Here is a 55,680-nt window from a genome sequence, read left to right as displayed (position 1 = left end):
CTGTCTGGAGTGAGCGTCTAGATAAACCTGACGTGGTGCGTTTAAGGGTAGGGCTCATTAATGAAGAAACATCTACCCCTGTTAGCTCTCATGCTTTTGTCAGTTCAAAAGTGAAGTGGTATCCAATTTGCGATAGTGCTCACCAATATCTAAATGGTGTAGAAAATCCTTAAATATTAAGGTTTGATCGTATTTTATTCATTTGTAAAAAAACGTGAACAAGACTAGCCATGAATAAATAATATGCTATAAATGTACTTAAGGTAATCGTAATATCTCCTCGATCCACAGGGAAACTTGGGACAGGGCAAAAGATACGATAAGACCTTATATATAGCTAGCAAAGAGCATGTAAGAGATGGATAGACACAAATCTTAGATTGCTCACCGTTGCAGAAAAGCCCGTGAAACGGGCTTTTCTAATGCCTGTAAAAAGCTATTTATGAACTAATTACTCTATAAATAATGTTTTTTTATTGTGCCAATTTTTTCTGTGTTTTGTTTAGCAAATAAAACTATGTAGAAATAATAAAATATTTTAAATATACAGACTTTTCTGTATTGCAATTTAAGTTATTTATAGGTACATTTAGTTAACGGTTTAAAGTTCAAGTTTAATAATGAACTCATGGTCGTTGTGGGAGATCTAAGAGCCTGCATTCTTCCCCAAGATGCGGGTTTTTTTTATGCCTATAAAAAAGTAATTATTAACTTAATTTAAATAAAAAAATATCTAATTAACTGTTATTTAATAAATTTTAATCAGCCTACGATCTAAAGATTGCGTAGGCTTTATGAGAGTAAAAATCAATCATGCACGGTAGGCCTGACAGGCTTGAGCACACGCTAGACATGCTTTTGCACAAATCTGGCAGTGTTCATGATCATGTTTGCTGCATTCGGCTGCACAAAGTTGACACGCATTCGCGCATAATTGCATTGCTGCCTCAGCCAGTTCAGAATTTCTCAACTCTAGAGACGTACATAGTTGACATGTCTCTACGCAAGTCATGCAATGCTTAATACATTCTCGCATCATATGAACATGTTCTTCTTGTAAACATGCTGCTGCACAGGTTTTACAGGCAATCATACATTCAATACAGGCTTGAATTGAGGTAGAGGTATGACAAAATAAAGCAGAGTTTGTTTCTTGTTGAATTTCCATAAGAGTTCTCCTGTCGAAGACTGTTATTAAAAAATGGAATATCGTTATATTTTTCTATTTTAGAAGATCATTTTTAAGCAATGGCTGTTTGAGATGAAAGGGCTACAAATCGCTAATATATAATTAACCTCGTAGTAGAATGTTACATCCAGTTTTTAGCTTAAAAGCGCTTATTTGTTGATGATGAGTAGCCTTCATAAAATTTAAGGATTATGTAAAATTAAATTGCATATAATACTTTTGGCTAATTTCTTATTGCGTGAATATTAGGCAAATTAGCAATGTGAACTTTAAAGGACACGAAATGGAAAACGTTAATCAATACGCTCACGGAGCTGAGCATGAAGTCCACATCCATTGCAAACGATCATTAAGCACATTAATACTGAGTATGTTCGTATTAATTACAACTCGTCGTTAAAAGAAAAAGCACCCGAGGGTGCTTTTTCTATATGGCTACTATAAAAGATACGTTTAAGAGTCTATAAAACCACGCCGTTTTTTGTAGGCTTTACGATCATAAGAGGGAATATTTGATTGCTGGAGATCAATCGCCAGCTGTTTTTTACGTTGAAACTGAACTTCGTTAAGAAGAGCAGCATAAATTTTGGGACGATCAATTTTAAACTGATCTACATCCAATGGAATCTTCTCTTCATTTTTGACAATGTACAGGACAGTACCATTACCATTCGTTTCATAAATCGTCCAACCAAGCCGCACAATATAAAGGCCCGTTTTCTGATTTTTGCCTAAATAAGATTTAAAACCATCGGGATGAGGGCGTACATACGCATTCATCATGCATCCTCCATCATTTAATTTATTTGATGAAAGCGACAATCAATGAATTGATGGGGAGTGAGACATCATATTCAGTAAAATCACGATTTCTAGTTGTTTATATATTGATCATTTTGCAAATTTCAAGTGAAAAAGGCTACTATTTACTAAGTGATATGAATCAAAAATAACAGCTGATTTTTTGAGTGAAAAGCTGGTAAGTTCATTTTGTATGACCTAGAAGAAATAGCTCATTATTTTGTATTTCTGTGATTGATTATACATAGTTAAAATTATTGAAATCGTAAGTGAATTTATGGTCAGTTTAAGTTAGTTGTTTGTTTTTAAATTAAAAAAATTAATTTCAATACTTCTTGTTACAACCATTTTATCGACAATAGATGCTCCTTTTTGACATATTTCGTCTAGCACAATTAAATTGCTTTTGGAACTGTAGTCATTTCAAACAAAGTAGCTTGGTTAAACCAGTGTAATTTAAAACGTACGGATGCATTTATTTTAACTTTTTTGCTATGCCAATCGGCTATTCAGCGATTAGCTTATTTTAAACTTAAACCAATATTTATATTAAAAATTTTAATTTTCAGGAGATTTTTTATGAAAAGATTAAAAGTAATTATTAAGGATCAGTTTAATCAAGAAACAATTGCTTTGGCAAAAGTTCGGCCTATGAATGACCACGCTCTTGAACTTCATAAAAGCGTTGAACATATTGAAATTGATGAAGATATTATTTTACCCAATATGGATTTGCTATATGAAAATCCTAAAAACGGCAAAATCTATCAATTGGTGGGAGCATTCAGTGAGGAATAACTTTTAAAGCATGTTTGAAAATAACCAAAAGTAGAATGTGTATTTAGTGTGATCTTAATCAAAGAACTTTTAGTTAAGAAGTGCTGAAAATTAAGCCAAACTAACGGAATAGACACAATTAAAATATTGAACATCTGTCCTTCATGTGTGACTATGTTTTTGCAAAAGTGTGACCTAATCCACACTTTTGTATTTCAGGACTAAGTGGTTTTCACTAAGCCCATTCCTTCAATGAGAAGTAGGAATGGGCTTTTTCTATTTATTTTATTCTTTAAACGTTTCATCTAAAGCTTGCTGAACTGCTTCTATGCGTGACTTACAAGCTTTATAAGCAGTAATCGATTCTTCAACAATCTTCATTAAATTATCAATATCTGGGCTTTCTTGAGACTCTAATAATTCAGCATTTTTTTTCAAAATATCATGACCGTCCTTAAACGTTAACTCTTTATTTTTCATTTGGAATTACCTGTGTAATGTTGGCTTCAATCACTCCATCTTGCATTTCAATCGCAATGGAAGGGCCTGAAATTTGATGTATAGAGCGAATTGCTTTTCCTTCTGATCTAACAATGGCATAGCCTTTGGCTTGAACCTGTTTCGGATTTTGTAAAAGGATTTCTTTCATTAAAGATTCGATTTGAGCTAATGAAAATTTAACTTGTTGTTGTGAACTAAACTGTATACGTTCTTTCATCTGGTCAAGCAGATGATGTGCTGAATTAAGTTGTCCTTGTGCTGAAGACTTAATGTGATGAAGGAGCTGATCATTCTTGCTTTGATAGGTCGTGATTTGATGCTGAGAAAGAAGCTTAATGGTTTGCAGGCTATCTACCGCTTCTTGTACACGTTCTACAATATGATTACGAATACCAGCAATCACTTTACTTGGGGTGTCGAATGAACGATGGGCAATTTCATCAAGAATTGTTCGGTCTTTTTCGTGGCCAATGCCGACCCAAACCGGAACACTGCGTTTGCAGAGCAGGGCTGCAAGTTCATAATCATTCAAATACGCTAAATCATTCACCGCTCCGCCACCACGAATAATCACAATGAGGTCAGGTGGAAATGTAAATGTGCTGGCCCATTGCCTTAAACCTGTACCTAAAGATTCTATAAGGCTAGTTGCAGCAGTATTTCCTTGAAAAGTCGCCGTGTGATACACAAAGTGGCAAACACCATTTCTTTCTAGTGCATCGGCATCTTTTTTAAAGTCACCTAAGCCCGCAGCATTTTGAGGCGCAATGACTAAAACATTTTGAATATCAAAAGGAGTAGGGATAAGTTTATTCTTATGAATTAAACCTTCTTGAGTGAGTCGTTCAACAATTTGCTGATACCGTTTAGCAATTTCGCCTAAGGTAAAACTTGAGTCAATTTCTTCAATATTGACTGAAAAACCATATTGAGGGTCAAAACGAGCTCGAATTTTTATGAGAACATTCAGATCACTTGAAATCTCAATACCAGTTTCACGCTCAAACTTTAGAACAATTTTACTTGCTGAAAATTTCCAAATGGTGGCTTTACAACTTGCAATGACTTTATCAGTATCTGCATCTTTTTCTGCAAGTTCTAAATAGTAATGACCACCTTTAATATTTAAATTTCGAATCTCTGCTTTTACCCAAACTGGCTCATCAAAGGCCAGGCGTATGACTTCCTGAACTGTGCCGAGATATTCACTAAGGGAAAACTGAGGTTCAGACATACGAAATAAAAATTAGAGGGCTAAACTAGATAGTATAAAAGCAACCCACCCAAGGCAATTGCTGTCTATGAATTTAGGGTTCTGTTTAAAATAAATACAACAATTCAAAAGATTAATTTTAAAGTTAGCGTGTGCATCTCTGGTTAATTCAAAATATAAAATTAATTAAAAAAAGATAAAACTGATGAATTACAACAGATTAAAAAAAAGAGTTTGCTTTATGAAATATATGGGCGTATAAAGCTTACTTCCAATTGCGGGGTGGAGCAGTCTGGTAGCTCGTCGGGCTCATAACCCGAAGGTCGTTGGTTCAAATCCGACCCCCGCAACCAAAATATTATGCTCTGTGATGTACCACTTTTCATAATGCGAAAATTATGAAAAGCATTAGCTTATAAATAACCCAATATAAAGCTAAATATTAAATTCTAGACTGACTGTCCATACCTTAAATCTAGCGTTCTAATTAAATACCGTCAAATCACATGAGCTCAGTGATGAGTGAATGATTGTGAATATAGTAAATGAGTGGTTAATTGCCACAGCCGTAAATGGCAATGAGATTAATGTGAGGATTGTTCCTCATGTGCGTAAGCAAAATTCTCTCGATGGATATCGTTGGGTCGAAGTTGGTAAAAAAATTCAACTTCAGTCTGGTGAAGAAATTGAGTTAAACCAAGATGGTAAAAGCTTTTATGCTGGCTTTAATCAGCTTTATCGTTTAACTACGTATTGTTGATAAAAATGTTTAGTTTTAAAGCTAAAAACCTATCTCTTTTTAAAGGAGATAGGTTTTTTTATATCTATAGGGGTTATAAGTAATTAAAGTTATAAAAAAGCGAAATTTATTAAATCAATAAAATTATTCTTTTAATTATATTTATAACTTAATTAACCTGCTCGCCAAAATTGACGGCCCATAACTTTAAAGTTCTTTCCATTTTCTTCGGTTACACGACGGTCTCTAAATTTCTCATTTAAACTATGCAAAATTAAAGAGCCATCAGCTTCTTTAAAAATTTGCTTAATCATTCCTTCACCTGCAAAGTAAACTGCATAAATCTCGCCATCGATCACTTCAGTCTGAGAGATATCAATACCGACTAAATCTCCATCTTTAATATAGTCAGTCATGCTATCGCCTTTAGCTTTGATAATACGCATGCACTCTTGAGCAACTCGTTTTTCTTTAAAAAATGAGGCAGGAAAAGGGATTTTGCCATTAATTGCATCGAAGTGAAACTCGATAGATTCGCCCGTACCACAAGAAAAATTAGCTTCTACAACTTCAATCCAGACATATTGATCGGTAGATTCTGCACTCACAACAGTTGGGCTAAATACATCACTTTCTCTAAAAGAGTCTTCTGTATTTCCAGTGGTTAACCAGTACCCATCCACACCTAAAAATTGGGCAATTAATGGAAGAAACGCAGATTTCAAATTTTTCCCAGACTCTAAAGCCTGATAGGCAGGCTGAGACATCTTTACTGCTTCTGCTACTTCAGCCTGAGTTTTTTTGGCTTTAATTCTAGAGTCTTTCAAACGGTCTTTAAGAGCCATAATGGTCACACCAGCAAACTTATAACAAATATATAACTAAAGTTATATCGAGTAAAACAACTATAGTTATTGACTAATAATAACTATAGTTATAATATCAGTTATATCTTCAGATGAGTAGATAAAGTTTAAATAGAGACTGAATCTCTATTTAGAGGCTTATCAACATGTTGAGATGAAAGCTAAATTTATTTTGTTTCTATAGGAGGCAAAATAAAAGGGAGATAGCTCAATTATAATTTGCAGATAGGCTATCAAAACAAAAATTGGAATAAAAAAAGCCCGATTCCGTGGATCAGGCTTAATGTTCGTCGATAAAGGGTATCAAGAACATTAAGAATTTAACAAAGATTGTGAGTCGTAACAAAAGTTTCCGATATACGGCAAAGCCTTATTTGAACTTTTTGGTCAAAAAACAAAGTTTAAAAAAAAGCTTAACCCTACGGATTTTCATACTTTTTTACAATTTCAGAAAATGAAATATTTATTTCTAAATTAATGCTTTAACTGCATACAGTTTGGTTGTTTAGGTTTGTTGTACTTTATGAAACGTTTCAAACACATATCTGTAGCCATAGCTTAGCTATATTGCTTACATGGTGTATGAAAACTTCAAGAATAACAAACGATAAAGATACCTTATTAAACAAGTAAGTTGAGTTGGAGATAGTGAATGACTACAGCAATGCAGAACAGAGCTAAACAACTTAAAAATGCAAAACGTGGAGGGTATGTCCCAACAATTGCAAAAGATATAAATAAACATAAGGTACAAAAAATAAAAAGGGCACTTGAAGAAGCAAAGCAAATTGCAAGTGAGCTTGAAGATGAAGCATTCGAATTCGACGATCAAGTCTCTATGCAAAAAGCGATAGGTGCAATCACCGTGATTGAGTTGATTGAACAAGCTTTAAACAGTGCACACTAACCTGCTTTAGCATACAAACATTCCTTTTTGGGCCCCTGAAATATGGGGTCAAGGATAGGTTCGTCTTGCAATTTAGCGCCGCTTTAAAGCGTTAGTGTTTTTTTATTGGCTGTAATAAAGAAAACTAAGGGTATTGATAAAACCTGAAAAACAACAAGCTGGACAGAGTGATTGATTTTCAAGTTTCACCCTTTAAAGCAGGACAAGATGATGAAAACAATTGTAACGAGTGGATTAGCCACATTTTTAAATTTTTATAGCATTGCAGTTATGGTGGCTTTAGCAGTCAGCTTAGTTGTTGCAGTTGTGCTGATGATGCGTTTTCCTCGCTCACCGCAAGAATGGATTGTTGGGCTGATATGTACAGTGGTCTCAAGCTTAACAGGTGGCTCATTTATTATCATGAAGTGGAATTTACATGAATGGGTATTGGATATTTGGGGAATGATCACACTTTGTGGATTCTTCTTCATTTGCGGGTTGCCTGGTTGGGCCATTGTGAGATGGATATTTAACTTCATTAATAAGCAAGAAGGTAAAACGATTGTAGAAGTCATGAAAGACTTAAAAAAAGCGAAAGATGATCTGCAAAATAGTTAAAAAAACAGTTTCAATCATATGAGTAAAATAAAATGAATATCGATCAGTACCTAGACGCAATCATAAACAGAGAAGGTGGATATGTTAATCATCCATCAGACCATGGACGTGCCACCAAATTTGGCATTACAGAAGCGGTAGCTCGAACACAGGGCTATCAAGGTAATATGCAAGATTTACCATTAGCAGTGGCCAAATCTATTTATAAAAAACAATATTGGTTTGAACCCCAATTTGACCAGATTAATGAGATCAGTCCTGCGATTGCAGAAGAGTTATTAGATACGGCCATAAATTGTGGAGTCAATTTTGCAAAACCCTTATTACAACGTGCTTTAAATCTGTTGAATAAGGAGGGAAAAGAAGGCTGGTCAAATCTTGCTTTAGATGGTCAGTATGGACCTAACACTTTTCAAGCGCTTACGACATATTTGAACAAACGCCATAAAGACGGAGAAAAGGTATTGGTACGCGTTTTAAATATTATGCAAGGGCAGCACTATATCGAAATTACAGAGAAGAACCCAAATTACGAAGACTTCTTTTATGGTTGGATCTTAAACAGGGTATCGTTGTAAAAATTGTCGTTAGAAAGAAATAGGTTAAATAGTCAAAATGCTTTAAAAGCCTAACCATGAGTTGAGGCTTTTAAAGCATAATTCTTAAAGTAATGATTTATTGTGCGATGAGTAAAATTGCCAGTAGAAAGAAAATAGCGCCACTGATTTTATTAAGAATAGAAAAATTATTTCCAGCCAACATCTTTTCTTTAAAAATTGAAGAGAAATTTGCATAGACCAAATGAATTAAGAAACCAATAAAACAAAAGGTTAAAGATAGAACTAAAAACTGATTTAAAATTTCTTTCTTTATATCAATAAATTGAGGAAAAAGAGCAATAAAAAATACGATTGTTTTAGGGTTAAGCAACGATGCGAGGAGGCCCTGATAAAATAATTTCGATTTACTTACATTTTTATCGCTTTGCTGATCAGTGATTAAATCTTGCGATGGCATTTTTTTACTGAAGTTTTTATATCCTAGATACATTAAATAAAATGCACCAATAAATTTTAAAACCGTAAAAATAGTAGGGTTGCTGGTAATAATAAGACCTACACCACTTGCGGAAATTACAGCAATTACAAACATACCAATAATTAAGCCGCTAATGCCGAATAAAGCAGTTTTACCACCATAATTGATTGAATTTGTGACAGTAAATAAAACGCCCGGACCAGGGCTTAATAGGGTAAGAAATGCAATTGTTATAAAAACTAAAAGACCGCTCACGCTGATATATCCTATTTATCAATTGAGGCAAAATTGTGGGATTACTTTAAATGAGAAAATAATTTATGTATACAGACAGTTATGTATATTTAAGAATTAAATAGATTAAATATTTAAGATGTGCTCTTTCTAAATAGGTGAGGGTTATATAAGTATAAAAATGAAAGCAACATAAACATACAAGCCCAACGATTTGGCATGTTAATATGCTAAGTCTATACCTCAAGAAATATACAATATGACGATAAAAGAACGGCAGTTTAAATCTGGCGAATTTCAATTTTCCTTTTTATCGTTTAAATATTGGGGTCTATGGTTCTTAGCTTTTATTTTAATGTTATTTGCGATGTTACCTTGGGCTATTCAATGGCGTCTCGCCGATCTTCTTTCAAAAATAGCGTGGAAATCTTTAGCTTCAAGAAGAAAAACAACCCTACGTAATTTAGAAGCATGTTTTCCTGAAAAAACACCTATGCAAATTGAAGTGAAAGCCAAACAGGTTTTTGTTGATACATTAACAGGCGTGTTTGAAGCTTTAAATGCTTGGTACAGCCCCAACTGGTTTAAAAGCCGTGTTCACATAGATGGATTAGAGAACTTAACTAATAATCAGGAAAATGGCGTACTTCTATTAGGTACTCATAGTACGCTTTTAGATGCAGGCGGAGCTGCTTGTACCTTATTTTTTAATATGGACGTGGTTTACCGCCCTCAAAATAATCCCTTTTTAGATTTTCTGATTCATCGTAGCCGTGCAAGAGTCTATAAAAACCAGATTGCTCGAGACAACATGCGTGGACTTATCCAAAACCTTAAACATGGTCATGCAATATGGTATAGCCCTGATCAGGATTTTGGTCTAAAACAGGGTGTAATGGCCTCATTTTTCGGAATACAGGCAGCTACCGTAACAGCTCACCGCAGACTGATGGATATATCAAAAGCAGCAGCAGTACCTTTGTACTTTTACAGAAGTGGTGATATCAGAAATCCTCAATATCATGTGCTCGTAGAACCTAAATTAGAGAATTTTCCGAGTGGGTGCGAAGTGAGTGATGCTGAAAGAGTCAATAAAATTATTGAGAATCAAATTCGTATTGCTCCTACACAATATATGTGGTTCCATCGACGCTTTAAGACACGTCCCGCTGGTGAACAGAAATTTTACTAATGGGGCATAGTAAAGTTAATTCTTTCAATTAAAAACGAAACAAAATTTGATTTTTAATTGAGAGAAATTTTAATAAAATCAATATGAAACAGGGAAGTCTAGACAGATCAAACTTCTCTTGTTTGAATTATTTTGAATATCGATTGCAAATGCTTCTGAAGCGTGTATTATCGAGAATAACTAACAAAATATTCTTGTCATAATAAATTTCTATTTGAGTGGTTTTATTTATAATCCTTCGGTTTTTTCAGATATTTAAGTTCTGACGTCTATTTTTTAGTTAAATTGGTTTCACCAATAATAAGTTATAATATTTTAAGAGTTAGGATTAACATATGTCTACTACTACTGGTACAGTAAAATGGTTCAATGAAACTAAAGGTTTTGGTTTTATTGTGACTGATGAAGGTAAAGATATTTTTGCTCATTTTACTGATATTCAAACACAAGGTTTTAAAGTTCTATTGGAAGGTCAACGTGTTGAGTTTACTATAGTACAGGGTAAAAAAGGCCCGCAAGCTTCAAATATTGTGATTCTTCAAAATTCGTAACTCAATAAAATGCATAAATATATTATTTAAATAAACTATATTTAAAAAGTATGGCATTTTAGCAAAGTTAAAAAGCCCACTTTATTTTGTGGGTTTTTTATAAGATTTAATTTTAAATATGTTTAAAATGAAAGGGTTGTATAAAAAACAATCTATTAAAATTACTTTTTAATTTATATGCTATAATATGACTAACTAAGTTTTTGGTATTAAAATGGATATTTGTATTGGCGGTATTTTTGACGGACAAAAAGTAGAAAACGATAAAAATTATTTTAAAGTGGAAGATCATTATTCTGATCATAGCTCTGAATATATCAAACAACACTTTCATTTATTTGGAAAAATTTTTACTTTCTGGGTTTGTGATGATATAGATTTAGATCAAGCAACAAGAAAGGCAGAGCGAATCCTAAATACCAAGAAAGAGACTAATTAAAAACTTTAGATATAGTGATTAGCTTATATTATTTCTAAAATTTTCTAGTCCTTAGCCTTTTTAAAAGTCTTGAGCAGTATGAGTAGATATTTTATAAAAAAGTAATATCTTTAATGCCTCTTGTTTAAAAAAATTAGCCACTTAGCACATAGTGTTACCTATTTTGAGTGCTGTACAATTTTATAATACTAATTACATACTTGTGACAATTTTTATATGGAATATACTAAATATAGTAATACATTAGATTTAAGCTAAAGTTGTTTTATTTATTGCGCAAATAAAACAAAACCCACTTAAATATTATGTATTTAAGTGGGTTCCTTATTCAAAATAGTTATTCATCATTTCAATGTTCATAATTAAATTATAGATAATATTTATTGTTCTAGTCTGCTTTAAGAAAGGAAAACATTTTAAATGTTAAATGCAGTACAACCTAATATTTGTTTTATTGGTAGTAGTAATCTGGCGTTAGCCTTAATAGGAGGCCTGGTTTTACAAGGGTTCAAAAAAGAAAAGATACATCTTATTGAAGATAAAAAAATTAGTGATACAAATATATTGAAGCAAAAGGAAAACGGTTTAAAAAAAGCGGATATTGTAATCTTATTATTGGAGCCTAATAACTTAAAAGAAACGCTTGCGCCTTTTAAAAAGTATTTAGCATCTAAAGTCATTATTTCTATGATGGCGGGAATTGATATTGCAAAACTGACAGCGATAACCGGCTCAAAGAAAGTTGTTCGTGTAATTTCAAATCCTCCAGTGCTTACTTATACGGGCACGCATGTCCTTATTGCTTCTGAGCAAATGGACCAACTTGATAAAGACATCATTGAAATGTTGTACTCTGCAACGGGGCAGACTTTCTGGGCAGCTTCGGAAACCCAGACTGATGCAATTATTGCCTTATCTGGTTCTGGGCCAGCTTACTTTTTTTATATTTTAGATAGCATGATTAAGACGGGTGTTTCATTAGGTCTCGACAAACAATTTGCCTTAGATCTGGCACTTCAAGCAGCTACGGGCGCAGTTGAAATGATTCGTAAAACGAATGTTCCACCGGCAGATTTATGTGGAAAAGTGACTTTGGCGAATGGGATTACCGAATCGGCTTTACGAATGTTTGAATTAGGAAATGTATCTGATGATATACGTTTAGCAATGAAGGCCGCATATCATCGTAGCAAAGAAATTACGTCAGAAATTATTTCTGAGGTGGGTTAAGCCTTCTTTGGCAAATTAGGTCTTTAAAAGGTATTCCCAAATAATAAAGCCTAAACCAAACCCTATAAAAGAGTAGAGTGTAATAATAAAGAATACAAAACTGGCCTTATTCTTTTTCTTCAGAATGTTCATGGCGATGCCTCCAATTCAGATTAATTTTATTATGGAGAAGCAGAGGCTGTAATCATAGATACAGAATTTTTTAAAAAAAATATAACAGAGTTTTAATCTGTTATATTTTAAGGCCCTACATTTAATAATAATTTTATAATCAAAAACTTAAATTGATAGGGCGTAGGGAATTGTTCTTTTTACTCAATTAGCATCAAATCGGCTGTATTGGCAGACTTAAGAGGACGCAGGGCAAAGGTTGAGCGTGTGTGCCGGATGCCTTTAATTGAGTAAAGTTTTTTTCGTAAGAAACGCTCGTAATGCTCTGCATCCTTTACGGCTACTTTAACCAAATAATCATAGTCACCTGTAACCAAATGGGCTTCTACAACTTCCGGTATATCTGCTAATGCTTCGCTGAAATTTTCTAGCATTTCATCATCGTGGCGTTCTAGAGTAATTTCGATAAAAAATACCTCGTGAATACCAATCGCTTTGGGATTTACGTTTACCGTATAGCCTTCAATAATTTTTAAAGTTTCCAGACGTTTTAGTCGTGTCCAGCATGGAGAAGATGAAAGGCCGACTTCTTCTGCTAATTGAGCAACAGTTAAACGGCCATTACCTCGTAAGGCAGATAAAATTTTCCGATCTATACGGTCTAGTGTGTATTCTGTTCTGTTCAAAATATAAACCAAAGAAGAATCTTCTGATAAATCTAAATATACTTTATTTTTATGCTGTGAACATTTAAAAATATTAAAAAATACAGGAAACATTTTGCGCTAAAGGTACATACACTATTTCTATGCATCGGGCCTTTCTGGATAAGGGTTGTGATGGAGCAAAGAGCACTGTTTCAGTAAGGGTGACTAAACAGTGCTCTTTGCGGATTTCTTATAATGTTTAAATCTATTTTTATGAATTGGCATCATGTATTAAAACAAATTAAATAATAACTTTTATTTATTAATTGAAGAAAAACTAATCATTATTTTTTATCTAATTTTTCCTTTATGGTGATTCTATTGCCTAAAAGGAAGCAATGTTATGATCACCCAACACGATATAAATCAAAAACAATATCAAAATAAGTCTCTCGACTATTTGAACAGCCAAGCTCATTCTGAAGGTATTGAATTTAATAAATTTATTAATGAAATTCAGAAAATTGAAAAGGCTGTCGTTCTGGATTTAGGCTGTGGTGGTGGTCATGTTTCTTATAACGTTGCTCCACATGCTGATTTAGTGTTTGCTTACGATTTATCTCATGAAATGTTAGATACAGTCTCTAAGACTGCTAGCCAACGTAAATTAAAAAACATCTTTGTGCAGCAGGGCATTGCTGAAGATATGCCTTTTAGTGACCAGCAGTTTGATGTCGTGATTAGTCGATATTCTGCTCATCACTGGCAGCATGTTCCGACTGCCATGAAGGAAGTAAACCGCGTGCTTAAGCCTGATGGCATTGTTATTTTTGTAGACATTATTAGCTCTAGCTCGCCGATATTAGATACGTTTTTACAGACCATCGAGACTATTCGTGACCCGAGTCATGTACGAAACTATAGTGTCAAAGAGTGGATCTATTTTATCGAAGATGCAGGTTTTGATTTAGTGGGCTTAGACAAACAAACGCTCTCCTTAGACTTTGACAGTTGGGTAAAGCGTATGAAAACCCCCGAAGATCAAATCAAAACTTTACGTTATTTGCAGGAAGGTTCATCTGACCTCGTTAAGAAATATTTCAAAATTCAAAATGACGGTAGCTTTGAAAGCCATGTGGGTTATTTTGTCTTTAAGAAATTAGGGTTTTAAAGCGCTGAAATGAGTAAGGGTTTTAGTAGTTTAAAAATCAATTAAATATTGCTAGAACTCTTTTCTCGAATAACTTGGATTATATTAAAGATCGCTATAAAACAAATTTAATATTATTTTTTGATAAAAATTAATCACCCAATTTTATTAAGGTGATTAATTATTCAAAAGAGAAGGTGATTTACCTCATTTTTCTATTATTAATAGACACTTGTAAATAATTATTATTAAATACGCCCGCAATATTATCACTAATACTTTTAATAACTTTTTCGGGGAAATAATGCGTAATTTTTTAGTAACGGTTTTCACTTTATTGGTAGCAACATCAACTTATGCTGCTCAAGAATCTAGAAATCTTCTAGAGCAAACACAGTGCGAGAAAGCAGTAGAGCTACATGGTTTTTTAAGCCGTGCTCAACTTGATTGTAATTATCACTATTATTCAGAAGAGTTAAAGGATGCTGCCGCGAAATGTACTAAACATGATCTTGGCGAAAAATATGGTAGAGAGGTTATGAAATTTGGTATGAAGGAATTTGAAGAGCGCAAGAAAGAGGATACTCAGGGGCACTTTTGTCATAAGGTTTTAAAAGAGTTTCCAAAATATATTAAACAATAAAAAAATAAGGTTTTAAAAACCTCTTCTAGCAAGCCGATAAAATGGATTTATTTATTCATTTTATCGGTGTATAACAGCATATAAATTATAATTTAAAAATAGAAAATAAACTTTAAGGATTTACCTAATATCACATTGACACTTAAAATCTCTCTTATTATTCTTCATTTCAGGATGAGAGAGGGACGCCTTGCGCGTGCTGGATTCTTTGTTGCCAGTCTGCTAACCCTCTTTTGTTCTATTATTATTTTTATTAAATAATAAATTTCTAATAAAGTAATTAAATATTCTAATTCAATGAAAAATAATATTTATTCAATTATTTTCTAGCCAATATCACATTGACACCTAAAACCCCTCCGATTATGCTTTGCGTGCTGGCCTACATTGCCAGTTGGTTTTAGCAGACCATCAGCCAAAGTACACGAAAAAGTAGTAATTTTTTTGTGGAAATCCCTGCGTGCCCCCTCTGCGGCGGAACGGGAGGGGGACACCTTCGGGTGTGCTGGATTCTTTGGCTCCAGTCTGCTAACCCTCTTTCGTTTCGCCACCATTATTTAGCAGTAATGTGGTGAAACTTCTTTTTAGCCAAAGGAGTTCGCTCATGCGTACTATTTCTTATTTATTGGCTTTTGCCAAACTCTCTCTAGTTATACCGCCCAACTGGTCTTTAAAACGGTTAAATCGACTTTAGGTTTTAAAACCTTAGCTCGTTACGACTAAAAAATCATAGCAACAATAAAACCTGAGATAGCTTAGGCACATTTTGTGCGGCTTTTGCATGCCTGTTTTTAGCACTCATTTTAAGAGTGACGGCATTTCTATCTCTTTAGATACAACAAAAAATTATTTTAAGCGGTACACATGAACAATTTAGAATCTTCATTTAGAGCACTACGCGTGCTTCACGTAGCAAAAGACTTATTTAATCAAGATGGCTTTCATAAGGTCGGTGTCGACCGAATTATTGCAGAAGCCAAAATTCACAAAGCTACTTTTTATAACGACTTTCACTCAAAAGCACGACTCATCGAGATGTGTCTCACTTTTCAAAAAGATGCGCTCAAAGTAAAAGTATATTCAATTCTTAACTCTTACCGTGAAGAAATAGTGCTCGATAAACTTAAGCAAATTTACCTTTTACATGCCGACTTAAATGGCTTTTATCATTTACCCTTTAAGGCAATTTTTGAAATTGAAAAGATCTATCCGGATGCCTATCAAGTTGTAGTGGACTATAGAAAATGGTTTGTTAATGAAATCTATAAATTACTCTTAACCTTAAAATCTACAGCTTCAGTTCAAGATGCTTACATGTTTTTATTTATGATAGATGGGGCAATGGTTCAACTCTTAGGTGAAAATGTGGTCGATGAAAGAGATCGCTTGTTGGATTATTTCTTTTTAAACTTTGCCTAATGAGCTAGAACTTAAATACAAAAGCCTCCAATCATGGGGGCTTTTGCATAGATATTGAAATAAAAAAGCTCCTTAATGAAAAGGAGCTTCAGTTTTTATAATTTAAATTTTAGTTATATAAATTATTAACTTTATTTTTATCCAGCTAAAAACTAGCTAGTCGAGAAGTCTAGATCGCTTGCCACTGATCTTTAACTTCTTCTGAATTTTTGTTGAGTATGACTTGGTTTTCTTTCACTTCCCCAATCCACGCAGTAGGGATGAGGTGATGTTGACCACTTTCGTCTCGAGTCAGTTTCAATTGATTTTCACCGTCGAGATGGTCGACCGTTCCTACTTTTGTACCGCAAGAAGCAATAACATCTGCGTGTTTTTTAATATCAGTAATATTTAAAGTATTCATTTTTGACCTCTTCTTTAGAAATAGAAAAACGGTAAAACCTAAATTACTTTAAATAAGTGCATAAATGTGGGTTTTTTAATAAACCTTACAGGATCAGGTTATAAGTTCACTTAATAATTATATTTGAGTAACAATGAAATAATTAGAGATAAATCTAATAATATTTATCTTTTTATTACAATTTATATGTTTATTTAAACAGAAGTATTTAGATAAGGTTAAATGAAGTCTTATAAATAACTATTTGCAATGAATATTAAAATACCTATAAATGTGACGATATTAAGTTTATTGAGTGAATTTGAATCGGCTTTAGCTGAAGATAAAAGCAAGCTTCGTATAAATTTACTCTATCAATTGGTAAATTTAACCAAGAATTTACCACATCCAGCTTCGGGTCAGACCTATCAACGCTGGCAACTTTTTGCTCAGATTGCTGGAGTCGATTTAAGTTTGGCGAAGCTGTTTGAGTCACATTGCGATGCTATAAGCATTTTAAATGAATTGGGTTATCAGTCAGAAATAGATGACCAGCTTTGGGCCATTTGGGCGGCAGACGGCGGACCAGCTCCATTGCAAGTGAAAGATAACCTCTGTAATGGCATCAAGCCTTGGTGTTCTGGTGCAGAATTTATTCAAAAAGCTTTGATGAGTTATAAAAATCAGCAAGGGCAGGCGCAGCTTTGTATTGTCGACTTAAGTCACTCCTCCATTAGCACTGATATAAGTAACTGGCATGCAGTCGGAATGCATCCGACACAGACGGCAAGAGTAAGTTTTGAAAATACACCTGTAAAATTGATCGGTCATCCAAATAGTTATTTAAAACGCCCAGGCTTTTGGCATGGTGCAGCAGGTGTTGCGGCTTGTTGGTATGGTGCCGCCGTTGGTTTAGCTGGTTTTTTACAAGAAAGTTGTCAGGTCAGTCCGAATCCTTTTAAAAAATTGTATTTAGGAGAAGTCGCTCAGCAATTAGAAATCACCAAGCAATATTTTCAATATGTTGTTGAACTGATTGATCGCAAACCCATGCTAAATCATGAGCGTGAGATACGAATATTGCGTGCCCAAACAGAGCAATCCTGTTTGAGTGTAATTGAACGAGTTGGGAAAGCATTAGGTGCTCGTCCTTTTTGTGAGGATGCCACTTTTGCACAGCTCATGGCGGATTTGCCTGTGTTTATAAGACAAAGTCATGCTGCTTTTGACTACCAGCAAATTACAGAACTCTGTTTATCGGACCAAAGCCTATGGGAACTTTAAAACATCCTTTGGTCGAAGACCGCGTTATTTTTGGTGAGGGCACGGCCAAAGAGCAATGGTTAAAGGCGTTTAAAGAACAACCTTTAGAGGCTTTAGATCTTGAGTTATTCCGCTCTAAAAGGGTCGTAATTGTTGCTCCACATCCAGATGATGAAGTACTAGGGTGTGGTGGTTTAATGCAGCAGCTCATCTCACTGAATTGTAAAATTCTAATTTTAGCGGTAACTAACGGTACGCAAAGTCATCCTAATTCTAGGAAATATTCTCCAGATCAACTTAATATTCTTCGTCCGCAAGAAAGCTTAGAGGCCTTAAATTGTTTAGGGGTTTTGCAATCAACTGAACGGGTAGAACTCAACTTGTTAGATGGCCAGATTCATCTTCAGACTGATCAACTTTGGCAGAGTTTAGATAACATCATTCAAGCTGATGACATTCTGATTTGTAGTTATGCCTTTGATGGTCACCCAGACCATGAAGCAGTAGGTAAGACAGTTCAAGCCTATGCAACAGCTAAGCAGATTTTGTATTTACACGTATTAATATGGGCGTGGCATTGGGCTGAGCCTTTAGATGCGCGAATTGATTGGCACTCCGCAAAAGCGTACCACTTAACCGAAGAGCAGTTAATTAAAAAACATCAAGCAATTTTGCAGTTTAAAAGCCAAATTGAAGCAGATGAAACTACGGGGAATATGGCAGTTTTGTCTACTTCGATAATTAATCGTCTTTTAATGCCTTATGAGGTTTATTTGAGTGATTCATTCTCGCATGTACTTTGAAGATTTATATCGTCATAACAGTGATCCATGGGGCTATGACTCACATTGGTATGAAGCACGTAAAAGACAAATTTGTCTTGCGCTACTCACAAAACCCCGCTATCCAAAAGTGTTAGAGGTGGGGTGTTCAAATGGACATTTAAGTATTCATTTAGCGCAAAGAGCCGAATCTCTGGTGTGTATAGATGTGTCTGAGTGTGCTGTTCAATTAGCTTCCGAGCGCTTACAAGAGTTTGAGCATGTAGTGGTCGAAAATAGAAAAATACCAGAGGACTATTTGGTTCAAAAATTTGATCTGATTTTAATTAGCGAAATGGCTTATTACTTGTCAGCAGATGAATTGCATCAATTTATTGAAAAGTTAAAGCATAGTTTAAATGACAACGGCGAGATTTTGTGTTGTCACTGGCATCATGAAATTCAAGATTTTGAGTTAAATGCCGAGCAAGTCCACCAAAGTTTTCAGCAACATTTTCCATTTCATCATTATCTCAGCTTAAACGATCCAGACTTTATGATTGATTTGTGGACGGCGAATACTTCCTCTTTAGCACAGCAGGAAAAACTAAAATGAAAATAGGTATCGTTATTCCAGCGCATAATGAAGAGTACTATCTATCAGCCTGTCTGCAATCTATTCAGGTGGCTATAGATAAGATTAGCGGTTATGAAGTAGAAGTGATTGTTGTACTTGATAGTTGTACAGATCAGTCGCGATTGATTGTACAAAGCCATCAGATCAATTGGATTGAATGCAACTATGCATGTGTAGGGCAAGCACGGGACTTGGGAATTCGTCATTTGATTGAGCGTGGAGTGACTTGGATTGCATGTACGGATGCAGACACAATAGTCAGTCCGGATTGGCTGCGCTATCAAATCCAGCATCAACCCACAGATGTAATTTGCGGTACTGTGATGTTAGATGACTTGAGCCATCTATCTATGGACAAACAGCAAAAGTACTTGGCACATTATCAAGATCAGATGGATCATGCGCATATTCATGGAGCAAATTTGAGTTTTAGTGCAGAAGTCTATCTATTAGTAGGGGGCTTTGACCCTATTTCATGTCATGAAGATGTTTCGTTAATCAAGAAATTTATAAAGCATTGTTGCAATATTACTTGGAGCAATCTAGTTCGGGTGACAACAAGTAGTCGATTAAATGGACGCGCACCACAGGGTTTATCGTACTTTTTAAATAACCTCTAAGGACTCAAAACATGAGTTCTCCTAATATCGAAATATTCTTTAAGTTTTGTGGGTCATATTTAATATTGATGATATTACCCACCTTATATTGATCGTGATTTTGTTTAGCAATAATCACCTTTAGATTTTCGGTAATAATTTGACCTTGCGCCGCTTGGAATTTTAATTTTATATGACATAAAGGACGATATTGAACTTTAACGAGCGAGTCTTGAAAATACACGACTTCGGCAGAAGTAACGATTCCTCGTTTATATATAAAAAACTTATAAACCAGACTTTTAAGAAAAAAGGTCCAAGCAATATAAATAAAGAATAGGGTAAACCAGATTATTCCAATAAAAGTCAAAAAATCAGAAAATTTCACTTATTAGAACCAGAATTACTCATTTAAAGTATTATTCTAGATGAACCAATTCAGTCGATCTACTCAATAAAAACAATCTAAAACAAAAGCAGATAAAACCTCACAGTGAAGTGTGAAAATAAAAAGCATCCTTATTCATTAAGGCAGGTATATAACTTAGTTGTTGTATTTATGACTACATATGTAAACAAGTCTTATTATCAAATGCTTTACCCCTTAAAATTCGAGAAAATAAAGTTTTAAGGGGTAGATGTTGGATTTTTTTAATTTTTTTCGCGAAATTCGGGTTCAGTTAAGCCATTATCCTTGGCTAGAGATGATTGTTTCACTCACTCTTTTAATTTTATTTGCAGCAATAGCAAATTTTATTGCCAAACGAATTATTGTTCGAGGCGTTCGTCATTTAGTCACAAAACTTAAATCACCCAATCAATCAATTTTTGCTCAGCATAGTGTCATAAAGAAATTTGCAAATATTGTTCCTGCTGTTGTGATTATGAATGGTATTGCAACAGTTCCGCATCTATCTGCGAAGTTTATTGCTTTTGTAGAAATGGGGGCGCAAGCATTTATTTTTCTCACGCTCGCACTTACTGTCAGCGAACTGTTAAATATCTTCAACCTTATTTATCAGCGTAATCCAAAATCTAGAAACAAGCCGATTAAAGGTTACTTACAACTCGTTAAATTAATTTTATTTGTTGTGTGTGGCCTGATGATTTTGGGAACGTTCCTTAAAAAGGATGTGTTCACATTACTTGCAGGTTTTGGTGCGATGGCAGCAGTATTAATGCTGGTTTTCCAAAACACCATTTTGTCATTGGTTGCTAGTGTGCAAATTGCATCTTATGACATGGTTCGTATTGGAGACTGGATTGAAATGCCATCACTCAATGCAGATGGTGATGTGATTGATATTTCATTGCATACAGTCACTGTGCAAAATTTTGATAAAACCTACACGACCATTCCGACCAATAAGCTGGTTACCGATACATTTAAAAACTGGCGAGGTATGAGCAATTCAGGTTGTCGTCGAATGAAACGTTCACTCTTTCTCGATCAAAGCAGTGTTCATTTCATGAGTGACGAAGAACAACAAAAGCTCAAAGAGTTTTTATTATTAGATCAATATCTGGATGCAAAGAATTCTGAAATTGAAGAGTTCAATAAACAGTTAAGCAATCAATCTCGTTATAACAAGCGCCGTTTAACCAATATCGGAACATTCAGAGCCTATGTAGAGTTTTATTTGCGCCAGCATAAGGGGGTTGCCCAAAATCAAACCATTATGGTTAGACAATTACAGCCGACCAGTCAGGGCTTACCTTTAGAAATCTATGCATTTACCAATACCATTGCATGGGTTTCTTATGAAGCGATTCAGTCCGATATTTTTGATCATTTAATTGCGATTCTTCCCGAGTTTGGTTTACGTGTTTACCAAGCACCTTCGGGTCATGATTTGCAAAGATTAACGGCAGAGATTAACCCAACTTAAGCTTTAAACTGCCCATACAAATCCTAAGTTATTTTTGAAAAAGCTCCCATAAGGGGGCTTTTTTTAATTTTTCTTAATCTAGCATGTCTTACTTAACCTTTATTTTAAAAGACTAATTCAAATTTTTGACCGTTCTGACATAGGAATTGTCCTTTAATGATATTAACAAGTTCCTTTTTGGAACTTAATGTGTAGCTATCTTGAGGAAGAGAAAAAGAACATGTACCCAAACACATTCAAGGATATGGCATCTAAAACTTTATGGCCTCTATTTCCGCGTCGTGTCGCTTTTGATTGGAATGAGTCACCATTGCACTGGATGCCACAATCTCCAATAGGTAGTCATGCTGTAAATCACTTCAGTTTTACGCTTGTGCGAGGAGAATACTTTTTCTGCCGTATTTTTAATAAGGCACTCCCATTCGTAACCGATGAAAAATTAAAAAAAGATGTAGAAACTTTTATTCGCCAAGAAGCAATTCATGCTCAAGCGCATAAGGAATCTATCGAAAAATATATTCAGCGTTATGGCGTTGATATTGAAGAACAGTACGAGCGCGTAATTGAACTATTTGATTACATGCTTGCAGATAAGCCATTTGGAAAAACTCTACCAAAGCGTATGCAAAAGTCTTGGTTATTGCTCCGTGTAGGCATTGTCGCCGCTGCCGAACATTATACGTGTGCATTAGGTCAATATGCTTTGACGAAAGCTCACTGGGAAGAAAAGGGGTGTGACCCCGTGGTAAGTGATTTATTTACTTGGCACTGTGCAGAAGAAGTTGAACATAGAACCGTTGCCTTTGATCTATTTGAGCACTTAGGCGGTAACTATGCATTGCGTGCTGCAATCATGAGTATTACGGCACCCATTTTTACTTATTTAATGGTGAAAGGCACGCAAGAGCTTGCAGCGGTAGATCGTAGCTTGCCTAAATCTCAGCAAAGCTTAGGTCGTCTTGATTTTTGGCGACAATGGTTTAAAGCAAGTTCTCAAGAATTAGTACCAAGTCCGATTTGGTTTATGACGACGGCTAAAAACTTCTTTAAACCTGCTTATCATCCTTACTATGAAGGTTCAACTGAGCTTGCATTGGATTATATAAATCGTTCACCGGCAGTCAAACTTTATCAAGAAATACAAAAAGGGTTGGTGAGCTAATATGAATACAATGATTGAAAAACAACAAAGATATATTCAGTCAGCTGATGTCACTTTATCAATATATGAGTGGGGTACAGCAACAGCTAATCGTGAAACGCTGGTGTTTATTCATGGTTATCCAGATGAAGCTCAGATCTGGGATGAACTGGCTTCATTGCTGAAATCAGATTTCCATATCGTGACTTACGATGTGCGAGGAACGGGTTTATCTGGAGCTCCGTTGTCTGAAGCGGGATATCACATGGACTATCTCATTTCTGATTTAAAAGCAGTTATTGAACAAACGAGTCTTCAGCAGCCTGTTCACTTGATTGGTCATGACTTGGGTGCTCTGCAAGGTTGGGAAGCGATTTTGGATGATAAGTTAAAACCTTATATCAAAAGCTATACGGCTTTAGCTCCAAGTATTGACCATGCAGGCATTTGGTTTAAAGAAAATCTAAACAGCAAAGAGCCTGCAAGAAAGTTCGCGGCTATCAAGCAGATGATTTCTTCGAGTTACATGTTGTTTTTTAATATTCCAATTCTTCCAGAGCTAAGCTGGTATCTGGGTTTATCAAAAATATGGCCACAAGTCGTTTCTCAACTCGAGGGTAAGAAAGTTACGCCACATCCGCATCAACTCAAAAATGCGATCCGTGGGTTAGGTTTTTATAGATTGAATTTGTTTAAGCCATTAATTAACTCGAAAAAACGCTATACCTCAGTACCTGTACATGTTTTATCGATGACTAAAGATCGCTTTGTCCCTCAACATATCGTCGATAAACAAGATCGATGGGTAAATTCTTCTTTTACACGTACTGATATTCATGCGGGTCACTGGGGAATTGCGAGCCATCCTGATTTAATCGCATTGCCTATTCGTAACTATATTCAAAAGCTCACTGCATAAAAAAGAATCACGCCGGAGGCCTAAGATGAAAAATGATTTAAAGCTCGCATCGCCATTTGTATTTAAGAAAAAAATTACGTTAAAAAATAGGCTGATTAAATCAGCTTTAAGTGAAGCATTGGCTCATACCGATGGGCGACCGAGTAAAGAGCTGATTCAGTTATATCGAACATGGTCTCAGTCTGGAGCGGGGGTTTTGATTACCGGTAACGTGATGATTGACTCTAGAGCAATCGGTGAACCCGGTAATGTCATCATCGAAGATGAAAAAGATTTTGACCTCATCAAAGAATGGGCAGAAGTTGCTAAATCTGGTGGTAGTGAAATCTGGATGCAAATAAACCATCCTGGTAAACAAGCAATTCGAGGGTTAAATAAAGAAACGGTTTCACCTTCCGCTGTGCCGTTTGGCCCGAAAATGGCAGCAGTTTTTGCTACACCGCGAGAACTAACTCATGATGAAATTGAAGATCTGATTCAACGCTATGCAAATACCGCTGAGATTGCCAAGAAAGCAGGTTTTACAGGTGTTCAGTTACATGGTGCACATGGTTATTTAATTAGTCAGTTTCTTTCTCCGCACCATAACCGCCGTACAGACCAATGGGGCGGAAATATTGAAAATCGACGTAGATTTGTACTTGAAATTTATAAGGAAATTCGTAATCGAGTTGGACCGGACTATCCGGTAAGTATTAAATTAAACTCAGCCGATTTTCAAAGAGGCGGTTTTACCGAAGAAGAATCGCTGGCAACCATTCAAGCATTGGATGAAGTAGGTATCGATTTAATCGAAATTTCTGGCGGAACCTATGAAAAACCGATTATGCAATTGGGTAAATCCAAAGCCTCAACCCTCTCTCGTGAAGCTTACTTTCTAGACTTTGCTAAAAAAGTGCGTGAACAAAGTAAAGTGCCACTTATGGTGACTGGAGGCTTTAGAAGTCTGCAAGGGATCGAAAGTGCTTTATCAAATAATGATTTAGATTTTATTGGTCTTGGCCGAATTTTCGCAATTGAACCGATGGCATCAAAACGGCTATTAAGTGGGCTTGAAACTATTAATCAAGTTAAACCATTAACTACAGGTTTTAAGTTTATTGATAATTTGGGGTCATTAGAAATTACTTGGTATACGCGTCAAATGCATAGATTAGGACGGGGGAGCTTACCGATTCCAAATGAAAATGGACTCAAATCTTTTATTCTAGATATTAAAGATAAAGGACTGGGTATTTTCAAGACTCGTCGATTACGTGCGTCTTAAAAATTATGAAATAAATTTTCATATCAGTGAGGGCATAAATTATGTCGGCAAATCATCAAATACAAATATCTCGGTTCAGCTTCGTAGCAAAGCTTATGGGTTACAGCTTTATTCTATTTTTTGCCGGAGCCGCACTTGTCATTTTTTTAAATATTCCCGACATTTTACTTCAATTCGAATGGGGTAAATTTCTTGTGCGGCTGGTCCGTTGGGGATCGTTACATGGTGGAGCTGAGCATTACGAGTTGATGATCTCAGCCATCTATATTGTATGGGGCTGGTTTCTTTTGAAAGCGGCCAAAGAGCCTTTAAAGAACTATATGTTTTTTGAATTTACCATGGTTGCAAATATTGCCCACTTCGGGGCAATGCTTGTTATGGGTTTGGTCATGACACATGAATTTCCACATTTAATTGGAGATGTATTGTTGGGATGGGTCATTCTCTTAATTTATATTTATTTCTGGTGGCCTGTCAGGAAAATATATAAATCTGATCATAATTTGATTCAGTCCGTTTAAAAACTAAACAGTGAAGGGTGATGGAAATTGAACTCGAACCCTTCACTGTAGATTATCCTGCAAACCAAATGTTCTGATGATCACACATTGGACTCAAATGTTTAATGCGTAGATTGTCCTGCTCAAAATTACCAAAACTTCCAGCAATATCTAACTCATTGCCTACGGCAACTAGCTTACCTTTATAAATTAAGGTTTCTTTTTCAGAATCCCACTGAGCGGTGTTTTCCGGAAAAATAATGAGGATATCGTTCACATAGAGGCACTCTTGTTTTAGCTGCAATATTCCTTTTAAGCGAGCTGATGCAGAAACGCCATTAAACTCATAAACAGGTAGTTTCACCGCACTCGTATTTTCGTTCGCCTCTTGCCGCTGACATCCCGCCAGAAGAGCAAATACAACTGCGCAAATCAATTTATTATTAATACCCAATTTTGTTCCTATAGGGGCTTTCATATAATTTTGATAGTAATGGACAAATGTTGCATATCAACATTTACATTGTTAGAGAAGATTTCATCTCATTCACTCACATGCATAATCCTTGAATTATTATAGTTTATTTATTTGTATATTGTTATATTTTTCATCTAAGTATTGAGACAAAATGCGCCGTGTCATCTTTTATGAAAAGGTATTTGTAATTTATTTTTAACCTTAATTTTATCTTAAGGCATAAACTTTTAGATAGCAGCTAATGAAGGTATGTTTGGGAACATACAATGATGAGTCATGAGAATTTATCTAAAACCTTGAGTAAAGTTCCAGAAGTCACTTTATTATTTTGGATCATTAAAATTGCAGCTACAACGCTAGGTGAAACCGCTGGAGATGCGCTATCCATGTCCCTTAATTTGGGATATGTAATTAGTACGGCAATTTTTGCAGTGATCTTTGCAGTATTTGTCGGACTACAAATTAAAGCTAAAAACTATAATTCATTTTTTTACTGGGCGACAATCATTGCCACTACGACCTTAGGGACAACGATTGCCGATTTCGTTGATCGAACCTTAGGTGTGGGTTATGCAGGAGGGAGCTTAATACTACTTATTTTATTAGGCGTATCTCTATTTGTTTGGTATTTAAGCTGCGGCACAATTTCAGTAAAAAGTATCCAGTCTGCAAAAAGTGAAGCTTTCTATTGGTTAACCATTATGTTTTCTCAAACATTAGGGACAGCTTTGGGCGATTGGACGGCTGATACGCAAGGGTTGGGGTATACGAGCGCTGCTTTAATCTTTGGCACTTTATTGTTGGTTTTGGCAATCTGCTATTTTTATACCAAAATTTCAAGAACCTTATTATTTTGGTTGGCCTTTGTTCTTACCAGGCCTCTAGGTGCGGTATTGGGAGATTTTCTGGATAAACCTATTGCACATGGTGGATTAGAACTAAGCAGATTTAGCGCGTCTTTTGTTTTATTAGCTTTCATTGTGATTTGTTTAATGGTCTTTAAACCTAAAGCGGCACAGACATCTCACTGATGATTCCTTAGCTAAATAATCAGTTCGAGTAAGTTGAATCATATGAATAGATCAATCTGAATCCTTTAGCTCTAACATTGAATTAATACTTATAAATCGTTATTGAATGAATTCAGTATGTGTATTCATAAAGGATGAGTTCTATTTTTATATTTGGCTTACCTCCTGCGGTGAAATATGACGTGTTATCCACCAAAAAAGCAGTGCCAATAGACTAACACCTGCGCCTAGCGTACACACGCCAAGCCATCCCGCATAGGCATAAGTCGCCGTTGTGCTGATTGCACCTAATCCACTGCCGATCGCATAAAACAACATGTAGAGACCCACAAGCCGGCTATGCGCTTCTGGACGAGTACGAAAAATCATACTCTGGTTGGTTACATGGAGGGCTTGTCCGCCTAAGTCCAATAATACAATGCCAATCACCAGTGCCCAGAGTGAGTAACCCATAAGTGAGAGTGGACCCCAAGCGAGCAGTAATATGAAGAGTGCTACCGCGCTTGTACGCTGAGCATATCCGTGGTCAGCCCAATAACCCGCACGTGCAGCAGCCAAAGCACCCACAACTCCGACGAGTCCAAAAGACCCAATAATAGTATGCGAAAAACGATATGGCGGCTCACTCAACGGTAGGACCAGTGCGCTCCAAAAAATATTGAATGCAGCGAACATGAGTAAAGCTAAGACACCGCGCACTTGTAATACTTTTTCTTGGCGCAGCAGTTTTAGCATAGTGGCTAGAAGTTGCGGGTAGCGCATGTTAACGGGCTGAATTTTTAAATGAGGCAGACGTTTCCAAAGTGGCAATGCAATCATAACCATGATAACGGCTGCGCAAACATACACGCCACGCCAACCCGCTATATCACTAATTCCTCCTGAAAATACTCGGGCAAGCAGTAAGCCAATGAATACACCACTTTGTGCAGTACCTACTACATGTCCTTGCTCATGAGGAGCCGCAGCACTCGCAGCATAGGCAATAAGCCCTTGAGTCATGGCCGTACCGAGTAAACCCACGGCAAGCATTCCTGCTAAAAGAATGATTGTAGAGTGAGCAAAGGCAACCATGAGCAAGGCAAATATTAAAGCCAGTAACTGCATAGCCATTAATCGACGTCGATTTACAAGATCACCCAGCGGTACTAAAAAAACGAGGGCTAGCGCACAACCTATTTGCGTGGCTGTAACTACACCACCAATGGCAGCATGACTAACATTAAAGTCCTTGGCCAATATGTCGAGCAAAGGCTGGGCATAGTAGACATTTGCTACACTTGCACCACTTGCTATGGCAAACAGCAAAATTACGCCACGGGGCATGTTTGAAAGCGGTTTATCGCTTTCTGTGGGTGAAGCTGAAGATGCAAGAGAAGCTTTCATGGGCCTAAATCCATTTAATCTAGTTTTAAAATGCAACTAGTTGAATGTTAAGTCTACTAGTTTTAAAATGCAACTAGATAACTTGTTATTGATTATTGGTAAGGAAACTTAATGACGAACTCTAAATTGTTAAAAGATGAACCTTGTCCTGTTGCGCGCTGCGTCAATCTGATTGGAGACCGCTGGTCACTGCTCATTGTGCGTGATGCTTTTGATGGGATGCGCCGTTTTGGAGATTTTCAGCGCAGCTTAGGAGTAGCACGAAATATTCTTTCTGACCGACTAAAAAAGTTAGTGGATGCAGGTGTACTTGAAATGCAAGACGCTTCGGATGGTACTGCTTATCAAGAATATGTATTAACCGCTAAAGGGGAGAGTTTGTTTCCAGTGGTTGTGGCTTTGCGACAATGGGGAGAGCACAACCTATTTGAAAGTGGAGAGCGCCATTCGCTGTTGATTGATAAAAATACGGGTCAGCAAATTCCATTTATGGCGCCAGTCGCGGCAGATGGAACAGTGCTGAAAGCTTCTAACACTCAAGTGCAAAAGGTGAAATAAAATAAGACAAAACAAAAATAACCTTTTTTAACTTAAATTTGGGCGGATTAGTTGGTAACCTTGCGCGTCAAATTAAGGTGAGATTATGAGATTTATATTCCTCTTTATCAGCGCGATTTCAATTCAATGTTATGCAGCATCAGAAGCCATGGAACTTCATTACTGTGAAACTGTGAAAAAAGCAGCAAGTGGGGTGATGGATGCAAGACAACATGAAGTGCCAGCTAAAGAGTTACACGACATCGCCGATCATCTTGAAGAGCAACAAGCCAAACAACTTTATCAAGAGCTTATCAAATCTGCATATTCTTCAAAGCTATTTGAAGACCCTCTCATTAAGTCAAAAGCTGTCGAGAACTTTCAAACCACTTGGCATGAACAATGTTTGGCAAAAGAATTAGCTAAAAATATTTGAGGGTGTTAATGGGGAAATGCGGAAATCGATTATTAACCCAAGAAAACTTAATAAAACTAGGACTGCTATTCCATAAATCTGATGATTTAAGAAAAGTTAGACAGTTTGCTGAGAAGTACAAAGCTTAAGCTGGTTTATATAGACAGCATATTCTTGAATAAGGCGCATAAGAAGGTGACAGTACGAACGACGAAGGCTTAGATGCTGACGTTCGGTGACTGTTTGCGAACGCGCGACATAACTTAGCGGTGTTGTTGACACATAATACGGCTGCGCTATTGACAACGACGTTACGATTCGATATTGACACTTTTGTCATTAGTACGTAGTATGCGTTTAAACGAAACGTTTACTATTGCGACGCGGCGACCGACTGCGACGCATATTTTATTTAGACGTATATAAGTTAAATCAAGCGTAAGCTTTGAGAGGAGACGCCATGAAAACTACAAAATTAAACTATCGCTTAGCAGATGGTTATGGCATCGGCTAGTTTACAAAAGAATACAAATAAAGCATCCTATTATGGATGCTTTATTTTTATGAGTATAAAATGGTTATTGATAACATATTATTACTAAGAACAATTTTATTATTTTTACCTTTTTTGGGCCTTTGGTATTTCTTTGATAAGAGAATTAAAGATAAATTCTTCTTAAAGCCACGAACCCATGTGCAATTAAATTTCATAATGATTGCATTAGTGATTGTTTTTTTGGAATTGGTGTACTGGAATTTATTCTTAAGGCACTACACATTTCTTGCTTTTGAATTAACGAAGATATCTTTCAACCCTCAAGGGGAAGAGAAGCAAACAATTTCAAACACCTTGGTAGTTCTTTTGGGAACCGTGGTAGCAATTTTAGGTTGGTTATTTCCAACTCGTGCAAATAGTGTGGCAGCAACTAGAAGCCATACAATACACACTTTAATGGAGTCGAGACTTTCGGAAGTCTATAACCACAAAGTCATGTTATGTACTGAAGTTTTTGTAACGGCTAGAAAACAATTCGGTGATGGCTATATTCTTAAAAAAGAACACTTTGAAATGCTTGACCAAAAATATAAAGATGCAATCCACTATCTTTTAAACTATTTAGAATTTGTTGCTACCGGCATTCGTTTTGGAGACTTGGATGAAACATTAATGAAAAATATGATGAAGACAATCATTAATACGAACTTTACATTTTTCGAAGAAGTAATCAAAGACAAGCAAGTAAAAGCACCAACTGTATATGAACATTTAACAGCACTCCAAAAAAGATGGAGTTGTATTAAGTAAAGATAACCACCTTCGGGTGGTTTTTTATGATGCTCAAATTTGAGAATCATATCGAAATACCCAAATTCAGTGTCTTGTTACCAGATCAATGAAAATAAACCGAAATTAATTTACGTTCTTACTAAAATGATGCACATTGATACCACCATTGCTATAATTTAATAAAAACACATTTGAAGTTTGCAGTATGAGTGCGCCATTACCAAAAACCAAACTGGAAGAAATAGCAGAAGTCTTCGCTAATGAGTCAATAAAAATTGATCTCAAGCCATTTGGTGAAGGATCACGGCTGATTGCAAAATATAGAAAAAGCATGAATGATTTAGTTCAGAGTGATCCCTATATGGCATATTTGGGTTTGGGGGTTTTAAGCTCATACGAAGCAAACTATGAAAATGCTATTTCGTACTTCAAGGCAGCCGAGAGATTAGATCCAATTTCTAGATCACCGAAAATAAATTTATCATCTTGTATTTTGCTAGGCGGAAATTTAGATGGTTGTATTGATTTGTTATTTCAATATATAGACTTATATCAAGATGACAAAGTAATGTTAGAAATATGCTTAAGGGTGTTTCATATGTTCTATTATTTCGATGAGTTAGAAGATTTAAGACGAAAAAATAATAATAATACTTTGTTTAATGAAGTCTTTTTAAATAATAAGGATGATACGCCAGAAACTGAAGAGTTTATGAGTCAAACAAGTCTTGATAAAAATGTATTGAGAGCTATGCAGTTATTGGCTACTCAAGAGTTTTTTTCTAGATTCTCAATAAATTCTTCATTTATATCAAATTATACTACATATATGGATGCCGATCAGTTGAGTGAAATTATATATATACCAAAAAAATTGTTTGGAGATATGTGTGCAGATGGCATTCAAATAATTGATGAAATGAATAATTCTTTGCAAGAGAAATTAACAGATTTATTTTTACACTATAACAATCAATCCGATTCTAATAGCCTATTAAACAGTTTTAGAAGTTTTTCAATTTATTTTGCCTTAGATGAAAGAGTGAAGAAGAGTTAATATGGATTCATTAAGCATTAACGACATGGCTGATTATCTTTATGAATCTACATACTCAAATCAAGAATGTCTAAAAAGAACTTATTCTGGGCGATATTATTATTTTATATACCATAAAGTTAAAGAGTGGCTTGAGACACATTACCCAGAAATATTTAAAAACATGGGTGGAAGTAGTCATGAGAAATTGAGATTTTGCATGGAGCATCTTGCAATTGAGAAAAAGAACAAAAATTTCCATATGCTTGCATTAAAACTTGGTGTTTTACATCAAATTAGGGTGCATGCAGACTACCATTTGGACAATGAGTTTACAGTCAGTCAAGTTATGATCTTAAAAAAAGAAAAGGATCGTGTATGTCAATTACTGGAAGAATTAGTAGTTTGAAAATCCCGCCTAGTGCGGGTTTTTCTTTATGTAGCATTAAAAAGCACCCTAAGATACTTTAGAGCTAACCAGTTTACTGCTGCTTGAAATATTATATAAAAGTTATTTTTATAAGACATTCATGGCCAGCAATAGGTCTTATTATAACTTTTCTTTAAATTTGTTGATTTATGAGTTAAATACTAGTATAAAGTGCCCCACTATGAGGTATGGATTAGATTTAATCTTGCAAAGCCTTATTAATAACAATAGTAATACTTTTTAAAAACGAGTTAACCGAAGAATACAATATATGAAAAGAATAGTTTTAAAAATTGAAGAAGCAGTAATATGGCTTCTAACTTATCTAGGAGCTATACTGATTTTTTTTAGTATCGCTGCATTGTTTGGAGAAAAAGTTAAAAAATTTTTTGAAAAAAGAACTAAGGTGAAAGCTTTTTCTGACAATGATTTTAATTATATTTCAAATACTTATGGTGAGTATAATGACTCGTATATTTATGTAAATAATATTTTAGATCTTTTAAACTCTTATATACCAAGTAATATCTTAATTTTATTTTTCCTAGGAATTATTTATTTATTTTACTTGCTTACAGTGGAGTATATAAAAAATGTTAAACCTAATAGAAATAGTTATTTAATATATTTTTCGAATGCACTTGCATCTATTGCTTCTGGGATTTGTTCTTTAATGTTCTTTATTACATCAACATTAATTATTTCAATTGTATTTATTATATATATAGGAATGTGGTCAAGTGATATCTTATTATTTGTGCTTTACTTTACTATTATATATATGATATTTACTCTTTTTATATTTTTTGTCGATAAGTCTCTGTCTGAGGCTGTAAATGAAAGTGTGCGTTAAAGCTCTATAATACATAAATTCTAACAGTTGGAATGAGCACTAACTGTTAGAACTATTTCTACTACATAATAAAAATTTACCTTATTATAATTATACAAGCCTACTCCGTAAAAATATCCTTTACTTTAAGTTGACTTCGTATTTACCCTCATACACTCACTGCCACATATGCTTTATGCATTCGTAATGTGAAATAAACTATTGACGAGTTTCGGTCTTAACCCCATGCAGTGTAAGCCACTTTCTATTTGTTTTTGTTGCTGATGAACTATTCTGGGGCAAGCATCAGCAAGATCAAGATTACTAAATTTTTTCACATTCTTTACACTTGATTAAGGCCATTTTTTCTTTCTATAAAGGGGTTCTAGAGCCTATAAATTTACTTTGAAATAGTTTCAAATTAATTTTCTTAGTTATGTCAGAATAATTTTAAATATTAGTTATTAATTTACGTTTGATGCGAAGCAATAAAAAACCACCTAATCCTTTCGAATTAAGTGGTTTTTAAATTTTGGAGCGGGAAACGAGACTCGAACTCGCGACCCCAACCTTGGCAAGGTTATGCTCTACCAACTGAGCTATTCCCGCAATGTGAGCACATTATAGAGTGTTTCACTAAAGTGTCAACACTCTTGTGATTTAATTGAACATTTAATCAGCACGACGCCAAACTGTACCTTGGCGAGTGTCTTCTAATACAACACCTTGGTCGAGCAAAGACTGGCGAATGCCATCTGCTTTAGCAAAGTCTTTTGCTTTTTTCGCATCAACACGTTGTTGAATGAAATCTTCAATTTCAGCATCAGACAAAGTAAGCGCTTCTTGTCCAATATCTGATTTTAAGAAATCATCTACATTGTGTTGTACCAAACCTAAAATGTTGGTGAGGTGACGTAATGTCGAATAAAGCACAGTCGCTTGGTCAGCTTGCTCTTCTTTTACAGCACGGTTTAACTCTTTGTTCAGTTCAAACAATACCGCCATTGCTTCGGCTGTGTTGAAGTCATCACACATCGCATTGTTAAAACGTTCAACAAAGCTTTGATCAAGTGATTCAGTTGTCGTTTGACCGTACACTTGTTGGTAAGCTTTAAATGAATGATAGAAACGAGTTAAAGAAGTTTTTGCTTCTTTAAGTGCGACATCAGAGAAGTTCACAGGACTACGGTAATGTGAAGACACAATAAAGTAGCGAATCACTTCAGGGTGGAATTTCTCCATCACGTCACGAATAGTAAAGAAGTTGCCTAAAGACTTAGACATCTTTTCACCATCAACATTAATGAAGCCAACATGCATCCAGTAGTTTACATATTGTTCGCCAGTTGATGCTTCACTTTGCGCAATTTCATTTTCATGGTGTGGGAACATTAAATCTGAACCACCGCCATGAATGTCAAAGAGATTGCCTAGGCAGCAAGTCGACATTGCAGAACATTCAATGTGCCAGCCCGGACGGCCATTACCCCAAGGAGATGCCCAAGATGGTTCATTTTCTTTGGCATGTTTCCAAAGTACAAAATCAAACGGATGTTTCTTTTCAACTTCTACATCAACGCGTTCACTCGCACCAGCTTGCATGTCATCAAGCTTACGGCCAGAGAGGCGACCATATTTTTCGAATTTGGTCACTTCAAAATAAACATCGCCATTTGAAGCAGGGTAAGCAGAGCCTTTATTTACCAGATTGCCAATCATGTTTTGCATCTGGTCAATATATTCAGTCGCTTTAGGTGCTTCATCAGGTGCAGCACAGCCTAAGTTAGCTGCATCTTCGTTCATTGCATCAATGAAACGAGTAGTGAGCTGCTGAATGGTTTCACCATTTTCATTCGCGCGTTTAATAATTTTGTCGTCAATGTCGGTAATGTTGCGAATGTAGCGAACATTCCAGCCTTGACTACGCAAGAAACGAATAATGTAGTCAAATGCAACCATAACTCGAGCGTGCCCGATATGACAGTAATCGTAAACGGTCATACCGCAGACGTACATATCGATGTGACCTTCTTTGCGAGGTACAAATTCAACTTTTTTTCGTTGCTCAGAGTTATATAAAACAAACGGTTGCATAAGGGTTTTCAAACACTCAACAAAAACAGTGTTACATCATAACTGATGCATCATTTTTCACAAAGTTTTATGCAAGAATTTTATAAGCTTGTGAAATCTTATACATTTAAAAACGTGTAGATGATTGAGTTATGTTAGAATGCCCCCAAATCTTTTGATTAAAATCACCGATCTTTACAAGAGATCAGATCAATTATTTTGAGTCAAACTCGTATGCCCAATCCTACAGATTTTCAAAGCAGCGCATTAGCAACCTTGCGTATTGAGCAACAAGCCTTAGACGTGTTAGCAACACAAATTAATGACAGTTTTAATCAGGCTTGTGAAATATTGTTACAGTGTAAAGGCCGTGTTGTGATTACTGGCATGGGTAAGTCAGGGCATATTGGCCGTAAAATGGCTGCGACTTTTGCCTCAACTGGTACACCATCTTTCTTTATGCATCCGGGCGAAGCTGGACATGGCGATTTGGGTATGCTGGTTCGCGGCGACGTTTTAATTGCGATTTCCAACTCTGGAAAAAGTGATGAAATCATGATGTTAATGCCACTCATCAAACATCTGGGTGTACCTCTTATTACCATTAGCCGTACTGATCAAGGCCCAATGCCGCAAAACGCTGACATCGCTTTAACACTAGGTGAGTCTGACGAGGCGTGCCCATTAGGTTTAGCGCCTACGTCGAGTACGACAGCGACTTTAGTATTGGGTGATGCGCTGGCTGTTGCGTTACTTGAAGCGCGTGGCTTTACTGCAGATGATTTTGCTCGTTCGCATCCTGCTGGAGCGTTGGGTAAGCGTTTACTTTTACATGTAAAACACCTGATGCACACTGGCGATGAATTGCCAAAAGTTTCACCAGATACGCCAATGAATCAAGTGCTTTACGAAATTTCTAATAAGCGTTTAGGCTTGACGACCATTGTTGATGAACAGGAACATTTGCTTGGTATTTTCACCGATGGTGACTTACGTCGTTTAATTGATAAACAGCAAGGTTTTGATGTGAATTTACCTGTTTCTGAAGTAATGACAAAAAAACCGTCAACTATTTCTCAAGAAGCACGTGCGGTAGAAGCTCTACAACAGCTTAACCTGAAAAAAATTAGTCAATTTGTTGTGGTTGATGACCAAAATAAAGTGATTGGTGTAATTAGTATGCATGACCTTATTCAGGCAGGGGTAAATTAATCAATGGCATCTTATGCATTGTTAGAACAAGCACGTCATTTACAGGCATTGGTTTTGGATGTCGATGGTATTTTGAGTGATGGCTTTGTAACTTTAACCAATAGTGGCGATGAGATTAAATCATTCGATATTCGTGATGGTTTAGGCATGAAACTTGTGCAGCAAGCAGGCATGAAAGTCATCATTATTACTGGCCGAAAAAGTAATATTGTTGAAAAGCGTATGTCTGATTTAGGTGTAGATCTTGTTTTTCAAGGTCGTGAAGACAAAGGCTCTGCGTTACGCGAAGCTTGTTCACAGTTTAATATATTACCTTCCGATTGCTTGTATATGGGCGATGACTGGCCTGATTTATCTGCTTTTGCAATCGCAGGAATGAGTGTGACTGTGCCAAATGGTCATGAAGAAGTGCGTCGCCGTGCGCATTTGGTTACCCAGTCGATGGGCGGACGTGGTGCTGTACGTGAAGTCTGTGATATGTTGCTGATCGCAAAAGGCATTTACCAAGAACTTCTTGAAAAATATCTTGCAGTACCGCATTAATAATAAGATTACTTAAAAAGGTAGGCTATTCCTGCTCATGGATACCAGAGTTTTATCTATTGTTGCTGTAGTTATTGCTGCTATAAGTGGTGGTTATTACTACTATAGTGGCAAGGCAAAAAAACTAGACATTGGTTCTGCGAAGAATATGACATATTCGGCGCAGGGCGTCCATTTGACTCAAACTGATGATCAAGGCAATTTGTATATTCGTGCTGAAGTTCGTCAGCTTGAACAGGATATGCAACAAAAAACATCAAAGTTGGATCAACTTAATGCTTCTATGTATAAAGATGGCAAAGTTGATGCGACGTTCTTTGCGAAACAAGCAAATGGCTATGATGATAACCGTAAAGTTGTATTATCGGGTGATGTGGTCGCAACTAAACTTGCTCCACAAGGGAAAATTGAATTCCAGACCGATGAATTAACTGGATATCCAAAAACCAGAGAGATTGAGACGGATCATCAAGTGATCGTTCAGTCTCCACAGGCCGATTTTGTCAGCAAAGGATTAAAAGCCAATTTGAATAACGGTCAGTACGAATTTTTTAATATTCGAGGAAAGTATGCACCAAAGTCTTAATTTAAAACGTTCTTCAGCTTTCCTAAAACAAGCTGCGGTCATTACATTCGTTGCTTTATCATCAGCTTCGACTTTTGCGTTGCCGTCTGACCGTAATCAACAAATTTCACTCGTGGCAGATCGCGCGACCTATAACGAGAAAACCGGTTTGACGACTTACACCGGCAATGTCGTGATCGAGCAAGGCACGATGAAGCTTCAAGCAGATTCAATTGTTGCTACGTTAAACTCGAAGCGTGAAATTCAAACCATCACCGCCAAAGGTAGACCATCTAAATTCCAGCAACAAATCAGTGCTGACAAAGGCATTGCACGAGGCGAGGGTCAAACCATTGTCTATAATGCAGATACGGGCATTATTACTTTGAATGGTGGTGCATATTTATATCAAGATGGTTCTAGTATTCGTGGTAACTCATTGAAATATAGTATGAATAAAGGTGATGTTGAAGCTCAAGGTTCATCGTCAAATCGTGTTCAAATTATTATTCCACCATCAAGTTCAAAAAGCTTTCCAGGAGCGCGTGACTAATGCAACAAGCTCTTCAACAACCCCAAACTTTGTGTATTAAGCACTTAGCAAAAAACTATAGTAAGCGTTGGGTCGTCAAAGACGTATCTTTTAGTATGCAAAGTGGACAGATTGTTGGTTTGCTTGGCCCTAACGGTGCAGGAAAAACAACAAGCTTCTATATGGTTGTAGGGCTAGTGCGTATGGACAAAGGTGAAATTCACCTTGATGATCTTGATATGTCTGATTTGGCAATGCATGAACGGGCACGTAAAGGAATCGGATATCTTCCGCAAGAAGCTTCTATTTTTAGAAAGCTGACCATTGCTGAAAATATCATGTCTATTTTAGAAACACGCAAAGACTTAAATAAGCAACAGCGCCAGCAACGACTTACTGAATTATTAAATGATTTTAAAATCAGTCATATTAAAGATTCACTAGGAATGAGTGTGTCAGGTGGTGAACGCCGTCGTGCTGAAATTGCTCGTGCTTTGGCTGCCGATCCTAAATTTATGTTACTTGATGAGCCATTTGCCGGCGTTGACCCAATCTCGGTTGGAGATATTAAAGATATTATCCAGACCTTAAAAGATCGTGGTATCGGCGTGCTCATTACTGACCATAATGTACGTGAAACGCTAGCAATTTGTGAGCGTGCATATATTGTGAGTGAAGGGGCTGTAATTGCAGAAGGTACACCACAAGAAATTCTGGATAACGAACAAGTACGTAAAGTCTACTTAGGTGACGATTTTACAGTTTAAATAAAACGGTTAATCTATTTGTCTAAAAAGAGGTCAATGCCTCTTTTTAGTTTTTTTATATTTATGCTTTAAAAACAACAAATTAATGCATTCACTTAGTAAAAATATAATGTGTGAATTATTCGAGCAATTATGCTTCTTTATGCAAAAAACTATGTAGAATGTAAAAGCTTTTAAACGATAACAAACAAGATCAACAAGACAAGCATGATTGGATATAACCAGAGAAAAGTAAAAAGGACATGTAAAAAGCCGGCTTTCCTGAAAGGGTTGATGCTTTTAACTTCATTGCATGTACCGATGGTGATATATGCTGCTAAACCAAGTGAGCAATATCACACCCTGAAAGACAACTTATCGCAACTTTTTGCCCCTAAAAGTAGTGATGAATTTAAAGTTGCCAAGATGCAAGAGCTGAGTAATTTTAAGTTAGATCGTTCTAGAGTGCAGGAGTTTCCGACTGTTCAACTCAATGATAGAGCAACTTCATCTTATTCAAATCTGCCATCAAGGAAAATGACTCTGCAGGAAGCGGTGAGAATCGCCATCCAGCGTAACCCCGATATTTCCCAAGCCATTTCAACCTTAGCTGGCCAAAATGCTGGTATTGATGTTGCAAAGGCGGGTTATTATCCTCAAATTTCAGGTGGTATCACCACAGGTGATTTGAGTAGTGGTGAACGTGGCCGACAGTTATTGACTCTAAACGCCACTCAAATGCTTTATGATTTTGGCAAAGTCAAATCAGGTGTGTCGGTGGAGAAGGCCAAACTCCAAGTCGAGCAGGCGAATGTATTGGTCAGCATTGATGACATTGCACTTGATGTTGCGCAGTCGATTATCAATATTCAGCGCTATCTTCAATTAAATAAAATTGCCGAACAGCAAATTGCAGGTATTCAGCGAATTCAGGAAATCGCTAATTTACGTGCAAATGCAGGTATTAGTAGTCAGGCTGACCCGATTCAGGCCCAGTCTTATTTACAAGCTGCCCAGTCTGGTTTGATTGCACAGCAATCATTGTTACGTCAGTACCAACAGCATTTAAGAACATTGCTAGGTGCAGATGTCTCACGAACAGGTTGAATTATTTCAGATGATTTGGTGAAGCAGTCTGATTTATATGGCGAGCCTGAGTTCAATACCATTCCAAAAATGATCGCTGCTCAAGCGGGCATTGAAGTTGCCAAGGCACAGAAGGAACAAACCCGTTTAACACGTTATCCAACTTTGGCAGTAAAAGGCTCGTTAAGTCAGGCCATTAATGGAAGAAACCCAAACAATGATAAAGATGACGGCCTATATAGTTCCGTCATGCTTGAAGCAAGTAGTCAATTTTATCAAGGTGGGGCAGTTTCTTCTCAGGTAAAAATGGCAAGTTATGCAGAAGAGGCTGCAAAGTCTAAAGTCAATTCTGTTTATATGGATGTTCTTGATCAAATTCGAACAAGTAGAGAACAAATCGAAAATAAACAACGCCAAATGTTGGTTTTAGCAAATCGCCAAGCCACTACGGTTCGTACTCGTGAACTTTATCAAGAGCAATACAAACTTGGTACACGTTCATTGGTTGACTTACTGAATGCAGAACAGGCGATTCATAGTGCCAATTCAGAACTAGAGTCAGCACGTTATGACATCTATAACAGTATTGTTCAGTACATTTCGGCAACAGGACGTTCCCGCCAAGCTTATGACTTAAATAATATTTCAATTCAGGGGTTCGAAGTACAACCATGATGACAAAAATAAACTACCAGCCCTGGTTACAGGCGGTCTTAACGATTGCTAAACATTACCGAATTGAGCCTTCAGAAGAAAGAATCCGTTTACAACTGGACTGGAACCAAAATCAAAACCTTGATGATGTTTTACAGCTCATTACACGTCAGGTTGGACTGAATTTACGTAAAGTACCTTTTTCTTTAGAGGTGCTGAACCCGTGGCGCCTACCTGTTATGGTCGAGTTTAATGACGGACAGGTCGGTGTTATCGATAAAGCAGATACACAAGGAAATGTTAGTATCCAGTTAAGTGGAGATCATGGCCTTTCTCAAAATTTAAGCTTAGATGTCTTAAAAACGACAATTAAAAATGTCTATATCTTGCGTCCTGAAAGCTCTATTCCCGATGCACGTATTGATGAATATATCAAACCGTATGAAGCAAGCTGGTTTTGGTCAATTGTTCTAAGAGATTGGAAGCGCTACGTTGATATTATGTTTGCCTCACTCATTGCCAATATTTTGGCATTGGCAACCATTATTTTCTCAATGCAAGTCTATGACCGCGTTGTTCCATCTCAGTCAGTTCCAACCTTATGGGTTCTGGCGGGTGGTGTACTCATCGCTGCACTTTTTGAGTTTACCTTACGTATATCACGGGTGTATTTATCCGATATTATTGGTAAACGTGCGGACTTACGGGTTTCTGACCGTGTATTTGGTCATGCCCTAAGAATCAAAAATAAAGACCGTTCAAAGTCTACAGGTAGTTTTATTTCTCAGATTCGTGAACTCGAAGGGGTTCGTGAACTGGTGACCTCTACCACGATTAGTGCAATTGCAGATTTTCCATTCTTTTTCTTGTTCCTGACCATCTTTGCCATTATTGGTGGAAAGTTGTTTTGGGTAATGTTGCTTATTGTTCCGCTTATGATTTTGCCGGGTATTTTGGTGCAAAAGAAGCTAGCGCAACTCGCACAAGAAGGTATGAGAGAATCTTCTATTCGTAACGCTATTCTTGTTGAAGCGGTGCAGGGTATTGAAGATATCAAGTTATTACGTGCTGAATCGCGTTTCCAGAACCAATGGAACCACATGAATGAAGTTTCAGCCGATATCGGTATGAGACAGCGTAAAATTGTTGGTACTTTAATGGCATGGACTCAAATGCTTCAGGGTCTGACCTATGCAATTGTGGTTTTAGTGGGATGTTTTGCTGTAATGGATGGTGAAATGACCACAGGTGCGTTAGTGGCTTGTTCAATTTTATCTTCAAGAATGTTAGGACCGATTGCGCAAATTACGGGTGTTTTAGGACGTATACAGCAGGCGAAAGTTGCAAAACAAAGTCTTGATGAACTCATGCAACGTCCGATCGATCAGGCTGACCGTTCGCATCTAGTACACAAGGCTGCTTTAAATGGCGACTATGAACTAAAAAATATCTTGTTCCAATATGGAGAAGAAGACCCGAAACCAAGTTTGGCAATCCGTCATTTAAAAATTCGTGCTGGTGAAAAAATTGCAATTTTAGGGCGAAATGGTGCCGGTAAATCGACATTGCTTCAGCTTCTTTCTGGCATGCAGGTTCCAACTCAAGGTGCCGTGCATTTAGATGGTCTAGATTTGTCTTTAATTGACCCATCTGATGTGCGTCGTGATATGGGTTTACTCAACCAGAATGCGAATATTTTCTACGGTACGATTCGTGAAAACTTGACTCTGGGTGCACCGCTTGCAACTGATGAAGATATTCTTCGAGCTTTAGTCGTGACCGGTGCATTACCTTTTGTACAAGAGAAGAAAGAAGGGCTAGATCACCTGATTTTAGAAGGTGGTGTTGGTTTCTCAGGTGGTCAGAAACAAGCATTGTTATTGGCCCGTTTATTGATTCGTCAACCCAACATTCTATTGCTTGATGAACCGACAGCATCCATTGACGATGTAGCAGAGAAACAACTGATTGATCATTTAAAAGGATGGCTGGCACATCGTACCTTGGTTGTCGCGACTCACCGCCGGGCTGTTTTAGAACTGGTGGACCGTATTATTGTCGTTAACGAAGGCAAAATCGTGATGGATGGTCCAAGAGATCAGGTACTTAATCAATCAACAGCCCAACAAAAACAAGTGCAAGGGGGTAATTCATGAGCGAACAACAACAAGAACAAGAACTCACCCGTTCAATGAATGTCTCTTATAGTGAACCACCATTACCACGTGCCAGTTTAGTGATCTGGATTGTAGGTATTGGTTTAGTTATTTTCTTTATCTGGGCTTGGGTATTTAAACTTGAAGAAGTTTCTACGGGTACGGGTAAAGTCATTCCATCCTCTAAAGAGCAGGTCATCCAGTCTTTAGAAGGCGGTATTCTAACTAAGCTGAATGTACAAGAAGGCGATATTGTTCAAAAAGGTCAAATTCTTGCCCAATTAGATCCAACTCGTTTTGCATCTAATGTCGGTGAATCTAGATCTTTACTGATTTCTGCTCAGGCTACAGCCGCGCGTTTGCGTGCGGAAGTAAACGGTACACCATTGGTTTTTCCTGAAATTGTGATGAAAGAACCAAAACTTGTGCATGAAGAAACAGCACTATATCGCTCACGTCGAGCTGATCTTGAACAAACACTTGCGGGTTTAAAACAGGCTTTGCAATTGGTACAACAAGAACTGGCAATGACAGAACCGTTAGTGGCTAAAGGTGCGGCAAGTGAAGTTGAAGTTTTACGTTTACGTCGTGAAGCAAATGACCTTAGAAACAAAATGAACGATGCGCAGAACCAGTATTATGTTAAGGCTCGTGAAGAGTTATCAAAAGCAAATACGGATAGTGAAACGCAACAACAAATCGTACTTGGTCGTAGTGACAGTTTAGATCGTGCGGTGTTTAAAGCACCGGTACGTGGTGTTGTAAAAGAAATTGCAGTCACTACCCATGGTGGTGTTATTCCACAAAACGGTAAATTGATGACCATTGTACCGATTGATGAACAACTGCTCATTGAAGCGCGTATTTTGCCGCGTGACATTGCATTTATTCGTCCGGGACAAGAAGCGCTGGTTAAGATTACTGCCTATGACTACTCAATTTATGGTGGTTTAAAAGGTAAGGTTACGGTTATTTCGCCAGATACGATTCGTGATGAAGTTAAACAAGACCAATTCTATTATCGTGTTTATATCCGAACTGATTCCGACAAGCTCTACAATAAAGAAGGTAAAGCATTCGGTATTACGCCAGGTATGGTGGCAACAGTAGATATTCGTACTGGTCAAAAAACAGTACTCGATTACTTACTTAAACCATTTAACAAAGCCAAAGAAGCGTTACGAGAAAGATAACAAAAAAAGCCCCGAGAATTCGGGGCTTTTTTTATGGGTTTGATTCTATTAAATTCACGTTATAATTTGATTTTTATTATGCTTTATTTAATTCATGGCTTTTACGATTGCATCACCCATTACATTTGAAGAAGAAATTAAAAAAAGTAGATTTCAGGCTATTGCAGCACCCGTAGAAAATGAACAGCAAGTTAAAGAGTTTTTAGAACAAAATAAAGATATTTCGACAACTCACCAATGCTGGGCATGGAAAATAGGTCATAACGTACGGTTTAACGATGATGGTGAACCTTCAGGAACAGCAGGACGTCCAATCTTGGCAACCATTGAAGGGAACGACCTGACGAATATTATTGTGATGGTCAACCGTTGGTATGGCGGAATAAAACTAGGAACTGGCGGCCTTGTACGAGCTTATGGTGGCTGTGCTGGGCAATGTTTGCTATTAGCTGAGCGTATAGAACTTATTGCCAAGAAAACGATTTATTTTTCCTGTCACTTTAATGAATGGGCCATATTTCAATATGAGCTTACTCAACAGCAGATTGAATATCAGGAAACCTATACTGCAACGGGTGTGGATATTGAAGCAAGGCTACAAATACATCAAATTGAACCGCTTGCTTTAAAACTCAGAGATGTGACCCGTGGTCGTGAAGAATTAAAGATTGAAGAGGAATTAACTGATGACTGATTCCTTACTCAAATATCGTGAGCAACATAAGCACCGCTTAAACTATATGCCATGGTTATATTGGACTTTAAAACCTAAACATCGTGCTTGGGCCGAAGAATGGCAAAAAGAATATCAAGCTTATTTGATGGCCATGGAAACTGTTGAGATTGGTGAAAACTGTTTTATTTCACCGTTAGCTCATATTTTTGCCGAGCCGGGCCGCAAAATTATTATTGGTGATAATTGTTTTATTGCAGCAGATTGCAGTTTGCATGGACCACTTGAAATTGGCAATGAGGTCGCGATAAATCATCATTGTATTTTAGATGGAGGAAGAGCTGGCATAAAGTTGCATGACCAAGTCCGTATTGCGGCATATTGCCATTTATATGCATTTGACCACGGCATGCAGTTAGACCGTCCACTTTACCAGCAACCTGTCACTTCCAAAGGAATTGAAATTGAACAAGACGTTTGGTTAGGTGCGCATGTGGGCATTAAAGATGGTATTAAAATCGGCAAACACGCTGTGGTCGGGATGAATAGTATGGTGACAAAAAATGTTGAGCCGTACCATATTGTGGGTGGGAACCCCGCAAAATTTATTCGTTTAAGGGAATAATGCAGTCTTAAGAATGTAATAAAATGTTTGATCTTTAAACAAAAAAGTGGGTTTTTATACATAAACCTTAACATACGAATTTTTATCTATGTTAAGTTAAAGCTAAGTTTTAATAATAATCTCCAAGGCAATAGACCTGAAGAAGAGAGGCTAACATGAACCGTGTTATTGCGTGTATTGACTCATCACCGTGTATTAATGCTATTGCCGATGCAGCAGCATGGGTTGCTAAAGCAACCGGACGGGAACTTGTATTATTACAAATTCTAGATTATTACCCAGCTAGTTATCATCTTGGTGAAATTAGCGGAGTAATTGGCTTTGAAAGCAATGCAATGCTGCTAAAAGAGTTAGCTGAGCTGGAACAAAAACAAAGTGAACTCGCTTTAGACTATAGCAATAATTTACTCCGTCACATTTCTGATCTTATTCAAGAAAAACACGGAATTACGAGTTCGAAAATTCAAGAAAAAGGTGATTTCTTAGAGCAAAGTTTTAATCTCTTGCATGAAAATGACATTGTCATTTTAGGTCGAGTCGGGGAGCGAGCTGCCGAAAAACATAAACCGATTGGTAGTAATGTTGAAAACTTTATTCGTGGAGCCAACTGTACAGTTTTGACCATTGGTGAAAACTTTAAAGTGCCAACACGATTTATCTTCGCTTATGAATATTCTCCAACTTGTCAAAAAATGATGCGCCGTATTGCGCAAAGTGATTTATTACGAACACTACAATGTCATTTGGTTTATGTCGGTGATCATCCAGAAATATTAAATGAACCTGAGCATTACCTTAAACAAGCGGGCCTCGATGTAGTCACCGTTTACCGTTATGGTGATGTTGCACAAAATATTCTAGAGTACCAACAAGAACATGGTATTCAAATTATTGTGCTAGGGGCATTTAGTCATAGCAAGATTCATCAATTCTTCTTGGGTAGCATTGCAACTACCATATTCCGAAACGCGACTGTACCATTGCTTGTAGCTAAATAATAAGATTTCCATATAGTTATCCGCAAATCTTGTGGATAACTATATGGAAAAGCAACAGTAATAAAAGTAATTTATTGATTATAAATAAAAAAATAAAAAAGACGATTTTTTAACCGTTATTTCACAATTGCAATTGCGAACCCATCATGGCCTTTTGAACCCACCGTTTGTAATGCTGTGCAAGACAATATTTGTGGGTGGTTTTCGAGGGCTTTAAACATTTCACGAATGCCTTCAATACTCGGTTTTTTATTCTCAGGATTTAAAATATCACCTGCGCGAATTACATTGTCGAGCACGATAATGGTGCCGGATCTTGAGAATTTCAGGCTCAATTCTAAATATTCAGGATATCCCTGTTTATCTGCATCTATGAAAATAAAATCAAAAGGCTCGATAGATTGAGGATCAATCGCAGAAAGAATATCTGCGGCGCGGCCAGCTTTAAGTTCAACTTTTACAGGAAGGTTGGCATGATCGATATTTTTTTGTGCCATTTCTGCGTGAGTAGCACGGCCTTCGATTGTCAGTAAATAACCATCTTCAGGTAATGCACGACCTAACCAAATTGTACTGTATGCAGCAAAGGTTCCAATCTCTAAGACTCGTTTGCATTTATTCATTTGAATAAGCATCTGCAAGAACATACCTTGGTTAGGCGCCACTGCAAGATGATTTGAAAAGCCGTGTTCATCGGTATTTTTTAATGCATAGTCGAGTCGCGGGTCTTCGGGAATTAAATGTGAATCGATATATTCGTCAATGTCTGTCCACATCTGCTGCATAATCAAATTTACCTATATGTTGATCGGGCTATTTTAAACGTTTATGCATAGAGTGCAAAAATCTTCGTTTGAAGAAATTTTGGTTGATGGGGAAATGAGCAATAAAAAAAACTCCTTTCGATTGAAAGGAGTTTTTTAAATTAGAAATTACACATCGAACTGCTTCGAGTGAGGTCGGGTCCCCAAGTACGATAGCCTTGAGTGTCGATATGAATCTGGCCTGAGCTATATAAGCCAATACCCATATTTAAGCTTTGGCCATGCTGAGCCCAGAACTGACAAAGTTTAAACTTGGTATTTTCGATAAAAGCATAATCTTGAGCTTGTGGGAACTCCGGACCAATCCGGAAATCAATTGCGGAGTTAAATAAATGTTTAGAAGAGCTTGCGCCGCCAGCACATTCATTTAAAGGCAAATCTCGGTAAACCGAGGTGACTTCAAAGTCGGTTAAAACTTTTGCTGCAACTAAATATTTAAATACGCGTAGGGTCGATAAAGAATTTCCCCATAGTTCGCGATTAGGCACGGCATATTCGGAACGTCCACATTTTTGCCAATCACGTGCTGAACGTAATAGCTCAAAACTTGGCACAATGCCTGCGACGTTGTTTCGAGTTAAGAATTTTTCATATTCACGAACACGTTCGTAATTTTCACCAGAACTTAACCAGTTCCGATAAGATGCAGGCTCAACTTTAGGTCGAATCGGGCGCTCGATAATAACGCGCTCTTGTGGAATAAAGATTCGTTTACCACTTGGAGAGGTTTTGCCTGTTGTTGTGTGTTGGGGAGAGCTGACACAACCTACCATAACCGCTGGGATTATGCATAAGGGCATCATACTCTGCAAAAACTTCCGCATAAGAAAAATTAAGCACTTATAAATATTGCGGCTATTTTAATGCAAAACAGTGCACAAATTACGAGGAATTTGCAATGAAATGTTTGAATAGGGTATAAAAAAGATCAGCGGTTGCTGATCTTTTTTGAAATTACTTTTCAAGATACTGTAATTTATCAGGTTTGCCGTTCCATTCTTCACGGTCAGCTGGTTGGTCACCAATTTGAGTAATGTTAGGCCATTTTTGAGAAAGGTCAGCATTTAATTCAATAAATACTTCTTGGCCTTCTGGTAACTCATCTTCAGAGAAAATTGCATTCGCTGGGCACTCTGGTTCACATAATGCACAGTCAATACATTCATCCGGATTAATCACTAGGAAATTCGGACCTTCGTAAAAACAGTCTACAGGACAAACTTCTACGCAATCTTGGTATTTACATTTAATACAATTTTCAGTGACAACAAAGGTCATGGCGACAGCTACCTAAAAAATATGGTTTCATTTCGAATAGCTTATTTTAGGCAAAAAAGGGGTAAACAAACAATTGCTTTTATTGATATTCTTTATTCATGCATATGAAGATAAGTTAATACGTTGATAATCAAACAGATCTTCCGCTCTTAAGAGAGGTTAATCTATAAAATTAAAATAATAATATATTTTATAAAACAATAACTTAAAAAATATTTTCTTTAAATGTTCAGATGTCATTTAAGTCAAGGCATCTATTTTATGAAATGCCTTAACTTCTCATTTTTTCTTTTACAAATTTTAATTTTCTGCTGTTTTTGGTGAATGGTCCCTAAATTTTTAGCATTAAAGCATACACAGTAAGTGGATATCTTCGGGTTCGAGCTGCCAAAGTTGTTGATCTGGGGCAGTTAACGGTTGGGCGCCATGCTTCATATAGAAATCTACAGTGCGTCGACTTGGGGTTGCTGAAATATACAGTTGATTTGCACCGAGTTGCGTGGCTGACTCTTTTGCGGCTTGCATGAGTTTGGCACCAATACCTTGACCTTGCTGGTCTGCATCGACATAGAAATAGTGGAGTAATTTAGCGTGAGGATAATCTGCTATATGTTGATTTGAGACCACACTCACACCAACCATTTTTTCAGAAGCATCAAATGCGCCAACAAATATGGAATCTTGGTCATAGAGTTGTTTGAGCTTAGGTGGGTCATTTTCTAGATGGTATGAGTCCCAATTTTGAACATCAAAAAAACAATCTATTAATTCTAAGTGTTGTTGGTTTTGAATATACATTTGAGTAATTAATTCACGGCGGCTAATTTGCTGCCAAATAAGATCAATTTCTGAACTTTGCAAAGATCTTAAAATCATATAAATATTATTCTCCGATATGAATAAGCAGAACTAAGCCTGCTTATTCGGGCGTGGTTTATTAAGATTTGAGGGCAGCTTTTAGCTCGTAGAGTTGTTCAAGCGCCTGACGTGGCGATAAGTTATCAACTTCAATTTGCTTAAGTAAATCTAGAGCAGGGGATGAAACTTCGATCTCGACCACTTTCTCTATGATTTGTGAACCCACGCTTGCATCGGGTGGAGCAAACAAATCATTTTGAAAGCTGGTTTGTAGATGTTGCTGCTGCTGTTTCTCTAAAATACGTAAACGCTTTTGGGCTTCTTTAATGACATTGGCAGGAATACCCGCTAATTTTGCCACCTGTAAACCATGACTCTGACTTGCAGGGCCTTGCTGAACCTTATGCAATAAAATCAAATTGCCATTAAGTTCTTGCGCCGTAACATGATAGTTATCAATTCCTGCTTCGCTACCAAGTTCAGTTAACTCGAAATAATGAGTGGCAAAAAGACATAAACATTTTACGCGCTTCGTTAAATCAACCACGCAAGCCCATGCTAAAGACAAGCCGTCATAGGTACTGGTTCCGCGGCCCACCTCATCCATTAAAACAAGCGATTGATTGGTGGCATGGTGCAGAATTTGTGAAGTTTCTGTCATCTCAACCATAAAGGTCGATTTACCTGTAGATAAATCATCGGCTGAGCCAATACGGGTAAAAATTCGGTCAATTGGACCGAGTTTGGCTGCTTTAGCTGGAACGTAGCTACCGCAATAAGCAAGTAAACTAATTAATGCAGTTTGGCGCATGAATGTTGATTTACCGCCCATGTTTGGACCGGTAATAATCGCCATGCGGTGTTGGGCATCAAGGAAAGTATCGTTTGGTGTAAATGGAGCTTTATTTAATGCTTCAACCACAGGGTGACGACCTGCCTGAATTTTAATGCCCGTTTCAGGCGTAAATTCAGGACGTGCCCAATTATTTAAACGCGCCTGATGAGCAAAGTTTGCAACCACATCAATTTGAGCAATTGCCGAACTCATCATTTGTAGGTGAGCAATATTTTCACGAAGATTTTCAAGTAAAGCTTCAAAGAGCGCTTTTTCACGTGCTAATGCGCGTGACTCACTCGACAGGACTTTATCTTCAAAACTTTTTAGTTCAGGGGTAATGTAGCGTTCAGCATTTTTTAAAGTCTGGCGACGGATATAGTCGGCTGGCGCTTGTTCTGCTTGAGCACGCGTCAGTTCAATGTAGTAACCACTTACACGGTTATAACCGATTTTAAGGGTATTAATGCCAGTACGTTCACGTTCTTTAATTTCTAAATCAATGAGGAATTGACCCGCGTGATCACGAATTTGGCGTAATTCATCGAGGTCAGCATCATAACCTTCTGCAATTACATTGCCATCACGAAGTAATACTGGCGGATTTTCAACAATGGCTGCTATTAAGTGTTGATGAAGCGCTTTAAAATCGCCAAGTTCTTGATCAAGCTGAACTAATAGTTTAGATTTTTTTGCTTGAATGACAGGTGTTAACGCCGTTCTTAATGCTGGAATTTGTGCACATGCATGACGAAGCTGTACTAAATCACGTGGTCGCGCACTGCCAAGTGCAACACGGCTAAGTACACGCTCAATATCACCAATTTCTTTAAGCACTAAACGAACTGGGCTTTCATGATATCCCTGAATGAGTTGTTCAATCGCATCTAAACGAGCATCAAGCAATGCCGTATCACGTACAGGTTGCATCAGTGTGCGGCTGAGTAAACGACCACCCATGGCAGTTTGGCAGTCGTTGACCAGTTGGAATAATGAGGTGCCATGTTCAAATAATGGTTCAATAATTTCTAAATTGCGACGCGTGATTGGGTCGAGCGCAATAAAGTCTGTGCTTTGTTCAAGTTGAATTGAACGAATATGCGGTAATGCAGTTTTTTGCGTTTCTTTTGCATAATGAATAAGTGCAGCGGCCGCAGCTTTAGCTAAAGGCAATGGGTCTAAACCAAAGCCTGAAAGCGTGGATACCGTAAACTGATCACATAACGTCTTTTGTGCATTATTTAGATTGAAGTCTACATTTGGACGTTTAGTCACAGGACAATCTAAGTGCTTTTTAATTTGTTCGATAATATGGGTGTCGACCAAGTCTTCGTCAATTAAGATTTCACTCGGCATTAAACGCGCAAGTTCAATAGGTAATTGTTCTGGCTTATAATCTTGTTGTTGAACTTTAAAAATGCCTGCACTCAAGTCGAGTAAAGCAAAACCAATCTGGTTTTGATGAATGCATAAAGAAACGAGATTAGATGATTGATAACTGCTGAGTAATGCATCATCAGTTAATGTACCAGGGGTCAGAATACGAACAACTTTACGTTCAACCGGACCTTTACCTGTCACTTCTCCGACTTGTTCGCAAATTGCAACAGTGCGCCCAGCTTTAACAAGACGGGCAAGATAACCTTCTGCCGAGTGATAGGGAACACCTGCCATTGGAATAGGTCGGCCACTGGCTTTACCACGATGGGTTAAAGTAATGCCTAAAAGTTTGGCTGCTAAATGAGCATCTTCAAAGAAGAGTTCATAAAAGTCACCCATACGGTAGAACAGCAACGCATGTTGATAGTCCGTTTTAACTTTGAGATATTGCTGCATCATAGGTGTATGAGAAGATAAGTCAGCCATGATTTCAGCGCTATTCATGCGTATTAAACCCTTAAAAAATCAATAATATTTTACGTTTGGTCATCTAACCAATTTCAAGTCTTTTAAAAATGGATGTAATTCAAGAAAACAACACAACTGGATGAACTTTGAAAATTGGCATCCATAGTATAAAGCGAATTGGAGTCACTCCAGATGTGTAATGGTAACAAATTTAAGTTATTGAAAAAAAGAGTAGTGAAGCATCGAAATTGAGCTTGAATGCACCAAGACCAGAAATAAAACGACTAGAATATTTATATAGAAGCCAAAATAGAAAAGTTTAAATATTTAACTCAAAGTTTACTTTTACACGATCTAAAACAAATTATTTTTTATTACCTGTAAATTTAAGCAGATACACTAAAACCATAATGCATTGATAAATGGTAGAAAAGTTACGGGTAACAACTCTTTTTAGAGCAACCGATCTATGTGTGTTATAGTCAATTTCGATTAATAATTGGCATTAAAATGGATATCTGTATTGGCGGCATACTTGATGGTCAAAAAAGAAAGAATGGTCAGACTCATTTCAAAGTAGACAATCATTATTCGAATCATGGTTCTCAATATAATAAAGAGTATTTTCATTTAGATAGGCAACTTCATTCATTTTGGATAAGTGAAGAACTTGACTTCTATGAAGCACAAAAAGAGTTGAATTAATACTGAATACGAAACTTTTAGTTACCTAAATTAAAATAAATAATTTATTATAAAAGAGGGTGGATTTTTGAAGCTATCCTCTTCATTAAAATAAAATTTAAATATTTTATAGATTTAATTTTTGAAATTTATAAATACATAATTATTCATGAGTCTATTCTTTTATCCTGTAATCTAAAGAAAATAATTTAGTTTGGATTGTAGGTGTCTATATGGGAGATAAATTGATTGAAAAAGATAAACTTTTAAATTATCTTGCCCAAAAAAATGCAGAGAAAGAAATAGAGTGTGAATGGTTGAGGAATATTATTATTCGGTTAATTGATGAGCTTGAAGATAACCGATTACAAGCACAGCTAATTCGACAAGTAAATGAAGAACTTATTTTATTAATACAAACACATGTCGATTCAGATTTTAATTCAAAAGATTTAAGTAAATTTAAAAATTAATTGGGTTTTGAGTTTTTAATGGATTCAGTTGGAATGTTATTTATAAAAAATTAATATGAAAGAATTCCAAAAAATGGACTTCTTTCATATTAATTAAAATTTTATCTTTTTATTTATTTTTTTCTTCATTATTTTTAATTGGTGAAGAGTCTTCTGATTCAGGTGGCTGGGCTGGTTTTTCAACTTTATCCTCATTTGGTTTTGGATCGGAGTCATTTTGGTTCTGAGTTGCTTTTTTTGAAAAGTCTTTAAAATCAGACATTTTGAGCTTCTTAATAAGAGTGGTGAAGTTTGATAGTATACCTTTCACTGAGTTACATTACGGTAGTTATGGGAGTGGTATGTAGAGATATGTTCCTTTATATACTATAATATCAATATAATTTTTTAAAAAATATCTTATACATTGATTTAAATAGTAAAATTTAAATAAAGGATGCGAAATAATAGATATTTAAAATCTATTTTATTTATATAGTCCGTGAAAAAATATGATATTCGCATCTGTATTCAAAAATATAAAAACTTTATGATATTGTTTTTCTGGGTTAAATTTGTACTTGTGGTGTGAGCATAAAGTTAATAAGGCTTAAAATAATAAAAAATATAGGGGTTTTAAAGTATTTATTCTGTGTGGTGATTAAAATATATATATTATTGTGATAATAAACAACAGTATCACATTCAGATACATTTGCGCTGTATCTATATAAAGGTAAAGGGACTATGTTAACTAAGTGTTAGATAATCATCTGCACACCATTAAATAGGAGAGACTCTAATGTCTCAGGACCAAGTTAAAAGCGATCAAGACAAATCAAAAGAGCAACAACAGCAACAACAAGATGGTAAAGAGTTTGAACCTAAAACTCCTGAGCAAAATGACGTAGAAAAAGTCAATCAAAATGATAAAAATGAGAAAAAATCATAATATAGAAATTTATATTTTTTCTTAAAAATATTGGTTGGTAGAAAGAATAACTATTCTTTTTGCCAATTTATAAAATTAAGAGGAATATTTTAATATGTATTTTATAATAATACTTTTTATCTTATTTATTTTTGCTTATATTTTATTTAAGGTTTTTTCTACAGTTAATCTAGAACTCCCCGAAAGCACCCTAAAAATAGCTGGAAAAATATTTACAGAGAACAAAAACTTTTTTGAACATGAAATAATTGTAATTTTATACCAAGAAGAATTGATAACTTTAGTCGGCAACCAAAATGGTGGTAGCGTGAAGGTCTTTAAAAATGCTGTAATATGCCTTGAAAAAGAAACAAATAAAATCGCAGTATATATGGATACTTTAAGAGTAGGGTATCTCAATAAAGTAAACTCTTCTAGTTTTGTTAATTTTTTAAAAATAAAAGGTTTTAGTGAGACAGATGCTTTTGAAGTTGATGCAGTTATAATGAGTGAAGAATCAAGTCAATGGAGTGTGAAGCTAGACATACCATACGATATGGAAAAGTTTAGGTTTGATAAATATTAAACTCCAAGTAAGTATTGGGTTGATATTTTTATAAGATATATTTTGGTACATATTTTTTAGTATTGGAAATAAAAAAAGATCATAATTAATTGTAGCGGTAATAAAAAGGAGAACAGATATGGAACTAAGAGCAGTAAAAATGCATAAAATGTTTAGAGATTTTCATGAAGAAAAGGCGCTTGGCTATATGGGGGAATATGATGAAAAACATGATCTTGTAGCGATATATAATATTTTTAAAGAAAAAATGCAGAAAATAGAAGGAACTTATCAATGGATTTTACCTTCATCAGGTGAAGTATTTTTTGTGGAAGAAGATCCACTCTATATTCGTTAACTAATTTTCCATCTAAAAAATCATAAGGATATCAGCTAATGAAGTTTCTAAAAATTCTAAGTTTTAGTGCTATTTTTACGTTATCCGCACATACTTATGCGACAGTGGGTGGTGGACAAAAAATTGAAGTATTGGGTTATCAGGAAAAAGACAAGAAACTTTATGTATTAAGGCATTATGAAGATGGTCGAGGTCGTCTACCACAGTTATATTATTATCTGTTAAATAGTAAATCACCCGATAAACTTATTGAAGTTCGATCTCTATATATCAATCCAAAAACCCATAAAATTGATTATGATCAAGATAGTACAGCGTTTGATAAGGCTCTAAATAAAATTAAAAAGAATTTAACCCCTTTAGTCGTAAGTAATAGTAAAACTGTAAAAATTCAGACCTTAAAAACTCATCAGAATCAAATATCATCTTGGTTTGATCCTTCAGGGAAGATCACGCAATATAAAACAGAATATGTTGTAAAATCGCCGTCTTTACAAAGTAAGACCCATATTGCGGTTCATTACACCAAAGCCATAAAAATTTCCCAAAATTATAGCGTGCCTAAACAAAATAAGAGGTTGGTTGTCGTTAAATATCTGGGGGTTCCAGAAGAAACTGGTTATGACATTGAAGATCCTGTTTTACTACTCCCTAATCAAAATCTTCTTTAGGGATGTAGCCATACAATTTACACAGGATTAATAATGAATAATTTGAATTTTAAAACTCTAAAGAAGTATTGGTTGCCATTCGTAGGTATTGCTTTAATCGCGGGTTCTTTAGTATTGGCATTTGCTTGGGTCGCCGGTCTATTTGGGCATCGCACCACAAGCAAAACTTTTTTGGGTGACACATTAAAAAACTTTGATCCCGGATATCGACGTGCACACGGTAAAGGTATTTGTTTTGATGGCACTTACCATAGTAATGGTGCGGCAGCAGCACTCTCTAAA

66 protein-coding genes, 2 tRNA genes and 2 pseudogenes (2 of these 70 running past the window's edge) are annotated in these 55,680 nt (G+C 36.3%); 49 read left to right on the top strand and 21 right to left on the bottom strand.

Features of this window, described 5'->3' with window-relative positions; all coding sequences use genetic code 11:
• Positions 1–173, top strand: the final stretch of a protein-coding gene (locus ACINWC141_RS05835) for a GFA family protein (protein ID WP_009388989.1). Its footprint begins 235 nt before the window's first position; 173 of the gene's 408 nt are visible here — the last part of the coding sequence; its start codon lies off the left edge, out of view; it ends in the stop codon at positions 171–173.
• A gap of 638 nt (positions 174–811) precedes the next feature.
• Here the strand turns inward: ACINWC141_RS05835 and ACINWC141_RS05830 are convergent.
• Positions 812–1,168, bottom strand: coding sequence for a four-helix bundle copper-binding protein (locus ACINWC141_RS05830; RefSeq protein ID WP_009388976.1), 357 nt, complete (start codon positions 1,166–1,168; stop codon positions 812–814).
• Positions 1,169–1,642: 474 nt separating this feature from the next.
• Positions 1,643–1,972 carry a hypothetical protein gene (locus ACINWC141_RS05825; protein WP_009389040.1) on the bottom strand — a complete coding sequence of 110 codons (330 nt, stop codon included), beginning with the start codon at positions 1,970–1,972 and terminating at the stop codon, positions 1,643–1,645.
• 417 nt (positions 1,973–2,389) lie between these two features.
• Between ACINWC141_RS05825 and ACINWC141_RS20380 the strand changes: the two are divergent.
• Both ACINWC141_RS20380 and ACINWC141_RS05820 read left to right on the top strand, forming a co-directional pair.
• Positions 2,390–2,520: pseudogene (locus ACINWC141_RS20380) on the top strand (LysE family translocator); the annotation flags it as partial.
• A gap of 49 nt (positions 2,521–2,569) precedes the next feature.
• Positions 2,570–2,788, top strand: a complete 219-nt coding sequence (locus ACINWC141_RS05820) for a hypothetical protein (protein ID WP_009388992.1) — start codon at positions 2,570–2,572, stop codon at positions 2,786–2,788.
• Between the two features lie 264 nt (positions 2,789–3,052).
• Here the strand turns inward: ACINWC141_RS05820 and xseB are convergent, their stop codons facing one another.
• A complete protein-coding gene (gene xseB / locus ACINWC141_RS05815) occupies positions 3,053–3,247 on the bottom strand; it encodes an exodeoxyribonuclease VII small subunit (protein ID WP_003652614.1) in 195 nt (64 codons plus the stop codon).
• Positions 3,237–4,502: an exodeoxyribonuclease VII large subunit gene (gene xseA, locus ACINWC141_RS05810; RefSeq protein WP_009389063.1), complete on the bottom strand. Its 1,266-nt coding sequence runs from the start codon at positions 4,500–4,502 to the stop codon at positions 3,237–3,239. Before xseA ends, xseB begins: the two co-directional genes overlap by 11 nt.
• A 255-nt stretch (positions 4,503–4,757) precedes the next feature.
• Between xseA and ACINWC141_RS05805 the strand changes: the two genes are divergently transcribed.
• Both ACINWC141_RS05805 and ACINWC141_RS05800 read left to right on the top strand, forming a co-directional pair.
• A tRNA-Met gene (locus ACINWC141_RS05805) sits at positions 4,758–4,834 on the top strand.
• Positions 4,835–5,007: 173 nt separating this feature from the next.
• Entirely contained in the window at positions 5,008–5,241 is a 234-nt protein-coding gene (locus tag ACINWC141_RS05800) for a hypothetical protein (RefSeq protein WP_009388781.1), read from the top strand.
• Positions 5,242–5,393: 152 nt separating this feature from the next.
• Here the strand turns inward: ACINWC141_RS05800 and ACINWC141_RS05795 are convergent, their stop codons facing one another.
• Complete coding sequence (locus ACINWC141_RS05795; protein WP_002119885.1) at positions 5,394–6,065, bottom strand: XRE family transcriptional regulator; 672 nt, start codon at positions 6,063–6,065, stop codon at positions 5,394–5,396.
• A 673-nt stretch (positions 6,066–6,738) separates the two neighbouring features.
• On the opposite strand from ACINWC141_RS05795, the gene ACINWC141_RS05790 reads away from it, so the two are divergent.
• The 3 genes from ACINWC141_RS05790 to ACINWC141_RS05780 all read left to right on the top strand — a co-directional run bounded on the left by ACINWC141_RS05790 (position 6,739) and on the right by ACINWC141_RS05780 (position 8,171).
• Positions 6,739–6,993 carry a hypothetical protein gene (locus ACINWC141_RS05790; RefSeq protein WP_009388970.1) on the top strand — a complete coding sequence of 85 codons (255 nt, stop codon included), beginning with the start codon at positions 6,739–6,741 and terminating at the stop codon, positions 6,991–6,993.
• A 210-nt stretch (positions 6,994–7,203) separates the two neighbouring features.
• Positions 7,204–7,593 (top strand): hypothetical protein, encoded by a 390-nt coding sequence (locus ACINWC141_RS05785; RefSeq protein ID WP_009388787.1) that lies wholly within the window; start codon positions 7,204–7,206, stop codon positions 7,591–7,593.
• A 32-nt stretch (positions 7,594–7,625) separates the two neighbouring features.
• Positions 7,626–8,171 (top strand): glycoside hydrolase family 108 protein, encoded by a 546-nt coding sequence (locus ACINWC141_RS05780; protein WP_009388819.1) that lies wholly within the window; start codon positions 7,626–7,628, stop codon positions 8,169–8,171.
• 97 nt (positions 8,172–8,268) lie between these two features.
• On the opposite strand, the gene ACINWC141_RS05775 is transcribed toward ACINWC141_RS05780, so the two are convergent.
• Complete coding sequence (locus ACINWC141_RS05775; RefSeq protein WP_009389093.1) at positions 8,269–8,886, bottom strand: LysE family translocator; 618 nt, start codon at positions 8,884–8,886, stop codon at positions 8,269–8,271.
• A 238-nt stretch (positions 8,887–9,124) separates the two neighbouring features.
• Here ACINWC141_RS05775 and ACINWC141_RS05770 point away from each other — a divergent pair, with 238 nt between their 5' ends.
• From ACINWC141_RS05770 to ACINWC141_RS05755, 4 genes are all read left to right on the top strand, one after another.
• A complete protein-coding gene (locus ACINWC141_RS05770; protein ID WP_009389088.1) occupies positions 9,125–10,057 on the top strand; it encodes an LpxL/LpxP family acyltransferase in 933 nt (310 codons plus the stop codon).
• A gap of 335 nt (positions 10,058–10,392) precedes the next feature.
• On the top strand, positions 10,393–10,608 hold the full coding sequence (locus ACINWC141_RS05765; protein WP_009389031.1) for a cold-shock protein: 216 nt from the start codon (positions 10,393–10,395) through the stop codon (positions 10,606–10,608).
• 214 nt (positions 10,609–10,822) lie between these two features.
• A complete protein-coding gene (locus tag ACINWC141_RS05760) occupies positions 10,823–11,047 on the top strand; it encodes a hypothetical protein (protein WP_009389075.1) in 225 nt (74 codons plus the stop codon).
• A gap of 420 nt (positions 11,048–11,467) precedes the next feature.
• The gene (locus ACINWC141_RS05755; protein WP_009388777.1) at positions 11,468–12,277 is read left to right on the top strand and encodes a pyrroline-5-carboxylate reductase family protein; all 810 of its coding nucleotides are present in this window, start codon (positions 11,468–11,470) and stop codon (positions 12,275–12,277) included.
• 15 nt (positions 12,278–12,292) lie between these two features.
• Here the strand turns inward: ACINWC141_RS05755 and ACINWC141_RS19410 are convergent, their stop codons facing one another.
• Together ACINWC141_RS19410 and ACINWC141_RS05750 are read right to left on the bottom strand one after the other, a co-directional pair.
• Entirely contained in the window at positions 12,293–12,409 is a 117-nt protein-coding gene (locus tag ACINWC141_RS19410; RefSeq protein WP_009389033.1) for a hypothetical protein, read from the bottom strand.
• Between the two features lie 179 nt (positions 12,410–12,588).
• Positions 12,589–13,074, bottom strand: coding sequence for an Lrp/AsnC family transcriptional regulator (locus ACINWC141_RS05750; protein WP_034677787.1), 486 nt, complete (start codon positions 13,072–13,074; stop codon positions 12,589–12,591).
• A gap of 364 nt (positions 13,075–13,438) precedes the next feature.
• On the opposite strand from ACINWC141_RS05750, the gene ACINWC141_RS05745 reads away from it, so the two are divergent.
• The 3 genes from ACINWC141_RS05745 to ACINWC141_RS05735 all read left to right on the top strand — a co-directional run bounded on the left by ACINWC141_RS05745 (position 13,439) and on the right by ACINWC141_RS05735 (position 16,247).
• Complete coding sequence (locus ACINWC141_RS05745) at positions 13,439–14,206, top strand: class I SAM-dependent methyltransferase (protein WP_009388804.1); 768 nt, start codon at positions 13,439–13,441, stop codon at positions 14,204–14,206.
• 283 nt (positions 14,207–14,489) lie between these two features.
• On the top strand, positions 14,490–14,828 hold the full coding sequence (locus ACINWC141_RS05740) for a hypothetical protein (RefSeq protein WP_009388829.1): 339 nt from the start codon (positions 14,490–14,492) through the stop codon (positions 14,826–14,828).
• 864 nt (positions 14,829–15,692) lie between these two features.
• Positions 15,693–16,247, top strand: a complete 555-nt coding sequence (locus tag ACINWC141_RS05735) for a TetR/AcrR family transcriptional regulator (protein ID WP_009388798.1) — start codon at positions 15,693–15,695, stop codon at positions 16,245–16,247.
• 169 nt (positions 16,248–16,416) lie between these two features.
• Here ACINWC141_RS05735 and ACINWC141_RS05730 read toward each other — a convergent pair whose 3' ends face one another.
• Complete coding sequence (locus tag ACINWC141_RS05730; RefSeq protein WP_009388817.1) at positions 16,417–16,650, bottom strand: DUF2171 domain-containing protein; 234 nt, start codon at positions 16,648–16,650, stop codon at positions 16,417–16,419.
• Positions 16,651–16,899: 249 nt separating this feature from the next.
• On the opposite strand from ACINWC141_RS05730, the gene ACINWC141_RS05725 reads away from it, so the two are divergent.
• The 4 genes from ACINWC141_RS05725 to ACINWC141_RS05710 are packed head-to-tail and all read left to right on the top strand — an operon-like array spanning position 16,900 to position 19,910.
• Positions 16,900–17,913: an acyl-CoA dehydrogenase family protein gene (locus ACINWC141_RS05725; protein WP_034677770.1), complete on the top strand. Its 1,014-nt coding sequence runs from the start codon at positions 16,900–16,902 to the stop codon at positions 17,911–17,913.
• Positions 17,901–18,695: a PIG-L deacetylase family protein gene (locus tag ACINWC141_RS05720; protein ID WP_009389071.1), complete on the top strand. Its 795-nt coding sequence runs from the start codon at positions 17,901–17,903 to the stop codon at positions 18,693–18,695. The genes ACINWC141_RS05725 and ACINWC141_RS05720 overlap by 13 nt, the downstream gene beginning before the upstream one ends.
• The gene (locus ACINWC141_RS05715) at positions 18,670–19,269 is read left to right on the top strand and encodes a class I SAM-dependent methyltransferase (protein ID WP_009388962.1); all 600 of its coding nucleotides are present in this window, start codon (positions 18,670–18,672) and stop codon (positions 19,267–19,269) included. Before ACINWC141_RS05720 ends, ACINWC141_RS05715 begins: the two co-directional genes overlap by 26 nt.
• A complete protein-coding gene (locus tag ACINWC141_RS05710; protein ID WP_009389054.1) occupies positions 19,266–19,910 on the top strand; it encodes a glycosyltransferase family 2 protein in 645 nt (214 codons plus the stop codon). Before ACINWC141_RS05715 ends, ACINWC141_RS05710 begins: the two co-directional genes overlap by 4 nt.
• 4 nt (positions 19,911–19,914) lie before the next feature.
• Here the strand turns inward: ACINWC141_RS05710 and ACINWC141_RS05705 are convergent, their stop codons facing one another.
• The gene (locus tag ACINWC141_RS05705; RefSeq protein ID WP_009388802.1) at positions 19,915–20,277 is read right to left on the bottom strand and encodes a DUF3592 domain-containing protein; all 363 of its coding nucleotides are present in this window, start codon (positions 20,275–20,277) and stop codon (positions 19,915–19,917) included.
• A 253-nt stretch (positions 20,278–20,530) separates the two neighbouring features.
• Between ACINWC141_RS05705 and ACINWC141_RS05700 the strand changes: the two genes are divergently transcribed.
• The 5 genes from ACINWC141_RS05700 to ACINWC141_RS05680 all read left to right on the top strand — a co-directional run bounded on the left by ACINWC141_RS05700 (position 20,531) and on the right by ACINWC141_RS05680 (position 25,626).
• Positions 20,531–21,778, top strand: a complete 1,248-nt coding sequence (locus ACINWC141_RS05700; protein WP_034677782.1) for a mechanosensitive ion channel family protein — start codon at positions 20,531–20,533, stop codon at positions 21,776–21,778.
• Between the two features lie 220 nt (positions 21,779–21,998).
• Positions 21,999–22,940: a metal-dependent hydrolase gene (locus tag ACINWC141_RS05695; protein WP_034677764.1), complete on the top strand. Its 942-nt coding sequence runs from the start codon at positions 21,999–22,001 to the stop codon at positions 22,938–22,940.
• Between the two features lies 1 nt (position 22,941).
• Positions 22,942–23,838, top strand: coding sequence for an alpha/beta fold hydrolase (locus ACINWC141_RS05690; protein WP_009388994.1), 897 nt, complete (start codon positions 22,942–22,944; stop codon positions 23,836–23,838).
• 25 nt (positions 23,839–23,863) lie between these two features.
• Positions 23,864–25,105: an NADH:flavin oxidoreductase/NADH oxidase family protein gene (locus ACINWC141_RS05685; RefSeq protein WP_009388775.1), complete on the top strand. Its 1,242-nt coding sequence runs from the start codon at positions 23,864–23,866 to the stop codon at positions 25,103–25,105.
• Positions 25,106–25,146: 41 nt separating this feature from the next.
• Positions 25,147–25,626 (top strand): DUF6632 domain-containing protein, encoded by a 480-nt coding sequence (locus ACINWC141_RS05680; protein ID WP_034677762.1) that lies wholly within the window; start codon positions 25,147–25,149, stop codon positions 25,624–25,626.
• A 52-nt stretch (positions 25,627–25,678) separates the two neighbouring features.
• Here ACINWC141_RS05680 and ACINWC141_RS05675 read toward each other — a convergent pair whose 3' ends face one another.
• Positions 25,679–26,083, bottom strand: coding sequence for a hypothetical protein (locus tag ACINWC141_RS05675; protein WP_034677761.1), 405 nt, complete (start codon positions 26,081–26,083; stop codon positions 25,679–25,681).
• 266 nt (positions 26,084–26,349) lie between these two features.
• Between ACINWC141_RS05675 and ACINWC141_RS05670 the strand changes: the two genes are divergently transcribed.
• Positions 26,350–27,114 carry a COG4705 family protein gene (locus ACINWC141_RS05670; protein WP_009388998.1) on the top strand — a complete coding sequence of 255 codons (765 nt, stop codon included), beginning with the start codon at positions 26,350–26,352 and terminating at the stop codon, positions 27,112–27,114.
• A 147-nt stretch (positions 27,115–27,261) separates the two neighbouring features.
• Here the strand turns inward: ACINWC141_RS05670 and ACINWC141_RS05665 are convergent, their stop codons facing one another.
• The gene (locus ACINWC141_RS05665; protein ID WP_009388972.1) at positions 27,262–28,500 is read right to left on the bottom strand and encodes an MFS transporter; all 1,239 of its coding nucleotides are present in this window, start codon (positions 28,498–28,500) and stop codon (positions 27,262–27,264) included.
• Between the two features lie 111 nt (positions 28,501–28,611).
• Here ACINWC141_RS05665 and ACINWC141_RS05660 point away from each other — a divergent pair, with 111 nt between their 5' ends.
• Both ACINWC141_RS05660 and ACINWC141_RS05655 read left to right on the top strand, forming a co-directional pair.
• Positions 28,612–29,058, top strand: a complete 447-nt coding sequence (locus tag ACINWC141_RS05660) for a winged helix-turn-helix transcriptional regulator (RefSeq protein ID WP_009388791.1) — start codon at positions 28,612–28,614, stop codon at positions 29,056–29,058.
• Positions 29,059–29,143: 85 nt separating this feature from the next.
• Positions 29,144–29,473, top strand: a complete 330-nt coding sequence (locus ACINWC141_RS05655; protein WP_004793524.1) for a hypothetical protein — start codon at positions 29,144–29,146, stop codon at positions 29,471–29,473.
• A 96-nt stretch (positions 29,474–29,569) separates the two neighbouring features.
• On the opposite strand, the gene ACINWC141_RS20025 is transcribed toward ACINWC141_RS05655, so the two are convergent.
• A complete protein-coding gene (locus ACINWC141_RS20025; RefSeq protein ID WP_155757880.1) occupies positions 29,570–29,734 on the bottom strand; it encodes a hypothetical protein in 165 nt (54 codons plus the stop codon).
• A 292-nt stretch (positions 29,735–30,026) separates the two neighbouring features.
• Here ACINWC141_RS20025 and ACINWC141_RS05650 point away from each other — a divergent pair, with 292 nt between their 5' ends.
• The 4 genes from ACINWC141_RS05650 to ACINWC141_RS05635 all read left to right on the top strand — a co-directional run bounded on the left by ACINWC141_RS05650 (position 30,027) and on the right by ACINWC141_RS05635 (position 33,059).
• On the top strand, positions 30,027–30,758 hold the full coding sequence (locus tag ACINWC141_RS05650) for a DUF4760 domain-containing protein (RefSeq protein WP_009388858.1): 732 nt from the start codon (positions 30,027–30,029) through the stop codon (positions 30,756–30,758).
• Positions 30,759–30,945: 187 nt separating this feature from the next.
• Complete coding sequence (locus ACINWC141_RS05645) at positions 30,946–31,797, top strand: tetratricopeptide repeat protein (RefSeq protein WP_009389061.1); 852 nt, start codon at positions 30,946–30,948, stop codon at positions 31,795–31,797.
• 25 nt (positions 31,798–31,822) lie between these two features.
• Positions 31,823–32,185, top strand: a complete 363-nt coding sequence (locus ACINWC141_RS05640) for a hypothetical protein (protein WP_155757879.1) — start codon at positions 31,823–31,825, stop codon at positions 32,183–32,185.
• Between the two features lie 292 nt (positions 32,186–32,477).
• Positions 32,478–33,059, top strand: a complete 582-nt coding sequence (locus ACINWC141_RS05635; protein WP_009388809.1) for a hypothetical protein — start codon at positions 32,478–32,480, stop codon at positions 33,057–33,059.
• Between the two features lie 512 nt (positions 33,060–33,571).
• On the opposite strand, the gene ACINWC141_RS05630 is transcribed toward ACINWC141_RS05635, so the two are convergent.
• Positions 33,572–33,647: transfer RNA gene (locus tag ACINWC141_RS05630), tRNA-Gly, on the bottom strand.
• A gap of 63 nt (positions 33,648–33,710) precedes the next feature.
• Complete coding sequence (gene cysS, locus ACINWC141_RS05625; RefSeq protein ID WP_034677755.1) at positions 33,711–35,132, bottom strand: cysteine--tRNA ligase; 1,422 nt, start codon at positions 35,130–35,132, stop codon at positions 33,711–33,713.
• 213 nt (positions 35,133–35,345) lie between these two features.
• Between cysS and ACINWC141_RS05620 the strand changes: the two genes are divergently transcribed.
• From ACINWC141_RS05620 to ACINWC141_RS05570, 11 genes and pseudogenes are all read left to right on the top strand, one after another.
• Positions 35,346–36,323, top strand: a complete 978-nt coding sequence (locus ACINWC141_RS05620) for a KpsF/GutQ family sugar-phosphate isomerase (RefSeq protein ID WP_009388758.1) — start codon at positions 35,346–35,348, stop codon at positions 36,321–36,323.
• 3 nt (positions 36,324–36,326) lie between these two features.
• Positions 36,327–36,866, top strand: a complete 540-nt coding sequence (locus ACINWC141_RS05615) for a KdsC family phosphatase (protein WP_009389025.1) — start codon at positions 36,327–36,329, stop codon at positions 36,864–36,866.
• A gap of 37 nt (positions 36,867–36,903) precedes the next feature.
• Positions 36,904–37,452: an LPS export ABC transporter periplasmic protein LptC gene (gene lptC, locus ACINWC141_RS05610; protein WP_009389091.1), complete on the top strand. Its 549-nt coding sequence runs from the start codon at positions 36,904–36,906 to the stop codon at positions 37,450–37,452.
• Positions 37,436–37,984, top strand: a complete 549-nt coding sequence (gene lptA, locus ACINWC141_RS05605; RefSeq protein WP_009388871.1) for a lipopolysaccharide transport periplasmic protein LptA — start codon at positions 37,436–37,438, stop codon at positions 37,982–37,984. The genes lptC and lptA overlap by 17 nt, the downstream gene beginning before the upstream one ends.
• Positions 37,984–38,730 carry an LPS export ABC transporter ATP-binding protein gene (gene lptB, locus ACINWC141_RS05600; RefSeq protein ID WP_009389082.1) on the top strand — a complete coding sequence of 249 codons (747 nt, stop codon included), beginning with the start codon at positions 37,984–37,986 and terminating at the stop codon, positions 38,728–38,730. The genes lptA and lptB overlap by 1 nt, the downstream gene beginning before the upstream one ends.
• Positions 38,731–39,003: 273 nt before the next feature.
• Positions 39,004–40,470 (top strand): annotated as a pseudogene (locus tag ACINWC141_RS20660) (TolC family protein).
• Complete coding sequence (locus tag ACINWC141_RS05590; RefSeq protein WP_009389080.1) at positions 40,467–42,605, top strand: type I secretion system permease/ATPase; 2,139 nt, start codon at positions 40,467–40,469, stop codon at positions 42,603–42,605. The pseudogene ACINWC141_RS20660 and the gene ACINWC141_RS05590 overlap by 4 nt, the downstream one beginning before the upstream one ends.
• On the top strand, positions 42,602–43,798 hold the full coding sequence (locus ACINWC141_RS05585; RefSeq protein WP_009388978.1) for a beta-barrel domain-containing protein: 1,197 nt from the start codon (positions 42,602–42,604) through the stop codon (positions 43,796–43,798). Before ACINWC141_RS05590 ends, ACINWC141_RS05585 begins: the two co-directional genes overlap by 4 nt.
• Positions 43,799–43,892: 94 nt before the next feature.
• Complete coding sequence (locus tag ACINWC141_RS05580; RefSeq protein ID WP_009388838.1) at positions 43,893–44,492, top strand: IMPACT family protein; 600 nt, start codon at positions 43,893–43,895, stop codon at positions 44,490–44,492.
• Positions 44,485–45,096, top strand: coding sequence for an acyltransferase (locus ACINWC141_RS05575; protein ID WP_009389010.1), 612 nt, complete (start codon positions 44,485–44,487; stop codon positions 45,094–45,096). The genes ACINWC141_RS05580 and ACINWC141_RS05575 overlap by 8 nt, the downstream gene beginning before the upstream one ends.
• A 155-nt stretch (positions 45,097–45,251) precedes the next feature.
• Positions 45,252–46,094: a universal stress protein gene (locus ACINWC141_RS05570; protein ID WP_002115820.1), complete on the top strand. Its 843-nt coding sequence runs from the start codon at positions 45,252–45,254 to the stop codon at positions 46,092–46,094.
• A gap of 116 nt (positions 46,095–46,210) precedes the next feature.
• On the opposite strand, the gene ACINWC141_RS05565 is transcribed toward ACINWC141_RS05570, so the two are convergent.
• From ACINWC141_RS05565 to mutS, 5 genes are all read right to left on the bottom strand, one after another.
• Positions 46,211–46,879 (bottom strand): O-methyltransferase, encoded by a 669-nt coding sequence (locus ACINWC141_RS05565; RefSeq protein ID WP_009389111.1) that lies wholly within the window; start codon positions 46,877–46,879, stop codon positions 46,211–46,213.
• Between the two features lie 140 nt (positions 46,880–47,019).
• Positions 47,020–47,742 (bottom strand): D-Ala-D-Ala carboxypeptidase family metallohydrolase, encoded by a 723-nt coding sequence (locus ACINWC141_RS05560; RefSeq protein WP_204389605.1) that lies wholly within the window; start codon positions 47,740–47,742, stop codon positions 47,020–47,022.
• Between the two features lie 130 nt (positions 47,743–47,872).
• On the bottom strand, positions 47,873–48,196 hold the full coding sequence (gene fdxA / locus ACINWC141_RS05555) for a ferredoxin FdxA (RefSeq protein ID WP_003650851.1): 324 nt from the start codon (positions 48,194–48,196) through the stop codon (positions 47,873–47,875).
• Between the two features lie 345 nt (positions 48,197–48,541).
• Positions 48,542–49,072: a GNAT family N-acetyltransferase gene (locus ACINWC141_RS05550; RefSeq protein WP_009388807.1), complete on the bottom strand. Its 531-nt coding sequence runs from the start codon at positions 49,070–49,072 to the stop codon at positions 48,542–48,544.
• Positions 49,073–49,133: 61 nt separating this feature from the next.
• Positions 49,134–51,773: a DNA mismatch repair protein MutS gene (gene mutS, locus ACINWC141_RS05545; protein ID WP_009388982.1), complete on the bottom strand. Its 2,640-nt coding sequence runs from the start codon at positions 51,771–51,773 to the stop codon at positions 49,134–49,136.
• 474 nt (positions 51,774–52,247) lie between these two features.
• Here mutS and ACINWC141_RS05540 point away from each other — a divergent pair, with 474 nt between their 5' ends.
• The gene (locus tag ACINWC141_RS05540; RefSeq protein ID WP_009389108.1) at positions 52,248–52,442 is read left to right on the top strand and encodes a hypothetical protein; all 195 of its coding nucleotides are present in this window, start codon (positions 52,248–52,250) and stop codon (positions 52,440–52,442) included.
• A 212-nt stretch (positions 52,443–52,654) separates the two neighbouring features.
• Positions 52,655–52,894 (top strand): hypothetical protein, encoded by a 240-nt coding sequence (locus ACINWC141_RS05535; RefSeq protein WP_009389007.1) that lies wholly within the window; start codon positions 52,655–52,657, stop codon positions 52,892–52,894.
• A 109-nt stretch (positions 52,895–53,003) separates the two neighbouring features.
• On the opposite strand, the gene ACINWC141_RS20275 is transcribed toward ACINWC141_RS05535, so the two are convergent.
• Entirely contained in the window at positions 53,004–53,156 is a 153-nt protein-coding gene (locus tag ACINWC141_RS20275) for a hypothetical protein (protein ID WP_009388987.1), read from the bottom strand.
• Between the two features lie 519 nt (positions 53,157–53,675).
• Here ACINWC141_RS20275 and ACINWC141_RS19400 point away from each other — a divergent pair.
• The 5 genes from ACINWC141_RS19400 to ACINWC141_RS05515 form a co-directional block, all read left to right on the top strand.
• Positions 53,676–53,825: a hypothetical protein gene (locus ACINWC141_RS19400; RefSeq protein WP_005041751.1), complete on the top strand. Its 150-nt coding sequence runs from the start codon at positions 53,676–53,678 to the stop codon at positions 53,823–53,825.
• Between the two features lie 94 nt (positions 53,826–53,919).
• Entirely contained in the window at positions 53,920–54,390 is a 471-nt protein-coding gene (locus ACINWC141_RS05530; protein ID WP_009389041.1) for a hypothetical protein, read from the top strand.
• Between the two features lie 148 nt (positions 54,391–54,538).
• Positions 54,539–54,727, top strand: coding sequence for a hypothetical protein (locus ACINWC141_RS05525; RefSeq protein ID WP_081400036.1), 189 nt, complete (start codon positions 54,539–54,541; stop codon positions 54,725–54,727).
• A gap of 38 nt (positions 54,728–54,765) precedes the next feature.
• Positions 54,766–55,398, top strand: coding sequence for a hypothetical protein (locus ACINWC141_RS05520; RefSeq protein ID WP_009388797.1), 633 nt, complete (start codon positions 54,766–54,768; stop codon positions 55,396–55,398).
• A gap of 33 nt (positions 55,399–55,431) precedes the next feature.
• Positions 55,432–55,680, top strand: partial view of a catalase family peroxidase gene (locus tag ACINWC141_RS05515; RefSeq protein WP_009389036.1) — the 5' end (the start) only. The gene runs 816 nt beyond the window's last position; only the first 249 of its 1,065 coding nucleotides appear in the window; the start codon lies at positions 55,432–55,434; its stop codon lies beyond the right edge, outside the window.

It is taken from the genome of Acinetobacter sp. WC-141, from assembly GCF_000313935.1.
Lineage (GTDB): Bacteria > Pseudomonadota > Gammaproteobacteria > Pseudomonadales > Moraxellaceae > Acinetobacter.
Note: the sequence above shows the minus strand (reverse complement) of the source record. Positions and strands in the feature narration are given on the sequence as shown.

Bases quoted from the DNA above. Each gene is read 5' to 3' on its own strand.
- ACINWC141_RS05830 (WP_009388976.1), bottom strand. From the start codon at position 1,168: ATGGAAATTCAACAAGAAACAAACTCTGCTTTATTTTGTCATACCTCT.
- ACINWC141_RS05825 (WP_009389040.1), bottom strand. From the start codon at position 1,972: ATGATGAATGCGTATGTACGCCCTCATCCCGATGGTTTTAAATCTTAT.
- ACINWC141_RS05820 (WP_009388992.1), top strand. From the start codon at position 2,570: ATGAAAAGATTAAAAGTAATTATTAAGGATCAGTTTAATCAAGAAACA.
- xseB (WP_003652614.1), bottom strand. From the start codon at position 3,247: ATGAAAAATAAAGAGTTAACGTTTAAGGACGGTCATGATATTTTGAAA.
- xseA (WP_009389063.1), bottom strand. From the start codon at position 4,502: ATGTCTGAACCTCAGTTTTCCCTTAGTGAATATCTCGGCACAGTTCAG.
- ACINWC141_RS05800 (WP_009388781.1), top strand. From the start codon at position 5,008: ATGATTGTGAATATAGTAAATGAGTGGTTAATTGCCACAGCCGTAAAT.
- ACINWC141_RS05795 (WP_002119885.1), bottom strand. From the start codon at position 6,065: ATGGCTCTTAAAGACCGTTTGAAAGACTCTAGAATTAAAGCCAAAAAA.
- ACINWC141_RS05790 (WP_009388970.1), top strand. From the start codon at position 6,739: ATGACTACAGCAATGCAGAACAGAGCTAAACAACTTAAAAATGCAAAA.
- ACINWC141_RS05785 (WP_009388787.1), top strand. From the start codon at position 7,204: ATGAAAACAATTGTAACGAGTGGATTAGCCACATTTTTAAATTTTTAT.
- ACINWC141_RS05780 (WP_009388819.1), top strand. From the start codon at position 7,626: ATGAATATCGATCAGTACCTAGACGCAATCATAAACAGAGAAGGTGGA.
- ACINWC141_RS05770 (WP_009389088.1), top strand. From the start codon at position 9,125: ATGACGATAAAAGAACGGCAGTTTAAATCTGGCGAATTTCAATTTTCC.
- ACINWC141_RS05765 (WP_009389031.1), top strand. From the start codon at position 10,393: ATGTCTACTACTACTGGTACAGTAAAATGGTTCAATGAAACTAAAGGT.
- ACINWC141_RS05760 (WP_009389075.1), top strand. From the start codon at position 10,823: ATGGATATTTGTATTGGCGGTATTTTTGACGGACAAAAAGTAGAAAAC.
- ACINWC141_RS05755 (WP_009388777.1), top strand. From the start codon at position 11,468: ATGTTAAATGCAGTACAACCTAATATTTGTTTTATTGGTAGTAGTAAT.
- ACINWC141_RS19410 (WP_009389033.1), bottom strand. From the start codon at position 12,409: ATGAACATTCTGAAGAAAAAGAATAAGGCCAGTTTTGTATTCTTTATT.
- ACINWC141_RS05745 (WP_009388804.1), top strand. From the start codon at position 13,439: ATGATCACCCAACACGATATAAATCAAAAACAATATCAAAATAAGTCT.
- ACINWC141_RS05740 (WP_009388829.1), top strand. From the start codon at position 14,490: ATGCGTAATTTTTTAGTAACGGTTTTCACTTTATTGGTAGCAACATCA.
- ACINWC141_RS05735 (WP_009388798.1), top strand. From the start codon at position 15,693: ATGAACAATTTAGAATCTTCATTTAGAGCACTACGCGTGCTTCACGTA.
- ACINWC141_RS05730 (WP_009388817.1), bottom strand. From the start codon at position 16,650: ATGAATACTTTAAATATTACTGATATTAAAAAACACGCAGATGTTATT.
- ACINWC141_RS05725 (WP_034677770.1), top strand. From the start codon at position 16,900: ATGAATATTAAAATACCTATAAATGTGACGATATTAAGTTTATTGAGT.
- ACINWC141_RS05720 (WP_009389071.1), top strand. From the start codon at position 17,901: ATGGGAACTTTAAAACATCCTTTGGTCGAAGACCGCGTTATTTTTGGT.
- ACINWC141_RS05710 (WP_009389054.1), top strand. From the start codon at position 19,266: ATGAAAATAGGTATCGTTATTCCAGCGCATAATGAAGAGTACTATCTA.
- ACINWC141_RS05695 (WP_034677764.1), top strand. From the start codon at position 21,999: ATGTACCCAAACACATTCAAGGATATGGCATCTAAAACTTTATGGCCT.
- ACINWC141_RS05690 (WP_009388994.1), top strand. From the start codon at position 22,942: ATGAATACAATGATTGAAAAACAACAAAGATATATTCAGTCAGCTGAT.
- ACINWC141_RS05685 (WP_009388775.1), top strand. From the start codon at position 23,864: ATGAAAAATGATTTAAAGCTCGCATCGCCATTTGTATTTAAGAAAAAA.
- ACINWC141_RS05680 (WP_034677762.1), top strand. From the start codon at position 25,147: ATGTCGGCAAATCATCAAATACAAATATCTCGGTTCAGCTTCGTAGCA.
- ACINWC141_RS05675 (WP_034677761.1), bottom strand. From the start codon at position 26,083: ATGAAAGCCCCTATAGGAACAAAATTGGGTATTAATAATAAATTGATT.
- ACINWC141_RS05670 (WP_009388998.1), top strand. From the start codon at position 26,350: ATGATGAGTCATGAGAATTTATCTAAAACCTTGAGTAAAGTTCCAGAA.
- ACINWC141_RS05665 (WP_009388972.1), bottom strand. From the start codon at position 28,500: ATGAAAGCTTCTCTTGCATCTTCAGCTTCACCCACAGAAAGCGATAAA.
- ACINWC141_RS05660 (WP_009388791.1), top strand. From the start codon at position 28,612: ATGACGAACTCTAAATTGTTAAAAGATGAACCTTGTCCTGTTGCGCGC.
- ACINWC141_RS05655 (WP_004793524.1), top strand. From the start codon at position 29,144: ATGAGATTTATATTCCTCTTTATCAGCGCGATTTCAATTCAATGTTAT.
- ACINWC141_RS05650 (WP_009388858.1), top strand. From the start codon at position 30,027: ATGGTTATTGATAACATATTATTACTAAGAACAATTTTATTATTTTTA.
- ACINWC141_RS05645 (WP_009389061.1), top strand. From the start codon at position 30,946: ATGAGTGCGCCATTACCAAAAACCAAACTGGAAGAAATAGCAGAAGTC.
- ACINWC141_RS05640 (WP_155757879.1), top strand. From the start codon at position 31,823: ATGGCTGATTATCTTTATGAATCTACATACTCAAATCAAGAATGTCTA.
- ACINWC141_RS05635 (WP_009388809.1), top strand. From the start codon at position 32,478: ATGAAAAGAATAGTTTTAAAAATTGAAGAAGCAGTAATATGGCTTCTA.
- cysS (WP_034677755.1), bottom strand. From the start codon at position 35,132: ATGCAACCGTTTGTTTTATATAACTCTGAGCAACGAAAAAAAGTTGAA.
- ACINWC141_RS05620 (WP_009388758.1), top strand. From the start codon at position 35,346: ATGCCCAATCCTACAGATTTTCAAAGCAGCGCATTAGCAACCTTGCGT.
- ACINWC141_RS05615 (WP_009389025.1), top strand. From the start codon at position 36,327: ATGGCATCTTATGCATTGTTAGAACAAGCACGTCATTTACAGGCATTG.
- lptC (WP_009389091.1), top strand. From the start codon at position 36,904: ATGGATACCAGAGTTTTATCTATTGTTGCTGTAGTTATTGCTGCTATA.
- lptA (WP_009388871.1), top strand. From the start codon at position 37,436: ATGCACCAAAGTCTTAATTTAAAACGTTCTTCAGCTTTCCTAAAACAA.
- lptB (WP_009389082.1), top strand. From the start codon at position 37,984: ATGCAACAAGCTCTTCAACAACCCCAAACTTTGTGTATTAAGCACTTA.
- ACINWC141_RS05590 (WP_009389080.1), top strand. From the start codon at position 40,467: ATGATGACAAAAATAAACTACCAGCCCTGGTTACAGGCGGTCTTAACG.
- ACINWC141_RS05585 (WP_009388978.1), top strand. From the start codon at position 42,602: ATGAGCGAACAACAACAAGAACAAGAACTCACCCGTTCAATGAATGTC.
- ACINWC141_RS05580 (WP_009388838.1), top strand. From the start codon at position 43,893: ATGGCTTTTACGATTGCATCACCCATTACATTTGAAGAAGAAATTAAA.
- ACINWC141_RS05575 (WP_009389010.1), top strand. From the start codon at position 44,485: ATGACTGATTCCTTACTCAAATATCGTGAGCAACATAAGCACCGCTTA.
- ACINWC141_RS05570 (WP_002115820.1), top strand. From the start codon at position 45,252: ATGAACCGTGTTATTGCGTGTATTGACTCATCACCGTGTATTAATGCT.
- ACINWC141_RS05565 (WP_009389111.1), bottom strand. From the start codon at position 46,879: ATGCAGCAGATGTGGACAGACATTGACGAATATATCGATTCACATTTA.
- ACINWC141_RS05560 (WP_204389605.1), bottom strand. From the start codon at position 47,742: ATGCGGAAGTTTTTGCAGAGTATGATGCCCTTATGCATAATCCCAGCG.
- fdxA (WP_003650851.1), bottom strand. From the start codon at position 48,196: ATGACCTTTGTTGTCACTGAAAATTGTATTAAATGTAAATACCAAGAT.
- ACINWC141_RS05550 (WP_009388807.1), bottom strand. From the start codon at position 49,072: ATGATTTTAAGATCTTTGCAAAGTTCAGAAATTGATCTTATTTGGCAG.
- mutS (WP_009388982.1), bottom strand. From the start codon at position 51,773: ATGAATAGCGCTGAAATCATGGCTGACTTATCTTCTCATACACCTATG.
- ACINWC141_RS05540 (WP_009389108.1), top strand. From the start codon at position 52,248: ATGGATATCTGTATTGGCGGCATACTTGATGGTCAAAAAAGAAAGAAT.
- ACINWC141_RS05535 (WP_009389007.1), top strand. From the start codon at position 52,655: ATGGGAGATAAATTGATTGAAAAAGATAAACTTTTAAATTATCTTGCC.
- ACINWC141_RS20275 (WP_009388987.1), bottom strand. From the start codon at position 53,156: ATGTCTGATTTTAAAGACTTTTCAAAAAAAGCAACTCAGAACCAAAAT.
- ACINWC141_RS19400 (WP_005041751.1), top strand. From the start codon at position 53,676: ATGTCTCAGGACCAAGTTAAAAGCGATCAAGACAAATCAAAAGAGCAA.
- ACINWC141_RS05530 (WP_009389041.1), top strand. From the start codon at position 53,920: ATGTATTTTATAATAATACTTTTTATCTTATTTATTTTTGCTTATATT.
- ACINWC141_RS05525 (WP_081400036.1), top strand. From the start codon at position 54,539: ATGTTTAGAGATTTTCATGAAGAAAAGGCGCTTGGCTATATGGGGGAA.
- ACINWC141_RS05520 (WP_009388797.1), top strand. From the start codon at position 54,766: ATGAAGTTTCTAAAAATTCTAAGTTTTAGTGCTATTTTTACGTTATCC.